The organism is Streptococcus oralis, from assembly GCF_019334565.1.
In the GTDB taxonomy this organism is placed as follows: Bacteria; Bacillota; Bacilli; order Lactobacillales; family Streptococcaceae; genus Streptococcus; species Streptococcus oralis_CR.
The window spans coordinates 951,220-1,008,890 of record NZ_CP079724.1 but is presented as its reverse complement, the minus strand read 5'-3'; the positions used below and the strand labels follow the sequence as shown (position 1 = coordinate 1,008,890).

Below are 57,671 nucleotides of genomic sequence, written 5' to 3'. Positions count from 1 at the left end.
GTAAGAAAAAGGCGACCATGGTGTTGCGCACGCACGATGGTGTGCCAGTCTATGATGGTGAACAAATTCAGATTGGTGGAAATGAAACTTATATCTCAGTCTGCCGTAAACATTATTTTGCGCCAATGATAACATCTAACCAGGAGAACAACTATGACAATTGAACTGAGAGATGTTACAATGGGAAATTATTTTGATGTTTTGAATTTGGATGTCAAGGAATATCAAAAACAATTCATTGCAACCAACGCAATTAGTTTAGCTGAAGCATATGTCTACACCAAAAATGGAGATTTTGTAGCTCCATTGGCAGTTTATGATAATGATGCAATTATAGGTTTTGTGATGATAGCTTATGATAAAAAGATCGGAATTAGTAGTGGAAAATATTTACTATTTCGTTTTATGATTGATAAGAATTTTCAAAATCAAGGATATTTTAAGCCAATTATGGATAAAGTGCTGGACTATGTTCGGACAGCGCCAGCAGGTTTAGGCAATAAACTTTGGTTGTCTTATGAGCCAGAAAATGAACATGCAAGATCTTGTTACCTCAGTTATGGATTTAAAGAAACTGGGGAAATATTTGAGAACGAAGTAGTAGCAATCTATGATTTAACAATTGAGGAATAAGGAGAAAAAATGAACATCTATGATCAACTACAAGCTGTAGAAGACCGTTATGAAGAATTAGGAGAATTGCTCAGTGACCCTGAAGTGGTATCTGATACCAAACGCTTCATGGAATTGTCCAAAGAAGAAGCTGGGACACGTGATACGGTAACTGCCTACCGTGAGTACAAACAAGTCCTTCAAAACATCGTTGATGCTGAGGAGATGATTAAGGAATCAGGAGGAGATGCGGACTTGGAAGAAATGGCCAAGCAAGAGCTCAAAGATGCCAAGGCTGAAAAAGAAGAATACGAAGAAAAATTAAAAATCTTGCTTCTTCCAAAAGATCCAAACGATGACAAGAACATCATCCTTGAAATTCGTGGAGCGGCTGGTGGTGACGAAGCGGCACTTTTCGCCGGAGACCTTCTAACCATGTACCAAAAGTATGCGGAAGCCCAAGGCTGGCGCTTTGAAGTTATGGAAGCGTCAATGAACGGCGTAGGTGGTTTCAAAGAAGTGGTTGCTATGGTTTCTGGTCAGTCTGTATACTCTAAACTCAAGTATGAGTCTGGAGCCCACCGTGTGCAACGTGTCCCTGTGACAGAAAGCCAAGGTCGTGTTCATACATCAACTGCCACAGTTCTTGTCATGCCTGAAGTAGAGGAAGTAGAATACGATATTGATCCAAAAGACCTTCGTGTTGATATCTACCACGCATCTGGTGCTGGTGGACAGAACGTCAATAAGGTTGCGACTGCCGTGCGTATCGTTCACTTGCCAACCAATATCAAGGTCGAGATGCAGGAAGAACGTACCCAGCAGAAGAACCGTGAGAAAGCCATGAAAATCATCCGTGCGCGTGTTGCTGACCATTTTGCTCAGATTGCCCAAGATGAACAAGACGCTGAACGTAAGTCTACTATCGGTACTGGTGACCGTTCAGAACGGATTCGTACTTATAACTTCCCACAAAACCGTGTTACAGACCACCGTATTGGCTTGACCCTCCAAAAACTAGATACCATCTTGTCTGGTAAATTGGATGAAGTTGTGGACGCCTTGGTGCTCTATGACCAAACACAAAAATTAGAAGAATTAAACAAATAATGAAATTAGCTCAATTATTTTCAGGTTTTGAAGAAGAGTTGATAAGACAAGGAGAGGAAGCTGAAAGCCTCTCTTTTGTCTATCGTTGCCTGAAAAATCTCTCTTTTACAGACTTTGTCTTTGCCCTCCAGCAAGAGGTAACAGAGGCCGAAAAACAATTTGTAGAAGAAATTTTCCAGCAGTTAGCGGCCCACAAACCAGCTCAGTATATCATTGGTCACGTAGATTTCTTTGGGATGCAGTTAAAAGTAGATGAGAGAGTTTTGATTCCTCGTCCAGAGACAGAAGAGTTGTTGGAACTCATCCTCACAGAAAATCCTGAGGAAAATCTTAAGGTCCTAGATATCGGGACTGGAAGTGGCGCCATAGCTCTTGGATTAGCTAAATACAGATCAGATTGGTCAGTGACAGCAGCAGATATTTCCCAAGACGCTTTGCAGCTTGCATCAGAGAATGCTAGAAATCAAAATCTTAATATATTTTTTAAAAAATCTGATTGTTTTGCAGAAATTTCTGAAAAATATGATATAATTGTATCCAATCCACCCTATATCTCTCGTGAAGATGAGTCAGAGGTTGGTTTGAATGTTTTGCATTCAGAGCCTCATCTAGCTCTTTTTGCAGATGAGGATGGCCTAGCTATTTACCGCAGAATTGCGGAAGATGCAAAAGACTATCTCACAGATGGTGGTAAGATTTACCTTGAAATTGGATACAAGCAAGGTCAAAGTGTTCCTGCGCTTTTTAGGAAACATCTTCCTGAAAAACGGGTACGAACACTCAAGGACCAATTTGGTCAAGATAGGATGGTTGTAGTTGATGATGGACAGGATTAGACAAGAGTTGGAAAAGGGCGGAGCTGTTGTTTTGCCTACAGAGACAGTTTATGGTCTTTTTGCCAAGGCCTTAGATGAAAAAGCTGTCGACCATGTTTACCAACTCAAACGTCGTCCTAGAGATAAGGCACTCAATCTTAATGTCGCTTCTCTAGAGGACATCTTGCACTTTTCAAAGAATCAGCCAACTTATCTACAAAAGCTTGTAGAGGCCTTTTTACCGGGTCCCTTGACCATTATCCTCGAAGCCAATGACCGAGTTCCCTATTGGGTCAACTCTGATCTTGCAACTGTTGGATTTCGGATGCCGAGTCACCCTATTACACTGGATTTGATTCGAGAGACAGGACCCTTGATTGGGCCGTCTGCCAATATCTCGGGTCAGGCGAGTGGAGTGACCTTTGCTCAAATTCTAGAGGATTTTGACCAAGAGGTTTTGGGTCTGGAGGACGACGCTTTTCTAACTGGACAGGATTCGACTATTTTGGATTTGTCTGGAGACAAGGTGAAAATCTTACGCCAAGGGGCGATTAAGCGAGAAGATATTCTTGCACAGTTGCCAGAGATTTCTTTTGAGGAGGAATGAGATGCTAAGAGATTTGCAAGAAACAGATGTGAATGCTATATGTGAGATTAACCAAGAGGCTTTGGGCTACTCTTTTAGTCCAGAGGACACAGCTAGTCAACTAGCTAGACTGTCTCAGGATTCTCATCATTTCCTACTTGGTTATGAGGATGAAGTCAGCCATGTCCTACTTGGATATGTCCATGCTGAAGTTTATGAATCCCTCTATTCCAAAGCAGGATTTAATATCTTAGGCTTAGCGGTTTCACCTCAAGCACAAGGGCAAGGTATCGGTAAAAGCTTACTGCAAGGGTTGGATCAAGAAGCAAAAAGACGGGGTTATGAGTTTATCCGCTTAAACTCTGCTGATCATCGTCTGGGAGCTCATGCATTTTATGAAAAAGTTGGTTATACTTGTGATAAAGTGCAGAAACGGTTTATTCGCATCTTTTAGTTTATTTTCTTATTGAAAAACAAACTAAAGGACCAGTCACACTATAAAGGAGAAGACCTATGATTTTTGACAAAGACGATTTTAAAGCATACGATGCTGATCTATGGAATGCTATTGCCAAAGAAGAAGAACGCCAACAAAACAATATCGAGTTGATTGCTTCGGAAAACGTGGTTTCCAAGGCTGTTATGGCAGCTCAAGGGTCTATCTTGACAAACAAATATGCCGAGGGTTACCCAGGACGCCGTTATTATGGTGGAACTGATGTAGTAGACGTGGTAGAAACTTTAGCTATTGAACGTGCAAAAGAAATTTTCGGTGCTAAATTCGCCAATGTCCAACCTCACTCAGGAAGCCAAGCCAACTGTGCAGCATATATGGCTTTGATTGAGCCTGGTGACACTGTAATGGGAATGGATTTGGCAGCAGGTGGACACTTGACCCACGGAGCTCCAGTTAGCTTCTCTGGTCAAACCTACAACTTTGTTTCTTATAGTGTGGATCCTGAAACGGAACTTTTGGACTTTGATGCTATCTTGAAACAAGCCCAAGAAGTAAAACCAAAATTAATTGTAGCTGGTGCTTCAGCCTATTCTCAAATTATCGACTTCTCAAAATTCCGTGAAATCGCAGATGCCGTTGGTGCTAAGCTCATGGTCGATATGGCTCATATCGCTGGTTTGGTGGCGGCCGGACTTCACCCAAGCCCAGTGCCATACGCTCATATCACTACAACAACGACCCACAAAACTCTTCGTGGACCGCGTGGTGGTTTGATTTTGACAAATGATGAGGACCTAGCTAAGAAAATCAACTCAGCTATTTTCCCAGGTATTCAGGGTGGTCCTTTGGAGCATGTTGTGGCGGCTAAGGCGGTTTCCTTCAAAGAAGTTTTGGACCCAGCTTTCAAGGAGTATGCTGCTAATGTCATCAAAAACAGCAAGGCTATGGTTGAAGTCTTCTTGCAGGATCCTGATTTCCGTATCATTTCTGGCGGTACTGAAAACCACCTATTCTTAGTGGATGTTACTAAGGTTGTTGAAAACGGAAAAGTGGCTCAAAACTTGTTAGATGAAGTTAATATTACTCTAAATAAAAACTCAATTCCATACGAAACCTTGTCACCATTCAAGACAAGTGGTATTCGTATCGGAGCAGCAGCCATCACTGCACGTGGATTTGGTGAAGAAGAAAGCCGTAAAGTGGCTGAACTCATCATTAAAACCCTTAAGAATGTAGAAAATGAAGCTGTCTTAGAAGAAGTGAGAAGTGAAGTCAAAGCGTTGACAGATGCCTTCCCACTATACGAGGACTAATACTTTTATGGACATTTATATTAAGAAAGCCATTATCCATCAGTTCAGTCCGGATGATACCGAGCTGTTTCTAGCGGATAAGTTTCTCAATATCACTCCAAAAATCGAGGAATACCTACGTAAAAAAATCGAACGCGTGTATTCAGATGAAGCCAAGACTGGGATTTTCGAAGAAGAAAATCCCTTCTTCAATCACATCACAGATGATTTGTTGGAGACATCAGTAACACTGGCTAATCTCTGGAAAGAGGAGTTTAGCATTTCTGAAAAACTCAAGACCAATGACTTGGTTTTTGTTCAGTTTTCTAAAGAAGGCGTTGAACATTTCGCTTTCTTGCGAATTGCTCTACGTGAGACCTTGACCCACCTCGGTGGAGAAGTTGATAATCCAATCAAGCTGACTCAGAATAACCTGCCTGGATTTGGAACGGGGGCTGACGAGGCCTTGGTGGTTAATCTACAGAGTCGCAAGTACCACCTCATCGAAAAACGTATCAAGTACAATGGGACTTTCTTGAATTATTTTTCAGATAATCTCTTAAGCGTTGCACCTAAGATTTCACCAAAGAAATCCATCAAGGAACTGGAAAAAACGGCTCAGAGAATTGCTGAAACTTTTAACACAGATGATTTTCAATTTCAATCTAAGGTCAAATCAGCGATTTTTAACAATCTGGAAGAAAACAATGAACTGTCACCTGAAAAATTGGCTAATGACCTTTTTGACAACAATCTGACAGCTCGTTTGAGCTTTATCGACCTAGTCAAGGAAGCCGTACCAGAACCAGTCCAGTTCGATGAAATTGATGCTAGTCGCCAATTAAAGAAATTTGAAAATCAAAAACTTTCCTTGTCAAATGGAATTGAACTCATCGTTCCAAATAATGTTTACCAAGACGCAGAATCGGTCGAGTTTATCCAAAATGACAATGGCACCTATTCTATCTTAATCAAAAATATCGAGGATATTCAAAGTAAATAATGTTTAAATTTATAAGAAGAGTGCTTGTGCTAGCAGTCTTCCTTTTCGCAGGATACAAAGCTTATCATATCCATCAGGATGTTAAACAAGTCATGACCTACCAACCCATGGTGCGAGAAATACTCAGCGAAAGAGATACTCCAGCAAATGAAGAGTTGGTGCTCGCCATGATTTATACCGAAACGAAGGGTAAAGAGCGGGATGTCATGCAGTCTAGTGAGTCTGCTAGTGGCGCTACCAATACCATCAATGACGATGCCTCTAGTATTCGCCAAGGGATACAAACACTAACAGATAACCTCTATTTGGCACAGAGCAAAGGAGTAGATGTCTGGACCGCCGTTCAAGCCTATAATTTTGGACCTGCCTATATCGACTTTATCGCTCAAAATGGCAAGGAAAATACTCTGGCATTAGCCAAGCGTTACTCCCGAGAAACGGTCGCTCCAATCCTTGGTAATACTACAGGGAAGACCTACACCTATATTAACCCTATTTCTATCTTTCACGGTGCCGAACTCTATGAAAATGGTGGAAATTATTACTACTCGAGACAGGTTCGCTTTAATCTCTATATCATGAAATTCTTTAATTTCTTCTAAACATCTGGTTTGACCAGGTGTTTTTCACTATAAGTTTTCTTTAAGATTGTTTTATTACCCTAGAAAGGTAAAGGAGGGAATACCCCATGAGAAAGAAATTCTTTCTAACAAGTGCTGCAATATTGTGGGCCGCAACAGCTATGACGAGTGTCCACGCAGCAACTGATGTTCAAAAAGTAATCGATGAAACCTATGTTCAACCTGAATATGTTCTAGGTTCTTCTCTATCTGAAGACCAGAAAAACCAAACTCTTAGCAAACTTGGCTATGACGCATCAAAAGACACCAAAGATATCAAAACTATGACACCGGATGTCTACTCGAAAATTATGAATGTTGCTAATGATGCTAGCCTACAGCTCTATTCGTCAGCTAAGATTCAAAAGCTGGGGGATAAGTCGCCTCTAGAAGTCAAGATTGAAACGCCTGAAAATATCACCAAGGTGACGCAGGATATGTACCGTAACGCTGCAGTGACACTGGGAGTGGAGCATGCCAAAATCACAGTTGCAGCACCTATTCCAGTTACAGGAGAGAGCGCCCTAGCAGGGATTTACTACTCGTTAGAGGCCAATGGTGCTAAAGTACCGCAAGCCAATAAAGACTTGGCCCAAGAGGAGCTAAAAGCCTTATCAGATATCAATGCTGAAAACAAGGACAAGTCAGGCTACGATGCCAATAAACTCAATGTCGCTTTGGCAGATATCAAGGCAGGAATTGCAAAGGCAAAAGAAGCCAAAGGCAATCTGACAGAAGAAGATGTCCGCAAAATTGTAGAAGACACACTAAAAAATTACAAACTCGATCAGGTTATAACAGGAAACCAGGTCAATATCATCATCAATTTTGCACTTAACCTCTCAAAGAGTGACATTTTGAACAATGCTGATTTCACCAAAACCCTAAATGATCTCAAACAAAGCATCGTTTCCCAAGCTGGAGATAGTTTTAAAAATATCAATCTCAATTTTGATGCCAATAAAGCGCTAGAAGAGGGTGGCAACTTCTTTAGCTCTCTTTGGCAAGCCATTGTCAACTTCTTCAAGAGTTTTGGTGCTTAGGTCATTTCATGATATAATAGATGGTAACAGAAATGTTGCCGTCTTTTTTGTCGGCCAATAGAAAGTGAAGAATATGTTAAAGAAAAATGATATTGTAGAAGTTGAAATTGTCGATTTGACCCATGAAGGGGCAGGAGTTGCCAAGGTAGATGGTTTGGTTTTCTTTGTAGAGAATGCTCTTCCGACTGAGAAAATTCTTATGCGTGTCCTTAAAGTCAATAAAAAAATTGGCTTTGGGAAAGTTGAAGAATACCTTGTTCAATCACCTCATCGTAACCAAGATTTAGATTTGGCTTACCTGCGTTCAGGAATTGCTGACTTGGGGCATCTTGCCTACCCAGAACAGCTCAAGTTTAAAACCAAGCAAGTCAAAGACAGTCTCTACAAAATTGCTGGCATTAGAGATGTAGAGGTCGCTGAAACGCTGGGTATGGAAAATCCAGTCAAGTACCGTAACAAGGCGCAAGTTCCAGTTCGTCGTGTCAATGGTGTCTTGGAAACTGGCTTTTTCCGTAAGAATTCCCATGATCTCATGCCACTGGAAGATTTCTTTATCCAAGATCCTATGATTGATGAGGTAGTAGTGGCCCTACGCGACTTGCTCCGTCGTTATGATTTGAAACCTTATGATGAAAAGGAACAGTCTGGCTTGATTCGAAACCTCGTTGTGCGTCGTGGTCATTACTCAGGGCAAATCATGGTCATTTTTGTGACAACTCGTCCAAAAGTTTTCCGTGTTGACCAATTGATTGAACAATTAATCAAGCAGTTTCCAAATATTGTGTCTGTCATGCAAAATATCAACGACCAGAATACCAATGCGATTTTCGGTAAGGACTGGCGCACCCTTTATGGACAAGACTTTATTACTGACAAAATGCTCGGCAATGACTTCCAAATTTCTGGACCAGCCTTTTACCAGGTCAATACTGAAATGGCAGAGAAACTCTATCAAACGGCTATTGACTTTTCAGAATTAAAAGCAGATGACGTGGTTATCGATGCCTACTCAGGAATTGGAACCATTGGCTTATCCGTTGCTAAGTATGTCAAGGAAGTTTATGGTGTTGAAGTTATTCCAGAAGCAGTAGAGAATAGCAAAAAAAATGCCCGACTAAACAATATCTCAAACGCCCACTATGTCTGTGATACAGCTGAAAATGCTATGAAGAATTGGCTCAAGGAAGGTATCCAACCAACCGCTATCCTAGTCGACCCACCAAGAAAAGGCCTCACAGAAAGCTTTATCAAGGCAGGTAGTCAAACAGGAGCAGACCGCATTGCCTATATCTCCTGCAATGCTGCAACCATGGCGCGTGATATCAAACTCTACCAAGAGTTGGGCTATGAATTGAAGAAAATCCAGCCGGTGGATCTTTTTCCTCAAACGCATCATGTTGAGTGTGTGAGTTTGTTAGTGAAACGCAGTTAAACCTCAAAAGGTTCACCCAAACCTTTTGAGTCCCACAAACGCATCATGTTGAGGCGGTATCACTGTTGTACGAGCTGAGGCATCAGCGAAGTAGGAGTAGATGCTCCACCCATGGGATAGGACTCGTAGAATGAGGAGGGAAACCGACGAAATGATACGGTAAGTCCGAACCGCTGAGTGCATGGCTCTGCTCTTCCGATCTGAGACAGTCGAAAAGTAGAAGGGGATGGTATTGGTATCAATCAATGAGTAACAAAGTAACAGCATGATTCGAAACATTTGCTTGTGATTTGCGGAGGAACATCAATATGGATGGAATAACAAAAGATTCTATAAAAACGGCTAAATTAATAAAACAATTATGGCCCCAATTGACCGATAAAGAAGCTTTTGATGAAGTAAAAAAATATACGAATGGCAAAAATACTGCAATCTTTACTGAAGTTGAAGGTGACACAATTGTAGGTCTAGCACTATGTTCACTCAGATTTGATTATGTTGAAGGTTGTAAATATAGTCCTATTGGATTCTTAGAAGGGATTATTGTCGACGAGGAATATCGTTTAAAGGATATTGCTAAAAATCTCTGTACAAAATGTGAGGAATGGGCGAAAAATAAAGGATGTAAGGAATTTGCAAGTGACTGTACTTTAACGAATACGGATTCTATAAGATTTCATCTCAATATTGGATTTCAGGAGGCAAATAGAATTATTCATTTTAAGAAAAAATTATAATTTAGAAACGTGAATAAACTTGTTAAACTTTATGTATCTTTAGAAAGTGTGTTAACTTGAAAAAACAAATTTTTTTGATGGGTGGGAATCCCCCAATAACGAAATATAGCATTGTTGATAAAATTGTATTATCAAGCAAGATTGAAAGAATTGTTATTTTTACGGTTTTTCGAGATAATTGGCAACCCTATATGAAAAAGTACACAGAAGTTTTCCAAAGTCAATTTCCTAATCTAAACACTGATTACTTACTTTTGGACACTGAGCAGATTGATTTTGATAGCTATTTAGATGCTGATCTAATCATCATTGGTGGAGGAAATACGGAAAAATATATAGCTACTTATGTCAATCAGGAGTTCAAAAATTATATCGATCATATGCTTAATAAAGGGGCAAAAGTTATAGGGTTTTCTGCAGGAGCCCTATTATTAGGAGAAAAAGTATATGTCTCACCTAATGATAATTCAGATCATCAGATAAAGATAAAAAATGGATTAGGACTCTTTAGTCAGTTTTTAATTAGTGTCCATTATGATTCCTGGAATGATAAAGCTAATAAGGATAGAGCAGAAGAACTTGTCAGTGTTCCCATAATTCCACTAAATGATCATTCCTGTCTTGTATTGGATAGACTTGGAAACATTATTGAGAAAATTGACTAGTTTTAATCATGCGAATCTGAATCTACGAAACTAAAGTATTGACGAAATGAATAGTGAAAAGCCTTGATTGTAAGGCTTTTTTGTGTTTTTATGATAGAATATAGGTAGTTATAATCGATAGCAACTAAGAAGCAGTAAAAATATTATTCATAAAATAATCAAGATTAGGAAGAAAAAAATGACAGAAATTGATAAAAGGAATTTAAAAAAATATCTTTGTTTTACATTTGGAATTACTTATATATCTTGGGGGCTTCTTGCCATATTTACACAATCTTATATTTTGGGATTAGAGACACTTATAGGAAGAATATTACATATAGTTGGTGCACTTGGACCAGCTATTGCAAGTGGCTTTTATTTAAAAAGTAATAATATAAAATTTAAACATTTTTTATTTAATAAGATAGAAAATAGTAGTATTTATTTCATTTATCATATGTTAGCAATTTTGATACTATTTTCTGTATCTTCCTTAGAATTAAACGGAGTATCAATTTATCTGATGCCATTATTCTTTATACAACTAATTTTTTTTGGTGGTGGACATGAAGAATTAGGATGGAGAGGAATATTACAACCATTACTTGATAAAAAATATACTTATTGGCAATCTAATTTGATTGTAGGATCAATTTGGGGAATATGGCATCTGCCTTTATGGTTTATAGTTGGAGAAAGTCATCAAGGATTTCCTTTTATTTTATTTTTTATATATACATTATTTTTAAGTTTTGTTTCAGGGCTTCTTTACTGTCAAACGAAATCTGTGGGATACTGTGTATTATTTCATGCATTCGCAAATTTGTTAAATCTCTATTTTGTGTTAAAAATTAATCTTATTTTTATTATCATTTTTATTGGTTATTTGATTTATACTATATTGGCGAGTAATAGAATTAGTAAGGAAACAACATTTTAAAATTTAGATCAGGATATCCATTATTGAAAGTAACGTGTGGTCATTCTAGATAATCAATGTTAGAGACTTTTCTATTTGATGAGACATCACTGCTTGTACGAGCTGATTAAACATGGGTGTAGCTAGTGAAAGTTCTACAGTAAGGAGTTTAAACATGAAATTCCATGAATTTGGTGATAAGAATTTGCCTCCTATTTTACTGATACATGGTGGTGGAAGTTCTTGGTGGAATTATCTTCGTCAAGCACGAATCTTGTCAGAAGAATACCGTATTATTCTACCCACTTTGAATGGCCACGGCGAGGAATATCGACTTGATTATGTTTCTACTGAAGATTCTGCTTTGGAGATTCTAGACTATATCAAAGCAAACTGTGGTGGGAAATTATTTGCAATCGGTGGTGTTTCACTTGGTGGTCAAATTACCATGGAGCTTTTGTCTTTAGACAGTGAAATTGCTGAGAAGGCCATCATAGATGGAAGCCTCTGCATTCCTCAACCAAGGTTAGCTAAAATCAGCATCTTTCTAGTGTCTCTATTTGGTAAACTGATGTTCAATAAATTCTCTTGCAAACTTCAGTTAAGCATGATGAACAAACTCTATCCTAAACTGGCTTATCCAGAGGAAATAAAAGCTTATTATTTGGAGGATTTGCCAAGGACGCCTATCAAAACATTGGTGACCATTTACAAAAACTATATGGGATGTTACAAGCTGAAAGATATGATTTCTGCTAGCAAGGCTCAGGTTCTGTATATCTATGGTGAAAAAGAATTGAACTGTGTGAAAGAATCAGCGAAATTATTTCATCAGCTACATTCAAATACAATTTTGTATGAAGCAAAGGGCTATAACCACTGCTATTTATCAGCTTACTTGCCTTATGAGTGGATTGATTTGGTGGTGCCATTTTTAAAGAGTGATTCATTAGAAATGTGTAACGAATCTGATATGCCATAAGGAGGAAACGTATGCTAGGAGCAATAGTTGGAGACATTGTAGGTTCAGTTTACGAATGGAACAATATCAAAACGAAGGATTTTTCTTTATTTTGTAAGGATTGTTTTTTCACGGATGATACGATAAGTTCGAAACGCTGAGTGTGTAGCTGTGCTGGTAAAAGCGTAAAAATCTTATAACAAAAGAACTTAAGAAAGTATTGAAACAAAGGCTTTTGCCGTAAGAGATATTTTAGTATTATGCCTGAAATTAAAATAGGCTAAGAGTAGATTTGTGAGTTTTGAACAATTTTTCCTAGCATACTTAGGAATGGAGAGATAAGATGACATGGACTAAGGAATATTTTTCTAAAATTGAATTTATTATTCATTGTGGTTGTGAAATTTTTGGTTATTTTGAGTGTAATCTGATGAACTCTGAACTGTCCTACCAAGAGTGTGGGAATACTGGAATGATCGTTTTTGAACATAGTCAGAAACTATCCGAAAAAGCCTTATCTAAACTCATGAAATATACGCGACTTATTGATTTTGAGAAATATAGAAAGGGGAACAATTCAAATAAGAATGATAAAGTTATTGGTTATAGAGATGCATTTTCGATAACTTTCAAGGGCTATAGTCAAGATGGACAAGCTTTATTGATATATAATATGGACTATGTTTACAAGGATTGGTACAATAGACCCGTTGATAACTTGTACAGTTTTATAAGCGAAACCTATTTTTCAGATTTTCAAAATAATAGATGTTTTATTGCTCAAGGCTGATGGCTGGTGTACTTCGTTTTAGGTATAATATGAAGATGTAGTACATAGTGAAATCAAAAAAGTTTTTTAATTATAATTTGATTAGATGAATACCTATAAATTATACAAAATTCGTTAATAGATAATTTTAAAACTATAGTTGATGGTCAAATTCCCGATATCTTACAAGGAGGAATCTTATGGTAGGAGCAGTTATTGGAGATATTGTAGGTTCAGTTTACGAATGGAATAATATCAAAACGAAGGGTTTTCCTTTATTTCGTGAGGATTGTTTTTTCACGGATGATACGATAAGTTCGAAACGCTGAATGTGTAAGCTTGTTAGTGAAATGTAGCTAATCCTCAAAATAAAGAAGCCAAAATTCCATTATTTTGAGATGAAAACCTAAACTGTTTTTAAGGAGGTGAAATATTGATAGAAAGCAGACCTATGTTTGAAAAAATCTCATCCTTTGATGAATTTAATAAATACTATTGGTATCGTGATGAACTCTCACAGATATGCAAGTCATTAGGACTTGAAAATAGAGGTACAAAACAAGAACTCAATCATATTATTGAGCAGTACTTTAAGGGCAATTTGATTAAAAAATCATCAGTAAAAAGGAAAAAGAAACGAGTAGAAGTCGTTACCTTAGATACGCCCTTGCTTGAATGCGGGTTCTCCTTTAACGCACACTTTAGAGAATATTTCTCAACTTTAACAGGTGTTTCCCCCTTTAAATTTACTGCTGATATGGCCACTGCTTGGAGAAAAGTAAAAAGAGAACATGATTTAAGTTTTACCATTCAAGATATGTTAAAAATTTATTATGGAAATTCAGATTATGCCAAGTATGATCATTCGGTTTGTCAATGGAATCAATTTCTAAAGGATTTCTGTGCAGACGAAAATAGTGCCAACTACTCTAATAAACTAAAAGTAGCTTCTATTCTTTGGAAAGAAGTTAGAAATTCAAGTAATGAAAAAATTTATTCAAAAAAACTTTTAACTGAATATGCTGATAGAATAGACGAGTATGAAAAGTAGAAATGTCAGTCTCAACCAATAGTTTGTAAGGAGGAATACCATGCTAGGAGCAATAGTTGGAGATATTGTAGGCTCAGTTTACGAATGGAACAATATTAAAACAAAAGACTTTCCATTATTTCGTGAGGATTGTTTTTTCACGGATGATACGGTTATGACCTGTGCTGTTGCAGAAGCCATTATGAATGGCGGTCAGAAGGATGACTTTATTGACGCCATGAAAAAATATGGTAGAATGTATCCCGATGCAGGTTACGGTGCAAGATTTGGGAATTGGGTTGATGGCGACGATCGAGAACCTTATAATAGCTTTGGAAATGGCTCAGCAATGCGTGTTTCTCCATGTGCCTGGACCATGGATTGTAGTTTCTGTGCACGAACGGGAGTCTGGCCGTCCAGAAGAGCAGTTGCACGACTTTCTGCAGAGGTGACTCATAACCATCCAGAGGGTGTCAAAGGAGCTATGGCGACGTCTGATACTATATTTATGTGTCGTTATTACTTTGGAGGTTACAGTGGTGACTATGGAAAACCGATCAACGATAATCCTACAGAGTGTAAGAGACTTATCAAGGAGCATATAGAACAAGAGTATGGATATAATCTTTCTCAAACACTAGATGAAATTCGTCCTACTTATCGTTTCAATGAAACTTGCCAGAATACGGTACCTCAAGCTATCATTGCCTTTCTTGAAAGTACAGACTTTGAGGATGCTATCAGAAATGCCATCTCCCTTGGTGGCGATAGTGATACTCTTGCTGCAATAACGGGGAGTATAGCTGAGGCGGCATATGGCATTCCGGACTGGATCAAGGAACAGACCTATTCCTATCTAGACAACCCGTTAAAGGAAGTCATTGAACGATGGGAGCTTTTCATAGCAGGAAAATGATTGTTTAGTTAAGTAGGAAGGTGGCAACGATGGAATTACTTGATATGTATAAAAAAGAAAAAGTTATAGAGGTTATCACAAATATTTTAAAGGCTATTCACCTGAAAAAATATGAAGACATTATGAAGTATGTCGATGAATCAGAGATTGACGATTTAAACGAGTTCTTTAGTTATGTTGAAAAGACATTAGAATTGAATGATTTTGACACGATTGATGAGTATGGTGTGGAGTGTCATTTCAATCCGCCTTATGAGTACTCTCAATTGGAAATTTATGATTATGACGACCAGACTGGGTTTGCTGTTGATTATGATTTGACTTCAAATTCTGAATTAGTAGATATGAGATTGCAAGTAGAGTTTCTATATACCGACAATGGCTATACAGTAAGATTTCTTGATGTCGATCCTGGTTAGGAGAAGTTTAACAAGCAATATCCTTGATATACTATTTATACAGGCATTTAAGATTTTCTTGAATGTCTTTTTTTGTACAAGAGTAAGGTCAAAGCTTTTAAACTATCAAGTTTTCCTATCAATAGGTCAATTGTCTTTAAATGCATTTTATGAATGAATCTAAATGGTTATAGAAAGTTATTTCTAGTATGTTCGTGCTATAATAGTTTTAGACTTTTTATTTTTGGAGATTTAAATGAAAAAATATAAGCATTTATTATGGCTTTCTGGCCTGGTCATCGTTTTGATTTCGCTATCTTCATTGAATGCTTGTAGTTTGGGTGTTGAAACTATTCCCCAAAATAGAACAAAGGAACAGTACGAGTTTGAGAAAACGTTTGATCTCATGTTTAAATTTTTGGAACAAGAGCAGAAGGATTTTAATGGGCTGGAAGCTTATAAAAGTAGCGTCTATATAAAAAATGGTGACGAAGTCAAAAGATATGAAATTGACCTAGATATTACCAAGGCAGATGGTAAGGGTGACTATAGAATACAAATCGGAGAAAACAAAAAAACGGTTCCCGTTAGTTATTCTAATGGCAAATTGCATTACGATTCGGAGATAGACCCTTTATTTGATGAAGAGATTCTTAATTTAGTTGTCAAAAGAGATGTTTTTGAGTCCTTGAATATAAAAAGAACGTTAAGAACTGGAACAACAGAGCTTAGTGAAATTATCTACCAGCCAGAAAATAACTCTGACCTCTTTCAGAAACTGAAAAGCAAATATGATCTACCAGAGGAAACAACGTGCCAAATTAGAATAGATCACTCAGATAAAACAAATTATGGGATTACAATACAGTTAACATCGAAAGAGATGTCTGTCAAAATTGGTTTAACTATTATTAAAAAACGGGGCTAACGATTTAGGAATGTTATTGAAAAGAGTTTTTTAACTCTGAGAAGGATTTAAAGGTGACTATGAAAGTAAAATTTAAAGAAACGAATAAAGTATTTTTCAAAATAGTAGAAGTAGAGGGAGAAAAGTATATTCTAGATTTGACGACTGTTAGACCAAAATCCTATTTCTGGGGTTCTCTTCCCGATGAAATTACTGCAAAAATGCAAAAGTTAGATAAAAGAGATATGCGTTTTGAGAGTGTAGCTCCAACTATGAGTAAATCAATTGGGGTTGCAATTGGAACAGCAATAGGGGGTTCTGGCTATCGGCTTGTGACAAATTTTTTTAGAAACAATGGGATTAGTCACAACCTTCCTTTAAAGATAGGATTATATGGCTTGTTCATCTTCCTAGCTTATCTTGCTTTCTGGTTCATTGCCATAAGAGCTCGTCATAGCGTCCAAAAAAGACTTGAGAATAAAGCTTCAAATTATCAAATAACCTTTAAACCAGTTGGAAATAAACGTCAATTAAAACATTACAAACTTCTTCCTTTTATCCTTGTTCCGACTCTTGGATGTTTTGCATTCTATCTATATACTATTAACGGAACAGAGGGAGCCTTACTTGTTATTAATAGTATTCTATTATTGGGATTTTTTACAGTGATTTTAGGCATGTCACCACTCCGAGAAAGTGTCGAAAAGCAAGAGATTATTTTTGATAGAATAGAGAAGTTATAAGTTAAGATGAAGGATGTTTTATAATTTTCTTATGCAGGTCATATGGTTCAATTCATCAAAAAATTAGGGAATTAATTAGAAAGTGTTTTGAGGAATAGACGTGGAATTAAAATTTAAGTATTCGAATATAGCAGTTTTTAGAATCGTTGAGTTTAAGAGTAAAAGTTATATCTTAGATCCTACCACTATAAAAGGCAAATCCTATTTCTTCGGTTCACTTCCGAAAGAGGTCACTGCTGAGATGGTTGAGCTATCTCCATCTAATGATAGTTTTAGAATAAAATCGAAGACACCAATAGGTGCACCTACTGCTTTAGCTATCATGATTCAGCCATTGGTAGGTATCTCGTATAAACTCATAGAAAAATCATTCATTGATTGGGGTATAAGTCAACAGCTTTTTTTGAAATTAGGTGTGTTTGCATTCTCCTTATTCTTGTCTTATCTTATGGCTGTCTTCTATGAAAAAAGTGCGGTTGGAAAGTTTGAATCAAGAATTCCCAAAAACAGTAAACGTTGTCGACTTGTTTTTGAACCCAAAGGTAAACGAATGATTGATTGGTATGTAATTTTAGCAATTAATATTGTCTGTTTAATGTTTTTTATGGGAACTAATGATGGCTCAGAAGGAGTCTTGTTGATTATTAATGGCATAATTTCTTGGTTTTACTTTGTAATGATGAGAATGCCACAAGTTCCCTCATACTATAAGACACTAACATTAACTGAAATTGAAGAGCTATAAATACAGAATGCCGAGAAGTTAGAAATGACATTGATTTCGGTATTAAATCAATTCAGAAAGTGTTTGGGTGGTAATTTTGAAAATTAATTTTAGAGGATTAGATGTTGCTTATTTTGATGTGTTAGAGATGGGAGAGAAAAAGTACGTTCTTGATTCCAACTCCACAACACCAAAGAGTTATTATTGGGGACTTTCCCCTGAAACCCTTGAAGTTGATTTGATAGAACTTGATAGTCAGAATAAAAATTTTGACAAAAAGATTAAAATGGGTCCTTCAGGAATGCGTATGGTATCTATTGGTTTTGGTCTTCTTTCGTATGAAGTAGTAACATCAATTTTTAGATATTATGATATTAGTCATAAACTATATTTAAAAGTATCTTTATTTCTCATATCTATTTTGGTAGCCTATATTGTCTATCAAGGTATTTTAATCAAATCAAGGAAGGAGATTTCAAGTCGTTTATCGCAGGAAAAGAAGAGGTTTAAAATAGTCTTTCAGAATAATAAGAAAAAAAGACAATTCCATGCCTATTTATTTCTCATTTTACATACAATTGCTTTCTCTATTTATATGGGACAAGATAATGGAACAGAAGCTGCAATTCTAGTGTTGAATGGTTTGTTGACCTATCTATTCATTTGGATTGAATCTGGCGTTATTCCATTGACTTATGCTTATCAAAAGAAATACCTAGAATTTAAATAACTGAAAAAGCTATAATGTAACTTATAACGAAATTCAGAAAGTGTTTGGGTGGTAAATGATTCATTTAAAGTTCAAGACTGCTTATATGATAGTACGGATGCAGTTAAGGATGCTTTAATAAAAACAACGGATGCAATTGGTGAAGGCTTGAAAAAATAGGAGGGTAGTTTAGTTAATGGTGAAGGTGAATAGGAAAGACAACACAAAGATTTCTAATATACAAAGAGAAAGATACCATGGTCCTTTGATTACACATGGTGTTAGTTTAGTTTATATTAAGTTATATCCATGGATCGCTTTAGCATTAACTGGTTTTATGTATTTAGTTGGAAGTTATGAAGATAATATAGGTATCTTTAAAGGGCTTTCTTTGCTTTGCGGTGTTGTGAATATATTTGGCATTATCATTTCTTTTATTCCCTATTTTGTTAACACCTGGAAGACTTTAACATATTATTTAATAGCCCTCACAGTGTTAAGCTTAGTGATAGGTTTCGATTTTATTGGTTTATTAATGATTATTTCAGACGGCAGTCCTATAGGAGCCAAGGAGATATATCAATCCCCTCTCACTCCATTTTATGTTATCTTTATATTACTTCTTTTTATCTTTGCATGTGGTCTTTATGCTTGGCACTATCTCCCAAAGAATCAGGGGAAAGTCTGGGCCTTTAATCAAGTAAAAGAGGGAGATAGAACGAAAACATGGTGGAATAATTTTGCTATAGCTTTTGCTGGGGCAACAATTATTCCCTCCCTCCTAACAGGTTATATTCAGATTGCTTTTGGTGTTTTATTGGGAATTTTGTTGACCTTGACTTTGCCGGCCGTTATGGTAGATGCGGTTTATGCAGCTATTTATGTAAAAAAGCACAAGCACCCTGATAGTGATGAATTAGCTTAAAAAGCAAAATGGTTAAGAAATATGGAAATAAGACCTAAAAAGTTAGTTCTTCATAATTAATTTGGTTATGAAGAAAGTTTGTGTCAATTACCATATTCGATTCAATTCTCAGCCTATGTCAACGATAATCCTAAGCAGTCTTTAAAAGCGGAGTTGTATTTTCCAGATGCAAGCATTTCAACTTTTACTTTGATCAAACCCGATCCTTTTAAAGACAAAAAGAAGAAGATGTCACGATGGTCTATAGGTGAGATTGAGTTGTCAGACGACCCATCTTGGAGAAAGGAGTAAAAATGAATTATTTAGAAATACGCAAGAAATATGGATTTTATAGAAAAATCGTGATTGTTTTGGCTGTTCTTCTCAGTCTTTTTGTAGCTTGGATGGTGAAAGATAGGACTATTCAAACCCTTTGTATTTTATTCATAAGTGCACTCTTATTTCTTTTCATTGCACTAATCAGAAGAGGGTATGTAAAGAGTGGTACTAAGTTACTGCATATGGACTTAGATTTACCATCTTGGAAGCAATACATTGAATTGAAGAAAGATGCAAAAAGAGCTATTATAAAAATGGATGTGACACTAACATCTGTTGGCTATTCCTATATGATTGGTGATTTCGATGCTGCCATTAAGGAGGCTTCTGAAGCAATGACTGATCAAAAACTGAAGCCGAAATATAGGGATTTCTTTGAGAGTTACCTCGTTCGCTCGACAGTTCTTGCAAATCCAAACCTGACCAGGGACCAGCTTGATCTTATGCTAAACAAAATGTCCATATCAGATTCCTCTCTAGCTGAGAAAACAAAAAGCGTTAGTATTGCGCTTTACGATTTAACAATTGCTCATCAATTCAATGATTATTTTGAAGAATTGGAAAACGAATTTAAATATCAACAATTGGAAATCACTTACTATCAAGCCTTGAACTCTAAATTAAAAGGAGATATGACTAGGGCGAATGAGTTGTTTAAAAAACTCGCTCAAGAAGATGAACAGCTCTATATCGTCCAGAAGTCTAAAGAATTTTTAAAAAGTGAATCTATTAATTAGCGATGAATAAGTACAGATAAGGATTTAATATGAAATCAAACAGTTTATTTTTTTTTAATGGAATTTTTGCTTTAACGTGCTCTCCCATTATTGCATTTGCATTTTTCTATAGATGGGAGATAAGATTTATCAATGGGGCTCTTCGTTTTGTTGATAAACCAGCATGGGCTTTTTCAGTAAATTTAATTAGTTTTATATTTCTTGTTTGTTCTATACTTGCAATTTTCATTTATAGAAAAGAATCAAATGGTCGTAAGAAAAGCTTTTTGTTTCTTTTAGTTGCATCTATCACAGGTTTTATCCCCTTCCTTTCATTTTTTTCAGCAATTTTTGCTCTTATTGCTGGAATTTTATATTTGGTTGATTTTAATCGATTGGTAAAAGAATAAACTAGAAGGTATTTATCATTTTCAGCATATCCAACCTTTTTTAGAACTGATTCTCTCAATCTCCAGTACGTCTGATTTCTATTTTCTGAGGTTTCATTATATAATAGCATTATATGTGATGACTGATGTAGTTACACTAACATTTCTATTTAAAAATTAAGGAGTATTATCAATGAAAAAAGCAATGTTAATTATCAACCCTACCTCTGGTGGGGAAAAGGCTTTGGATTATAAGGTCAAACTGGAGAATAAAGCCAAAGATTATTTTGAGCACGTTGAAACCAAAATTACCGAAAAAGCACTGGATGCAACACACTTTGCTGAGGAAGCGTCTCGTGAGCAGTACGATGCAGTGGTTGTTTTCGGTGGAGACGGGACTGTCAATGAAGTCATTTCGGGTATTGCTGAGAGAGACTACATTCCTAAGTTAGGGATTATTCCAGGCGGTACGGGCAACCTCATTACGAAACTGTTGGAAATCAATCAAGACATCGATGGTGCGATTGATGAACTCGATTTTAATTTAACCAACAAGATTGATATCGGTAAAGCAAATGATAACTATTTTGGTTATATCTTTAGTATCGGTTCTCTTCCAGAGGCGATTCACAATGTGGAGATCGAGGACAAGACAAAATTCGGTATTTTAGCCTATGCTGTAAATACTATGAAGTCTGTGATGACGGATCAGGTCTTTAACATTAAGGTTGAGACAGAAAATGGAAATTATGAAGGTGAAGCGAGCCATGTTTTGGTTCTCTTGACCAATTACTTCGCTGATAAGAAAATCTTTGAAGAAAACAAGGACGGCTATGCTAATATTTTAATTCTAAAAGATGCTTCAATATTCTCTAAATTATCCGTCATTCCTGATTTACTAAAAGGAGATGTTGTTGGAAATGATAATATTGAGTATATCAGAGCACGTAATATTAAAATCTCTTCAGATAGTGAATTGGAGTCAGATGTTGACGGCGATAAGTCGGATAACCTACCTGTAGAGATTAAGGTACTGGGCCAGCATATTGAAGTCTTTTCACAACCGAAAGAGTAGAAGATAGAAACAAGTTTGTCTTTCACTGCTAAAACTGGTTTCATGTCAAAGATTGGAGGAGGAATGAATTCTCTATTTGATGAATTCCGAATAATTTGTTCTCATTTAAACCAAGTCGGAATCACACCAACGCTCATGGGGTCTTTGGGTTTTGAATATCGTTCAAATGAAGAATGGCAGCCGTCTGACATTGACATTCATGTTTCTGGAGATCCTAGAGGCTGGGAAGCGCCCGATCATCTCAGGATTTATGACTGGGACAAGATATTGAAAGTGATGAATCTCTTAGGATATACCTTGGTAGATATTCACGAGCATGAATTCCAAAAAGATGGCGTGAGCGTTGAATTTGGAAGTATCAATTCATTACCAGATTTTGCAGGAGTTTCAGAATCAGATATAGAGTTGATTCATCTCGAGGACATCACTTTTCGTGTTCCAAGTTTAGAACAGTATTTAAGCATTTACAAAGCTTCTTCCCAAGATTCCTATCGAAATGACCACAATAACAATAAGGATTTTAAAAAGATAGAGTGGCTGGAAAGGCATTTGTAAATCATCAATCAGAAAGTAGTAGGTATTAAGACTTACTGCTTTTTTATATTCTCGAAAACAATCCACTCAAAACTACGGACTAGTCTTGAAAATAAAATTTTAAAGTAGTATACTAGAATCAAGACTTTGAAAACGTTTGCGCAGCAAGATGAATAAAAGTAAACTAGGAGACAGAACAATGGAATTAACAGCCATTTACCATAGACCAGAGTCGGAGTATGCTTATCTTTATAAGGAAAAGATAATGCATATTCGTATCCGGACTAAGAAAGATGATATTGAAAGTATCCATTTGCATTATGGAGACACTTTTATCTTTTTAGAGGACCATTATGAAGCAAGCAAGGCGATGGTCAAAGTAACTTCCGATGCCTTATTTGATTACTGGCAAGTGGAAGTTACGGTTGGCTATGCGCGACTCCAGTATCTCTTTGAACTCAAGGATAAGCAAGGTCAGAGTATTTTTTATGGCGATAAGGGATGTGTTGAAAACACGCTAGAAAATCTTCATTATGAAGGAAATGGATTTAAAATTCCTTATATTCATGAGATTGATGCTTGTCATGTTCCTGACTGGGTAGCAAAGACGGTATGGTACCAGATTTTCCCAGAACGCTTTGCTAATGGCAATCCTGAGATTTCTCCAGAAGGGGCTCTGGCTTGGGATTCCTCTATCAAACCAAAGACGAGCGATTTCTTTGGTGGTGATTTACAAGGTATCATTGACCATCTGGATTACTTGCAAGACTTAGGGGTCACAGGACTTTATCTCTGTCCGATTTTTGAATCCCCAAGCAATCACAAGTATAATACGACGGATTATTTCGAAATTGACCATCATTTTGGAGATAAGGAAACCTTTCGTAAACTGGTGGAGGAGGCCCATCAGAGAGACATGAAAATCATGCTGGATGCTGTTTTCAATCATATCGGGGATCAGTCTCCACAGTGGCAGGATGTCCTCAAGCATGGTGAAAAGTCGGAATATAAAGACTGGTTTCATGTTCAGGAGTTTCCAGTGAGCAAGAATAAGCTGGGAAACCCAAGAAAACTTCCTTATCATACCTTCGCTTTTGCCAGCTATATGCCCAAGCTCAATACGGCCAATCCTCAAGTGAGGGACTATTTGTTAAAGGTTGCGACCTACTGGATTGAAGAGTTGGGTATTGATGCTTGGCGCCTGGATGTGGCAAATGAAGTAGACCATCAATTTTGGAGAGATTTCCGTAAGGCTGTCTTGGCTAAAAAGCCTGACCTTTATATTCTTGGAGAGGTCTGGCACACTTCTCAGCCTTGGCTAAATGGAGATGAATTCCACGCAGTCATGAACTATCCTCTCTCCGACAGCATCAAGGATTATTTCTTGCGAGGGACTAAGAAGACACCTCAATTCATCAATGAAATCAATAGCCAATCAATGTACTATAGACAACAGATTTCGGAAGTGATGTTTAATCTTCTAGATTCTCACGATACGGAACGCATTTTGGCTACTGCCAAGGGAGATGCCCAACTGGTTAAGTCTGCCCTAGCTTGCCTCTTTCTACAAAGAGGGACACCGTGTTTCTACTATGGAACGGAGTTGGAGTTAGATGGAGGACCAGATCCAGATTGTCGTCGTGTCATGCCTTGGGAACGTGTTTCAGACAGTAATGACATGCTTAGTTTTATGAAGAAGTTGATTCAGCTTCGTAAGGATGTTTCAGGCATTATCCAACATGGCACCTATAGTCTGCAAGAAATCAAGCCAGATGTTCTAGCTCTAGAATGGAATTATGATGGAAAAAAACTCCAAGCTATTTTTAACCAATCAACTGAAAACTATCTTTTAGAAGACAGTGATGCTGTAGCGCTAGCCAGTCATTTCCAAGTATTGGAGCAGCAACTGGTGATATTGCCTAAAGGTTTTGTGATTTTTTACTAGGGAGAAATTAAAAGTGAAAAGAAAATTCTAGTATAGAAAGCATTTTACAAACAGACTATTTGGTGTCTTGCTACAACTGATATATAATTTAACTTAGAGAGAATAGGAGGATTAATCAGATGGAATTAAAAGATTTTACAGAAAAAGAACAGGAAATGATTAAGAAAGGGCTGACTACGTCTAAGATTAGTGACAAGGAAACTGCTGAGAAAATTCTTGCGCTTGTCCCACAAGACTTGATTAAGCGCATCCCTTTTTTTTGTCAGAAAACATGCTACAACACGTACTATTAAACGCATTTCAATTGAACACCCTGAACTCTACGCTGCAGCCCAAACAAGTGGTGAAATCCCAGAAAAAGAACGTGAAGAATTGCGTCAGATTATCACGACTATCTTTGAACAAAAGATGAATAAGCATAGTATTAATTAGAGAATGAAAATATATTTTATTGGCGGTTTGGGAAGTAATGTCTGTCATAGCAAGGATTTTCTTCAAGAGCTAGACTCGATTGCTTGTTTTATAAATCCATATGAAAAGTATTTTAGAGATGAAATAGAGTTGAAATCATGGTTTAAAAAGGAGATAGTTGGGGAAGAATCTATCTGTCTGATAGGCCATTCTCTCGGAGGAGATTTGGCTCGTTATTTCGCATCGGAATTTCAAGAAGTGAAAAAACTGATTCTTTTGGATGGTGGCTATTTAGATTTAGATAAGATTTTACCTTTAGATACAGAGTTAGAGGAAACCAAAAACTATATCAAGTCTCAAAACCTTTCTGACATAGATATTCTTATTTCTAAAGAAAAATCTGAAGCAAAGCATTGGTCAAAAAATATGGAAGAAGCTGTAAGACATTCCTATCATTGGAATGTGCAGTATAATAGATATGAGTTAGCTATAAATTATGAAAATATAGAAACGTTACTACAGCTACGGAGAAAAATACAAGCGTTTAAGAGAAAAGTGGGAAATACCTTGTTTATTAGTCCTCGATATCCTAATGAAGTAGCATGGAGAGAAGAGGCTCTAAAAGAATTGCCAGACTATTTTGATACTATTTTTCTAGATAACTTTGATCATGAGCTTTATACTCAAGCACCTAAAGAAATTGCTTCTTTGATTAATGAGTGGCTCTCTTATTCTTAGCGAACGATTGATTGAACTATGATAATTAATATAAGATTACAGTCTACTCAGATTCAATAAAAATCGTACACCTGATGATTTGTCTGGTGAAGGAAATATTCCACAGTACAGTCGGACGGAATAGATAGAAATTGGTTATAGAATTTGTAAGCATAATAGATTTTAAACTTTAAGATGGAGGATTAAAGAGATGGGAAAAATTGAATGGGAAAATGCAAAGACACGTTTAGATGCCTTACTTGTCATTGATGAGTATCGGACAGATCCAAGTGAGGATTGGCTCAGACTCGTGATTAAGACTGAGGAAAACTATGGACTCCGCTACCTTATTGACAATGGCTCTGGTGATTCTCTAGATGTGATTTTGACTGATAAAATGATCCTCATAAAAGGTTTTGATCATGAAAATAGTTTAAGTCAATTTGCTGCTGACGAGTGGAATCAAGACATCATAGACGGATTTTATAGAGGACTAGATGAAAAGTATCAAAACCTTTACTCAGAAGAGCAAAAAGATGAAACAACCTTCTTTATCTGGTATGACGGTCAAGAGCATCAAAATACCTACAAAGAGCAGGACGGTGGCGAATGGTTGTTATCCTATTTCTTTGACAGTTTTGAGAAATTTCATGAGTTTGTGACGGATTACTATTCAATTACCGTAGATGAGGACTTACTTAGAAAACTTTACAATCAAGGACAGCTTTCAGAAGTAGAATTGGAGCAGTTGATTCCCACTTCCTAGCTGGAAATATTTATGAAATCTGATGAAAAGAATTGATTTTCAATATCAAGTTATACTTTAAGATTATTGAAGCAGCTAATGGTTGTAGTTTCTTTTTTCTTATTCCTATGACGTTTTAAAGCGATTTCCTTTTATAGTTCAACAGAATTTGACGAACAAAAAATAAAATTCTTTAAAAAAGTTTCACAAAATCCTTTACAAGCTCTTATAAACATGATATAGTTATTAGGCTTAGAAAATGAGATGATGTTTTCTAGCAAATATAAACCCGAGTAAAAAATGCCTACGGACAGGCAGGGTTGAATGCCGAAGCGTGGTTAAAAAGCCACATTATTGATAGGGTTAAAAGCCTACTTTTATAAGTTGATGTTAGGACGTTTGTCCTAATTCATAAATTTTAGTGTGGTGAAAGCACACGTCATCTTGTGAAACGATCAATAAAGTACGTAATATTTGCTACTAGAGAGTTAGGAAACATCGGGAACAGACATACTCAACAGAAACCAAAATAAACACGTCAGAAGATTGCAGAGCAGGTGAAAACCTGCTCTTTTTTCATAAGTCAACCTTTAGTCGCCTTTATCTTCTTGAGGTGCTAAAAATACGGTAAAGGAGTATGTCTTGAAGAAGTTAGATCAAAACCAAGCCCCAATTTACGAGGCCTTGGTCAAACTACGCAAGAAAAGGATTGTTCCCTTTGATGTGCCAGGTCACAAGCGTGGACGAGGAAATCCAGAACTTGTCGAACTGTTAGGAGAAAAATGTGTTGGCATTGATGTCAATTCTATGAAACCCTTGGATAATCTCGGCCATCCTATTTCGATTATTCGGGATGCAGAGGAGTTGGCAGCGGATGCTTTTGGAGCGGCGCATGCCTTTCTCATGATTGGGGGAACAACCTCATCAGTTCAAACTATGATTCTTTCGACTTGTAAGGCAGGAGATAAGATTATTCTGCCACGTAATGTTCACAAATCTGCTATCAATGCGTTGGTTCTATGTGGTGCCATACCCATCTATATCGAGATGAGTGTGGATCCTAAAATTGGCATCGCTTTAGGTCTTGAAAATGACCGTGTTGAACAAGCTATTAAGGAGCATCCAGATGCTAAAGCTATCCTAATCAACAATCCTACCTACTATGGGATTTGTTCGGATCTGAGAGGATTAACAGATATGGCTCACGAAGCTGACATGCTTGTTTTAGTGGATGAAGCCCATGGAGCGCATTTGCATTTTACAGACAAATTGCCATTGTCAGCTATGGACGCTGGCGCTGATATGGCGGCGGTCTCTATGCATAAGTCTGGTGGGAGTTTGACCCAGAGCTCCATCCTTCTTATCGGGGAGCAGATGAATCCTGAGTACGTTCGTCAGATTATCAACCTGACCCAGTCAACATCAGCATCTTACTTGTTGATGGCTAGTCTGGATATTTCACGTCGTAACTTAGCTCTTCGTGGCAAAGAGTCTTTTGAGAAAGTCATTGAGCTATCCGAATACGCTCGTCGTGAAATCAATGCTATCGGTGGTTACTATGCCTACTCAAAAGAGTTAATAGACGGAGTGTCCGTCTGTGATTTTGACGTGACCAAGCTGTCCGTTTACACTCAGGGAATTGGGCTAACAGGGATAGAGGTTTATGATCTCTTGCGAGATGAGTACGACATTCAGATTGAGTTTGGGGATATTGGGAATATCTTAGCTTATATTTCAATCGGTGACCGCATCCAAGACATCGAACGTTTGGTCGGGGCTTTGGCGGATATCAAGAGACTCTACTCAAGAGATGGAAAAGATTTGATTGCTGGAGAATATATCCAGCCCGAGTTAGTGCTGTCTCCTCAGGAAGCCTTTTATTCAGAGAGAAGAAGTTTAACATTGGATGAATCTGTTGGACAAGTCTGTGGAGAATTTGTCATGTGCTATCCTCCAGGGATTCCAATCCTAGCACCAGGTGAACGCATTACACGAGAGATTGTGGATTATATCCTGTTTGCCAAAGAACGTGGTTGCTCCCTCCAAGGGACGGAAGATCCAGAAGTCAATCACATCAATGTCATTAAAAGAAAGGAGAACTAGATGGATTTATGGTTTTCTGAAGTTCATACTCCAGATGTGAAACTGTCCCTGAGAACAGCTAAACAACTCTACGCTGGAAAAAGTGAGTGGCAGGATATCGAAGTCTTAGATACGCCAGCTTTCGGAAAGATATTGATTTTAAATGGGCATGTTTTGTTCTCAGATGCGGATGATTTCGTATACAACGAAATGACTGTTCACGTTCCCATGGCTGTTCACCCGAATCCAAAGAAAGTCTTGGTTATTGGGGGTGGTGACGGTGGTGTTGCCCAAATATTGACGCTCTATCCAGAATTGGAACAAATCGATATTGTAGAACCTGATGAAATGTTGGTAGAGGTTTGTCGTGAGTATTTTCCAGACTTTGCTGCGGGGCTAGATGATCCTCGTGTTACCATTTACTATCAAAATGGACTGCGATTTTTGAGAAACTGTGAGGATGATTACGATATCATTATCAACGATGCGACGGATCCATTTGGACATACGGAAGGGCTCTTTACCAAGGAATTTTACGGGAACAGTTACAGAGCCTTGAAAGAAGACGGCATCATGATCTATCAGCATGGGAGTCCCTTCTTTGACGAGGATGAGTCAGCTTGCCGAAGCATGCACCGCAAGGTCAATCAAGCCTTTCCAATCAGCCGGGTTTATCAGGCCCATATCCCAACCAGTCCTGCTGGCTATTGGTTGTTTGGATTTGCATCGAAAAAATATCACCCTGTTAAAGATTTTGACAAGGAAGGCTGGAAAAAACGCCAGCTTTTCACAGAATACTATACTGCAAACTTACATGTGGGGGCCTTTATGTTGCCCAAGTATGTAGAAGACATTTTAGAAGAAGAGGAAGGAAAAAAATGAGTCGTTTATTAGTTATCGGATGTGGAGGCGTTGCCCAAGTTGCTATTTCAAAGATTTGCCAAGATAGCGAAACCTTTACAGAGATTATGATTGCTAGCCGCACCAAGTCGAAATGTGATGACTTGAAGGCTAAATTAGAAGGGAAAACAAGTACAAAGATTGAAACAGCTGCTCTTGATGCTGATAAGGTAGAAGAGGTCATTGCCTTGATTGAAAGCTACAAGCCAGAAGCTGTTTTGAACGTGGCACTACCTTATCAAGATTTGACCATTATGGATGCTTGTTTGGCGACAGGTGTCCACTATATTGACACAGCCAACTATGAGGCTGAGGACACAGAAGACCCAGAATGGCGTGCCATTTATGAAAAACGCTGTAAGGAACTTGGTTTTACAGCCTACTTTGACTACTCGTGGCAGTGGGCTTATCAGGAGAAATTTAAAGAAGCAGGCTTGACAGCTCTTCTTGGATCTGGTTTTGACCCAGGTGTGACTAGTGTCTTTTCAGCCTATGCTCTCAAACACTATTTTGATGAAATCCACTATATCGACATTTTAGACTGTAATGGTGGTGACCACGGTTATCCATTTGCAACAAACTTTAACCCAGAAATCAATCTCCGCGAGGTTTCTGCGCCAGGTTCTTACTGGGAAGATGGGAAATGGGTTGAAGTCGAAGCTATGTCTATCAAGCGTGAGTATGACTTCCCTCAAGTTGGACAGAAAGACATGTATCTCCTTCACCATGAAGAAATTGAATCATTGGCCAAGAACATTCCCGGTGTCAAACGCATTCGTTTCTTTATGACTTTTGGTCAATCTTATTTAACGCATATGAAATGCTTGGAAAACGTTGGTCTTCTTCGTACGGATGCTATTAACTTTAACGGTCAAGAAATTGTACCAATCCAATTCTTGAAAGCCTTGCTTCCAGATCCTGCCAGCCTTGGCCCACGTACAGTTGGTAAAACCAATATTGGATGTATCTTTACAGGTGTCAAAGATGGTCTTGAGAAGACCATCTACATCTACAATGTTTGCGATCATCAAGAATGTTACGCTGAAGTTGGCTCACAAGCAATTTCTTATACGACAGGTGTTCCAGCCATGATTGGGACAAAATTGGTTATGAACGGAACTTGGAAACAACCGGGTGTTTATAATCTTGAAGAATTGGATCCAGATCCATTCATGGAAGCTTTGAATGAGTACGGCTTGCCATGGGTTGTGGTTGAAAATCCACAAATGGTGGACTAATGAAGTTAGAACAAGTACCAACACCAGCTTATGTCATTGACTTGGCAAAGTTAGAAACCAACTGCCGTATTTTACAGCAAGTTCAGGAGGAAGCCGGTTGCAAGGTTTTACTGGCCCAGAAGGCTTATTCCCTCTATAAAACCTATCCCTTGATTAGCCACTACCTATCTGGTACAACTGCAAGTGGTCTCTATGAAGCTAAGTTAGCTAGAGAAGAGTTTCCGGGGGAAGTCCATGTATTTGCACCTGCTTTCAAGGATGCAGACTTGGAGGAATTGCTGGAGATAACGGACCATATCGTCTTCAACTCGGAGAGACAGTTGCGTAAACATGGTGCTCGTTGCCGAGAGGCTGGTATCAGTGTCGGTTTGCGCCTCAATCCACAGTGTTCAACTCAAGGAGATCACGCGCTCTATGACCCTTGTGCTCCGGGATCTCGGTTTGGAGTTAGCCTAGACAAGATACCGAGTGATTTGTTGGATTTAGTGGACGGACTTCATTTTCATACTCTTTGTGAGCAAGGTTCAGATGATTTAGAGACAACTTTGAAAGCTGTAGAAGAACAGTTTGGACCTTATTTACATGAGGTTAAATGGCTCAATATGGGGGGCGGACACCACATCACAAGAGAAGGTTACGATGTGGATTTGCTGATTTCTGAAATCAAGCGTATCCGAGAAACTTACCATCTTGAGGTCTATATCGAGCCCGGGGAAGCCATTGCGCTCAATGCGGGTTATCTAGCAACTGAAGTATTGGATATTGTCGAAAATGGTATGGAGATCTTAGTTTTAGATGCCTCCGCGACCTGCCATATGCCAGATGTACTTGAAATGCCCTATCGTCCACCTTTGAGAAACGGATTTGATGCGCGTGAAAAAGCCCATACTTATAGGCTTTCTTCTAATACCTGTCTGACGGGCGACGTGATTGGAGATTATAGCTTTGAAAATCCAGTCCAAATAGGTGATAAGCTTTATTTCGAAGACATGGCAATCTACTCCTTTGTTAAAAATAATACCTTTAATGGTATTGGCTTGCCAAGTCTCTATCTCATGGACGAGCGAGGTGACTGTAGTCTAGTCAAAGCCTTCGGCTACCAAGACTTTAAAGGGAGATTATCATGATAGAAACTCCGAAAAAAGCAGGCTATCGTATGCCAGCAGAGTACGAACCACACCATGGTACCCTCATGATATGGCCGACTCGACCAGGTTCATGGCCCTTCCAAGGAAAGGCTGCCAAAAGAGCATTTAGCCAGATTATCAAGACCATAGCAGAAGGGGAAAGAGTCTATCTTTTGGTGGAGCAGGATTATCTATCTGAAGCCCAATCCTATCTAGGAGACAAGGTTGTTTATTTAGATATTCCTACTAATGATGCCTGGGCGCGTGATACTGGGCCGACCATTCTCATCAATGATAAAAAAGAAAAGTTGGCAGTCGACTGGTCTTTTAATGCATGGGGTGGCGCTGTAGATGGTCTTTATCAAGATTATGAAGAGGATAACCAGGTAGCCAGTCGTTTTGCTGAGGCCTTGGAAATGCCTGTCTATGATGCTAAACCTTTTGTACTGGAAGGCGGAGCAATCCATAGCGATGGTCAAGGAACCATTCTTGTGACTGAAAGTTGCCTACTAAGCGCTGGTCGCAATCCTCATCTCAGTAAAGAGGAAATCGAGAGAAGATTATTGAACTATCTTGGCGCTGAAAAAGTTGTCTGGCTTCCTTATGGTATTTATCAGGACGAAACCAATGAACACGTTGATAATGTTGCAGCCTTTGTCGGTCCTGCAGAGCTTGTCTTGGCTTGGACAGATGATCAAAATGATCCTCAGTATGCCATGTCAGCAGCTGATTTAGAGCTTTTAGAGAAGGAAACGGATGCAAAAGGGCGTACCTTCACCATTCATAAACTGCCAATTCCAGCTAATCTACAAGTCGTTACTAAAGAAGATTTACCAGGCTATACTTATGAAGAAGGGGAAGAGGAGCGTTATGAGGGCGAGCGTCTGGCAGCTTCTTATGTCAATTTCTATATTGCCAACAAGTCTGTCTTGGTTCCCCAGTTTGAGGATGTCAATGACCAAGTGGCCCTAGATATCCTCAGCAAGTGTTTCCCAGACCGTAAGGTCGTAGGAATTCCAGCCAGAGATATTCTATTAGGTGGTGGCAATATCCACTGTATCACCCAACAAATCCTAGAATAGGAGAAAAAGATGAGAAATGTTAGAGTTGCAGCGATCCAAATGCAATGCGCCAAGGATGTGGCAACAAATATCCAAACCGCAGAGCGTTTAGTACGTCAGGCTGCAGAACAAGGCGCACAAATTATTCTCTTGCCCGAGTTGTTTGAACGTCCGTATTTTTGTCAGGAACGCCAGTATGACTACTACCAGTATGCCCAGTCGGTGACAGAAAATATAGCCATTCAGCATTTTAAGGTGCTTGCTAAAGAACTACAGGTTGTTCTACCGATTAGTTTCTACGAAAAAGATGGGAATGTCTTATATAACTCTATCGCTGTCATTGATGCTGATGGGGAAGTGCAGGGCGTTTATCGGAAAACCCACATACCAGATGACCATTATTATCAAGAAAAGTTTTATTTCACGCCTGGTAACACTGGTTTCAAGGTCTGGGATACTCGTTATGCTAAGATTGGGATTGGTATCTGTTGGGATCAATGGTTCCCCGAAACAGCGCGCTGTCTTGCATTGAATGGTGCTGAATTGCTCTTTTATCCAACAGCCATCGGTTCAGAGCCAATTCTGGATACAGACAGTTGTGGGCACTGGCAACGTACGATGCAAGGGCACGCAGCAGCAAATATTGTCCCAGTCATTGCAGCCAATCGTTACGGTCTGGAAGAAGTCACTCCTAGTGAGGAAAATGGCGGACAGAGTTCCAGTCTTGACTTCTACGGTTCCTCCTTTATGACGGATGAAACAGGAACTATTCTAGAGAAAGCTGAAAGGCAAGGAGAAGCTGTTTTGTTAGCCACTTATGACCTGGACAAGGGAGCAAGCGAACGCCTCAACTGGGGACTGTTTCGTGATAGAAGACCAGAAATGTACCAACGAATTACGGACTAGAAGGTAAATTTCATATTAAACTTTTGATATTCACGCCTGTCTTACAAAAATGTAAGATAGGCTTTTTAAATGTAAGATGGGTGTACGATTATACGTAGAAATGTATGCTATACTCTATGTAGATCAAAAAGAAAGAGGTTTATTATGAAAAAATGGAATGCGACACAGTTGAAGTATCTGATGGCGGCAGTAATGGTTCTAGACCATATTCCGCATATTACCGGAATCGTTTCTCCTTTGTGGGAAGGTATCTTTCACGCTATGACCCGTTGTGTGGGAGTTTGGTTTGCCTATATGGCTATGGAAGGCTTCATCCATACTCGAAATTTGAAAAACTACCTCATCCGTCTTTGGAGTTGGGCGCTGATCATGTTTGCTGGAAATAGCCTTCTCAATGCCCTATTTGCATCCAAAGGAGTAATGGTCAATAATAATATTTTCTTTACTTTGGCTATTGGTGTCACCATGCTTTGGATTGGTTTTCCAAGAAAAGAGCTGGATAAAAAAGAGAAGTTGTGGCGTCGGATTGGGCTTGCTAGTCTCTTGATTTTCGGGTGTCTTTTTACTGAGGGTGGTATCACCATGCTACCATTTCTCTTGATTAGTTACTCTTGTCGAAATCGCAAGGGCTTGCGAAATCTCCTCTATGCCTTTCTGTGGGCCTTCTTGTTAGTGACTTCCATCCAAATTTACGACACTTGGCACCAAACACTGGAAATGATGCTTTTCAATTCTGACTGGCTCTTTGTCACCGTCTTTCCTTTTATGGCCTTGTATAATGGACAGCGAGGAAAAGAAACTAGTTGGAGTAAATATTTCTTTTACATTTTCTACCCAGCTCATCTATGGATTATAACTCTGATTGCTTATTTGGTTAAGTAGATTCAATATTCATTAGCTCCTTCTTGCTTAAAATGCGAGAGGAGCTTTTCTGTATCTGGAATTCCTAACAAAACATGTTATAATAGTTTTAGAAAGGACGAGGTTTATGGCGAGCATACTTGTAATTGAAGATAATAATGAAATCCAGGAAATCTTAAGAACCCTTCTTGCAGAGGAACACGAGGTAATCCAAGCCTTTTCTGGTACGGAAGGTATCATGCAATTTGACAAAGGTGGCATCGATCTCGTCTTGCTAGATATCATGCTCCCTGGGAAAAATGGCGACCAAGTCTTGCAAGCTATTCGACAAACTAGTCAGACTCCGGTCATCATGCTCACTGCTTTAGGTGATAAAAAGCTCATCAGCCAATATCTACTAGACGGTGCCAATGATTATGTAGTAAAACCTTTTGATTTGGACGAAGTCTTTGCCAGAGTCACTGTGCAATTACGCCAAAGTGGTGAACATCAGTCAGGAAATCGAAGAGAAATTGATAACTTCGTACAAAACTTTAAAAATATCCAGTTCGATGCGGATAGTTTTGAAATAAGTAACGCAACTGAAACCATTCGTCTTGCAAAGAAAGAGTGTCAGATTCTCCAAATGTTGCTCCAGTATCCTAAAAAGATCTTCACCAAAGAAGAACTCTATGAATTGATTTGGGAAGAAAGTTACCTGCCTGGAGACAATACGCTCAACACTCATCTAAGCAATCTCCGTAAAAAACTGCATCAACTGGATCCAAATCACGAGTACATCGAAACCATTTGGGGAGTTGGTGTTCGATTAAAAGGAGACAAGCAATGATGTATATTTTGATATCTATATTGCTCCTCATTAACATCATTTTGGCGATTTCTTTGATTCGCTATCATATAGCAATTAGAGATTTAAGCAGACAAATTGAAGAAAAGATTCGCTCTGGTAGCATGAAGAGGATCGGTGTAAATTTCTTTTCAAAGACCATTTTGCGTCTACATAACCAAATTGAGAATCTATTTCAAGAAGTGGAGCAAAATCAGCTAATCATGAAGCGTGAAAAACGCACCCTAGATATGGCAATCAGTAACATTGCTCATGATATTCGCACACCTTTGACAATCGCTTCAGGATATACTCAGCAACTAATAAAACACCCCGATAATAGTCAGGAAACTTTAAGCAAAATAGCCCATCATCAGGATTTGGTTTCCAAACGGTTGGAGGCCCTCCTTGAATACCGTCATTTGATGGAAGGAGCAGTCAAACCGAAACTGGAAGAACTTGATTTATCAACTTTTATAACTAAAAAGACTTTAGCTTATTACGACGTTTTTCAATCTTCACATATTCTTCTTGATTTTAATGTTGAACCAGGATTGAAAACGACGACTGATGAGGACTTGCTTGATCGAATTATACAAAACCTCCTTGGAAATGTTCTCAAGCACGGCAAGGAGAAGGCTCGACTTTCTTTGAAAAAGGAAGAAAATAGGCTTGTTTTGGAAATTGATAATCTTGTCAAAAAATCTATCAAGAATATAGACAATCTCAGCAATCGTTTTTATTCTGAAAATATGTCGGATACTGAAGAATCCTCTGGTTTAGGTCTCTATATTACTGAGGAATTGGTTCATCTTCTTGGAGCGGAAATGAAGCTAGCCACTGATGGAGAATGGTTTTCAGTCTTTATTTATCTTTAACAGAAGAAACCTCCTCTATATCCTAGAGGAGGTCCTTTTTATAAGCTTTTCTTCTTGAAAATAATCAGTCCACTGAAAGAGAAGAAAAGTATGACTGTTACGCAAACCGTGATGGTATAGAGAATAGCTTGACTATTAGTAGTCATAGCATAGGCAAAATCTAGAATTAAATATCGTAGAATTTCAATGTCTGGGAAAACAAGAATTGGAATAGAAACGACAATAGAGCTAATCAGATAACCAATAAATACGGCAAGATAAGAATGAGTTAGGTAGAGAATAAAGGAAACAATCGAAAGCCAAGCGAGAAGGCAGAGAAATTGAAGGGAAATCGTCAAGAGGAGATTGGTAACAAAACCATCAGGCATTGTACCAAGTCCATTTAGTAGAGTCGCGGGAATAAAGGCAATCACAAGACTTGTGATGAGTTGTAAGAGAGCGATACTTGCTAGTACAAAGAATTTAGCAAGGAAATATTCTGTACGAGAAACGCCAACTGTCAAACTATTTTTATAAAGCTTGCCGATTAGATCGACCCCAAGAACTAAACACACTAGAATAATACAGAGGAAAACGAGGTTTGAACCGTTATTTGACGCGTTGATTAGAGCTTCTATCCCATTCCAACCATGGGTATGAAGCTCAGGTGGTGCTGGCTGAACTGACATTAGATGCCCTGTAGCGCCAATAGTAGCACCCAGTAACATAAGTACAAAGAGAATGAATTCTGTAATCCAGAATCCTTTGGAGCGGAAAAGACGGTAAAAATCTGCTTGAATGGTATGTATCATGATTTTTCTCCTATTCTACCAATTGGGTGAAGTATTCTTCTAGGTTTTGACGGGCAAAGTAAATCTCATCAATAGCAACATCGGACAAAGTTAGTTGCTTAAGAATCTGTTTGACATCTTGTTCATTTCCAAAGATATGGATTTCATTTTCAGGGTTCACAACCTTAAACTGGAGCTTGATTTGTTCTTTCAATACCTGACAAGCTCTTTCTTTATCACTTGTTTTAAGCACAATATAATCCTCACTCAGTGTTTCAAATTCAGCTTTACTGATTTCACGGATAATCTTACCTTGATCCAGAATACCAAAGCGATTAGCTAAGAGATAGAGTTCTGACAAGATATGACTAGAGATGAGTATAGTTATGCCTTTTTCTTGATTGAGTCGCTGGATCATGAGACGAAATTCTTTGATTCCAATCGGATCGAGACCATTAATAGGTTCATCAAGAATCAGGAAGTCGGGTTTTGTTAGGAGGGCAATGGCGATACCAAGTCTTTGTTTCATTCCTAGTGAGAAATCACGAAAGACTTTTTTACCTGTATCTGACAAGCCAACATAGTCCAAGGTCTCCTGAATCACCTTATCAGCATTTGGAATATGACGTATCATACAATAATATTTAAGGTTTTGATAAGCTGTCAAGTGATTGTGAGCTACAGGTGATTCGATAACTGAACCTACTCGAGATAAGGCCTTGGTCCACTCATTTTGTTCTTGGCTAGAGAAGAGGGAAACTGTACCTTTGTCCGCAAACAATAATTGAGTAATTATTTTGATAAGAGTAGTTTTACCTGCTCCGTTTTTTCCAATTAGACCATAAATATCTCCCTCTTTTATGGTTAGACTAAGATCTTGAAGAATAGCTTGGTTAGCAAATTGTTTGGTCAGTCCATGAATTTCGAGTACTGTTTTCATGATTTTCTCCTTTTGATTTATTTTTCTAACTTTAGTATAAGGTATAGAAATCAAAGAAACATCAAGTAATTCTAAAGAGTTTCTAAAGTTTTGTAATTCTTAAAAGAAACAAAACCCAGTTGATATGAACTGGGTTTCTCAATTATAAAATATACTTCTCAATGGCGCGTGCAACGCCTTCTTCTTCATTGCTGGCTGTAACGTCATTAGCAAGGGATTTGACATGGTCACTGGCATTTCCCATAGCAATGCCAAGCCCTGCAAACTGAAGCATTTCGATATCGTTATTGGCATCGCCCATGGCCATAATCTCTGAGGGCTCGATCTTCAAAATCGCTGCTAGTCGAGAAAGAGCAGTAGCCTTAGTAGTCCCAAGTGGCATGGCTTCATAAATGACAGGCTGTGAACGAACTCCGCTAAATCGTTGGCAGAGTTCCTCAGCAAACCGCTGCTCAAAATCGTCTGTTTGCTCTTTTGTTCCTAAAAACATGCCTTGGAACATGCGATATTTGCCACTAGTGGCTTCCTCAAGGGAAATTTCAGTCAGGTCTGAAAAAACAAGTTTGGCATCATTTTGAACGATTTGATTAGGCTTACCACCGAGAACAAAATAATGTTTCTCATCAAAAAGAGTCAACTGGACGTTGCTTTTTTCTGCTAGGTCATAGAGATATTCGATGTCAGCTGGACTAAGTTCCTGCCAGTCAACTAGCCCCCAGTCACTGGTCTGGTGAGTTGAACAACCGTTATTAACAATGACATACTCATTCTGGAGGTCCAGTCCCAGTTTTTTGTAGTAAGGAAGAACACCAAAAAGCGGACGACCTGTACAGAGAACCAGTTTGACACCTTTTTCAATAGCTTGGTGAATGGCAGTGATGTGGGCTTGCGGGATTTCCTTGGCTTCATTGAGGAGGGTTCCGTCCATATCCAAGGCTAGTAGTTTAATCATAAGACTTCCTTTTCTAGGTGTTTTGCTTTTATTATAGCATATAGACTATGAAATGTCCGACAGAATTGTAACATTTGACTTTCCTTTTCTTGAAAAACAAAATAAATTCTTATATAATATGTATACTTAATATTTAAGGAGAAATAATGTCAAAGTATCAATTTAATTCAATTTACAAAAATGATGAAACAGAGTCTACAGGTCTTCTTTTCATTAAAGTTTACAACAAGTGGGAAAGTAACTTAAAAAGAGTCTTGAAATCAGTTGGTCTTACTTTGCCTCAATTTATCGTTTTGACTTCGCTTTTGTTTCTGTCTAATAGAGAGGAATATGTAACGCAAGTTGATATTGCTCGGTTCTCTGGTATGGATGTCATGACGGTTTCCCAGATTGTTAGGCTACTGGAGAACAAGGACTACATTAAACGCGATCAACATCCAAAGGATAGTCGGGCAAAACTGGTCTCAGTGACGAAGTCTGGCGCAGAGAAGGTCAATCAAGCTTTACCTTTAGTAGAAGGTGTTGATGAAGAATTTTTTGAAAAACTATCTAACGATAGAGAAGTTTTTAATCGTTTGTTAGTAGAGTTGGAGGATAAAAATGCCTAGATATTGGGTCGGAGTTGTTTCAAAGAACCATGTTTTAAGAGGAGTTGAAGGGAATTTTTGCCAGGTCTGTCATGGAAAGGGTGGCCCCTTAAATCGTATGAAAAAAGGTGACTATCTTTTATACTATAGTCCGAAATACGATATGAACGGTCAAGATAAGTTACAGGCTTTTGTGGCCGTAGGTAAAATTACAGATGACAAAGCCTATCAAGTAGAGCAGTTCGAAGGATTCTTTCCCTTTAGACGAAATGTCGAGTATTATCAACCAGTCAAAGATTGCTCCATAGAAATAGCTAGACAACATCCTGAATGGAAAGACTATACTTCTCGACTTCGTTATGGACATTTTGAAGTTTCCAAAGACTTTTTCCTCTATATCTTTCAGCATATGAAAGTGGATGATGAAGGATGATTGATTTGCTAATTAAATGATTGTCAACTAGAATTTTGGATTTGGACTGTGAAGCGAACTTTGCTATAATAGAGTAAGAAACTTTGATAAAGCAAACGAGGCAGAGATGAAATTACTTTATACTGATATACGGTCTTCTTTGACTGAAATTTTAACAAGAGAAGCGGAAGAGCTAGTTGTCGCGGGCAAGCGGGTCTTCTACATTGCCCCCAACTCTCTTTCTTTTGAAAAGGAACGCGCCGTGCTGGAATGCTTGTCCCAGCAGGCTTCTTTTGCGATTACCGTCACGCGTTTCACTCAAATGGCTCGTTACCTGGTTTTAAATGACTTGCCGACTAAAACTAGTCTAGATGACATCGGGCTTGGGATGGCTTTTTATAAGTGCCTTGCGGAACTCGATCCCAAGGACTTACGTGTTTATGGTGCAATTAAGCAGGATCCTCAATTTATCCAGCAGTTGATTGAACTTTATCATGAGATGACGACTGCTCAGATGAGCTTTTTGGACTTGGAAAGTCTGACAGATGAGGATAAGCGAGCAGATTTACTCTTGATTTTTGAGAAAGTAACAGCCTATCTCAATCAAGGTCAGTTGGCTCAGGGAAGTCAGTTATCTCATTTGATTGAGGCTATTGAGAATGACAAGGTAAGTAGTGATTTCAGTCAACTTGCCTTAGTCATTGACGGATTTACCCGTTTTTCTGCCGAGGAAGAGCGTGTAGTGGATCTACTCCACCGAAAAGGTGCCGAGATTGTCATTGGGGCCTATGCAAGCAAGAAAGCTTATACCAGTCCGTTTACTGAAGGAAATCTCTATCAAGCCAGTGTGGAATTTCTTCATCATTTGGGGGCAAAATACCAAACACCTGCTCAGGATCGTTCTCAGACACATGAGAAAATGGATAGTTTTGACAAGGCCTCTCGTTTGCTGGAGTCTTCTTATGACTTTTCAGAATTAACATTGGAGGTTGATGAGAAAGACCGTGAAAATCTGCAAATTTGGTCTTGTTTGATGCAAAAAGAGGAGTTGGAGCTGGTGGCTCGCGCTATTCGTCAGAAATTACATGACCATCCAGAATTAAGTTACAAGAATTTTCGTATTCTCTTGGGTGATGTGGCTTCTTACCAGTTATCGCTGAAAACCATTTTTGAGCAGTACCAGATTCCTTTCTATCTTGGTAGAAGTGAATCCATGGCCCATCATCCCTTAACCCAGTATGTCGAATCTATTTTGCGTTTGAAACGCTACCGTTTCCGTCAGGAGGATTTGATTAATCTCCTCCGAACTGGTCTGTATACTGACCTTAGCCAAGCGGATATTGATACTTTTGAGCAATATCTCCGCTATCTTGGCATCAATGGCTTGCCAGCTTTTCAGCAGACCTTCACAAAATCCCACCATGGAAAATTTGATTTAGAGCGTTTAAATTCTCTTCGGCTGCGAGTTTTGGTACCACTTGAAACCTTATTTGCCAGTCGGAAGCAAAAGACTGAAAATCTCTTGCAAAAGTGGAATACTTTTCTAAAAAATGCTGCTTTAAGCAAGCAGATGCAAGAATTGACAGCTACCATGGAAGCTCTTGAACAGGAAAGACAAGCCGAAGTTTGGAAAGCGTTCTGTCATGTTTTAGAACAATTTGCGACGGTTTTTGCTGGTTCACAAGTTAGTCTGGAGGATTTCCTAGCCTTGCTCCATTCTGGAATGAGTTTGTCCCAGTATCGCACCATTCCAGCAACTGTTGACACCGTTCTGGTGCAGAGTTACGATTTGATTGCGCCCTTAACGGCTGATTTTGTCTATGCCATTGGGCTGACTCAGGATCATTTACCAAAAATTGCGCAAAACACCAGCCTGTTAACAGACGAAGAAAGACAAAGCCTAAACCAAGCGACTGAAGAGGGAGCACAATTACTGATTGCAAGTAGTGAAAACCTCAAGAAAAATCGCTACACCATGCTTTCCTTAGTCAATGCTGCCCGTAATCAGTTGATTTTGTCAGCTCCAAGTCTCCTCAATGAAAATGAGAGCAAGGAATCGGCCTATCTTCAGGAACTGGTGAGTTTTGGATTTAGCCGAATAGAGAAGAAGATTCATCAAAAAAGTCTGTCTAAGGATGATATGGGTTCATATCACAGCCTTTTGTCTAGTCTGGTTGCCTATCATCAGCAGGGCGAGACAAGTAATACTGAGCAAGATTTGACCTTTGTCAAGGTTCTGGCGCGTGTGATGGGGAAAAAACTTGACCAAAAAGGTCTTACAAATCCAGCACTCCCAACTAGCCCAAGCAGCAAGCCATTAGAGAAAGAGACCTTGCAGGCTCTCTATCCCGCTGACAAAGAGTTTTACCTGTCTACGTCTGGTTTGACTGAGTTTTACCGCAATGAATACAGTTATTTCCTCCGTTATGTCTTAGGTTTGCAGGAAGAATTGCGGCTTCGTCCAGATGCTCGCAGTCACGGGAATTTCTTGCACCGCATTTTTGAGCATGCCTTGAAACTACCTGCTGAAAATCCATTTGACCAGCGTTTGGAGCAAGCTATTCAAGAAACTAGTCAAGAACGGGAATTTGAAGCCATTTATCAAGAAAGTTTGGAAGCCCAGTTTACCAAGGAAGTTCTACTTGATGTCGCGCGAACTACGGGCCACATCCTTCGTCATAATCCAGCTATCGAAACCATTCAAGAGGAGGCAACATTTGGTGGTAAAGATCAAGCCTTTATTCAATTGGATAATGGTCGCAGTGTCCATGTGCGAGGCAAGGTTGACCGTATTGACCGCCTGAAAGCTGATGGAGCGCTAGGAGTGGTGGACTATAAGTCTAGTTTGACCCAATTCCAGTTTCCTCATTTCTTTAATGGGCTTAATTCCCAACTGCCTACCTATCTTGCTGCCCTAAAAAGAGAAGGGGAGCAGAACTTTTTCGGTGCCATGTACTTGGAAATGACTGAGCCTGTCCAATCTTTATTAGCTGTTAAAAGTCTGGCAGGAGCAGTAGCAGAAGTCAGCAAGTCTATGAAATACCAGGGACTCTTTTTAGAGAAAGAAAGCAGTCACTTGGGAGAGTTTTATAACAAAAACAAGGCCAATCAGCTGACAGACGAGGAATTCCAGCTCCTACTAGACTATAATGCCCATCTGTACAAGAAGGCAGCTGAGAAGATTTTAGAAGGCCAGTTTGCCATCAATCCATATACAGAAAACGGCAGAAGTATTGCTCCATACGTCCAGCAACACCAAGCCATCACAGGTTTTGAAGCAAATTACCACTTGGGACAAGCCCATTTCCTTGAGAAATTAGAGTTGTCTGACGGCAAACGTCTGGTCGGAGAAAAACTCAAGCAAGCTTGGTTTGAAAAAATAAGAGAGGAGTTGAATCGATGAAGCCCATTTCCTTTTTAACTGAGGAAGAAATTCAAAAACTGCAAAAAGCAGAAGCAAGTTCGAGCAAGGAACAGAAGAAAACAGCCGAGCAAATCGAAGCCATTTATACCGCAGGGCAAAATATCCTTGTTTCAGCGTCTGCTGGTTCAGGGAAGACCTTTGTCATGGCAGAGCGTATTCTGGATCAGTTAGCACGTGGTGTGGAAATCAGCCAACTCTTTATCTCGACCTTTACCGTCAAGGCTGCTACAGAACTCAAGGAACGTTTGGAGAAAAAAATCAGCCAACAAATACAAGAAACCGATGATGTCGATCTCAAACAACACTTGGGACGCCAGTTGGCAGATCTACCAAACGCTGCCATCGGAACCATGGACTCCTTCACGCAAAAATTCCTTGGCAAACATGGCTATCTGATTGATATCGCACCGAACTTCCGTATTTTGCAAAATGAAAGTGAACAGTTACTCTTAAAGAACGAAGTTTTTCATCAGGTTTTTGAAGAGCATTACCAAGGTGAAAATAAAGAGAAATTTAGTCGATTAGTGAAAAACTTTGCTGGACGTGGCAAGGATGAACGAGGTCTGCGCCAGCAAGTCTACAAAATCTATGATTTCCTTCAATCCACCAGCAGTCCCCAAAAATGGCTGAACGAGTCTTTCCTCAAAGGGTTTGAAGAAGCTGACTTTGCAAATGAAAAAGACAAACTAACTGAGCAAATCAAGCAGGCGCTTTGGGACTTGGAAAGTTTCTTCCGTTATCATCTGGATAACGATGCCAAGGAGTTTCCAAAAGCTGCCTATTTAGAAAATGTGCAGCTGGTTCTGGATGAAATTAGCTCCTTAAATCAGGAGTCCGATAGCCAGGCTTATCAAGCAGTGCTTACGCGTGTTGTCGTCATCTCTAAGGAGAAAAATGGTCGAGCTCTGGCTAACTCCAGTCGTAAGGCCGATTTAAAGCCACTTGTTGATGCCTACAACGAAGAGAGAAAGGCCCAGTTTGCTAAACTAGGACAACTGGCGGACCAGATAACGATTCTCGACTACCAAGAACATTATCATGAAGATACTTGGGATCTAGCTAAAACCTTCCAAAACTTTATGAGTGATTTTGTGAATGCTTATCGTGAACGTAAACGCCAGGAAAATGCCTTTGAATTTGCTGATATCAGTCATTACACCATTGAGGTTTTAGAGAATTTCCCACAAGTCCGCGAGGCTTATCAGGAACGATTCCATGAAGTCATGGTCGATGAGTATCAGGATACCAACCACATTCAAGAACGAATGCTGGAATTGCTGTCGAATGGTCACAATCGCTTTATGGTGGGAGATATCAAGCAGTCCATCTACCGGTTCCGTCAGGCAGATCCTCAGATCTTCAATGAAAAATTCCAACGCTATGCGCAAAATCCCCAAGAAGGCAAGTTGATTCTCCTCAAGGAAAATTTCCGTAGTAGTTCAGAAGTTCTGTCAGCAACCAATGATGTTTTTGCACGCCTTATGGACCAAGAAGTCGGAGAAATCAACTACGATAGCATGCACCAGCTTGTTTTTGCCAATACCAAACTGACTCCTAATCCTGAGAACAAGGCAGAGTTTCTCTTATACGACAAGGACGATAGTGGGCAAGAGGAGGAAGAGAGCCAAGCAGAAACGAAACTCACTGGAGAAATGCGTCTGGTCATCAAGGAAATCTTGAAGCTCCATCAAGAGAAAGGTGTAGCCTTTAAAGAAATAGCCCTTTTGACTTCCAGTCGCAGTCGAAATGACCAGATCCTCCTAGCTCTGTCTGAGTACGGAATTCCAGTTAAAACCGACGGTGAGCAAAACAACTACCTCCAATCCCTAGAAGTACAAGTCATGCTGGACACCCTGCGCGTCATTCACAATCCCCTGCAAGACTATGCCTTGGTAGCCCTTATGAAGTCTCCTATGTTTGGTTTTGATGAGGACGAGTTGGCACGTTTATCCCTCCAGAAAGCAGAAGATAAAGTCCAAGAGAATCTTTTTGAGAAACTGATCAATGCTCAAAAACAAGCAGCTAGGCAGAAAGAGTTAATTCATACAGCTCTAGCGGAAAAATTAAATCAATTCATGGATATCTTGGATTCTTGGCGCCTGTATGCCAAAACTCACTCTCTCTATGACTTGATTTGGAAGATTTACAACGACCGTTTTTATTATGACTATGTTGGGGCTTTGCCGAACGGACCTGCTAGACAGGCTAATCTCTATGCCCTAGCTCTACGAGCTGACCAGTTTGAAAAGAGCAATTTCAAGGGCTTGTCGCGTTTTATCCGTATGATTGACCAAGTCCTAGAAGCCCAGCACGATCTCGCAAGCGTAGCCGTCGCACCGCCAAAAGATGCTGTAGAACTTATGACCATTCACAAGAGTAAAGGACTAGAGTTTCCTTATGTCTTTATCCTCAACATGGATCAGGACTTCAACAAACAAGACTCGACGTCAGACGTCATTCTCAGTCGTCAAAATGGGCTTGGTGTCAAATACATTGCCAAGGTGGAAACAGGAGCAGTGGAAGCACACTATCCTAAAACCATTAAACTCTCTATTCCTAGCTTAACTTATACGCAGAATGAGAAAGAACTGCAACTGGCTAGCTATTCAGAGCAGATGCGTCTGCTGTATGTTGCCATGACGAGAGCTGAGAAAAAGCTCTATCTTGTCGGCAAGGGTTCTCGTGAAAAGCTAGAAGCAAAGGAATATCCATCAGCTGAGAGCGGAAAATTAGATAGCAATACCAGACTGCAAGCAAGAAATTTCCAAGATTGGATCTGGGCTATCAGCAAAGTATTTGCCAAGGAAGATCTCAACTTTAGCTATCGTTTTATTGGTGAAGACCAGCTGACCAGAGAAGCTATTGGTCAATTGGAAAACAAGAGTCCTCTACAAGATAGCTCTCAAGCAGACAACCGCCAGTCAGAAACCATCAAAGAAGCTTTGGAAGTGCTGAAAGAGGTGGAAGTTTATAATACTCTTCACCGTGCAGCCATTGAGCTTCCTAGCGTTCAAACCCCAAGCCAAATCAAGAAATTCTACGAACCCGTTATGGATATGGAAGGGGTAGAAATTACTAACCAAACTCAATCAACAGAGAAGCCAATCAGCTTTGATTTACCCGATTTTTCAACTAAAGAAAAAGTAACTGGAGCTGAGATTGGTAGTGCCACTCACGAACTCATGCAGAGAATTGACCTTAGTCAGCAACCAACACTTGCTAGCCTGACAGAAACTCTCAAACAAGTTCAGACTAGTCCAGCTGTGAGAGACAAGATTAATCTTTCTAAAATCCTTGCTTTCTTTGACACACCACTTGGTCAGGAGATTCTTGCTAATACAGACCATCTTTATCGCGAGCAACCTTTCTCTATGCTCAAAAAAGATCAAAAGAGTCAGGAAGATTTTGTTGTTCGTGGGATCTTGGACGGCTATCTACTTTATGAGGACAGAATTATTCTTTTCGACTATAAGACAGACCGTTACGATCAACCAAGTCAACTCATAGACCGCTATCGTGGTCAGTTAGCCCTATACGGAGAGGCTTTATCACGAGCCTATTCGATTGAAAACATTGAAAAATACTTGATTTTGCTCGGTAAAGATGAGGTTCAAGTTGTAAAAGTATAATTTATACTCTTCGAAAATCTCTTCAAACCACGTCAGCTTCACCTTGCCGTAGATATGGTTACTGACTTCGTCAGTTCTATCCACAACCTCAAAACTGTGTTTTGAGCAACCTACGGCTAGCTTCCTAGTTTGCTCTTTGATTTTCATTGAGTATTAGAAAGGAGACCTCGTGACACTTCCAGTTAGAAAATCCCTGCACGATGCGGTTTTACAGGCTTCAAAAGCCGATACTTGGGATCAAGCTACCAAGGAATGGAATGAAGTTTCCTTGATTTTTAATGGCATTGGCCGTAGTAATTGTGTTTGTGGGAACGCCATAAAATACGCCTACGAACTCTTTAACGGAGTTACAGGCCAACGTCTCTTCCCTATAGGAAGCGACTGTGTTCGCCATTTTCATCGTATTAGCCTCGATCAGCAACTAGAAGAGGAAGAAAAACTACTCAGAAAAGTTGAAAACCTAACTAGAAAGGCTCAGAAAAAGGAAAAAATCAAGGTTAATAAAAGCGATTTTGACGAACGACTTCTAAAATGGTTTTGGGAGAAAGGTGTTTTCAAAGCCAATCGTGGCAATCAATTCGCGCCTGAGAGAGACTATCAGCTCTTCCTAGAGGTCTTTCAAGGCGGAAGTTGGACCAAGGCAGATCCAAAGAAGAAGGCTCGTATGGAAGAAGTCCTTGAAAAATATATCAAACCATTTCTACTTGGTAAGACCGATGACCAACTCTACCTTGTCAAACTAGGCAAGGAGAAAATCGACTACGAGCAGCATCTACGGATTCAAGCAGAGAAAGAACGCAAGAAAAGAGATAAAATCGCCAAGCAATACGCTGACAATCTCATTCTTGCCATGGGACCGGCAGAACGAGCCTATCAAGATTACTTTGGCTTTACAGAAACTCTCACCCAAGAAGAACGAAAGTGGGAGAAAATCCTCTTTGGTAAGAATAGAGAAGAACGGGCTATCAAGGCTAAACAAAATCAGAAAGAGCTGGAAAAGGATCAGCGGATTGCAAATCAAGATCCTATTGAACGAAAGCAGAAGCAGACTTGGCTTCTTAATTCCTATTTTCGGGATTTACCTGATGAAAAAGCTAGATTTTCTCGACTCTTATTAGAATTTCGAAAAAGTGGAGAAGTAGCCTTTTCAGATGAATACTTATCTGAGCATCTCATCGATTTTTTCTACAAGATGAAAGCCTTTGAGTTTGAAATTGCACCAGAACAAGTCCGCGATTTTCTAAAAGAATGCCTTCAGGCAGAACATCTATCATCTGCACAAGAAAACTGGATTAGAGGAATTCTTCTCAATTGCCTTCACCCGTTCTTAAATAGGTTACTCATATAGAAAAAATCCTACCTTGTCTATGCATGGTAGGATTTAAGTATCTCCAAAGATGTACTGGTAAAGTTGGACAACTTTCTGAAAACACTGCGTGTCCATTCTTGTTATTTTTTGAGCATTACGCATCCGAAAATCAAAGGTATACAGTTGAAATGGATTGACAGCACCATCTACCTTGTCCGATGAGACAGGAACGAGCAAGCCTTTTTCTGCCAAACGATGTTGGCCATGAGTGATAGGACAGACAGCCACAAATCCAGTTTGCAAGGCATATTCTCTCCTAGAAACTACCAAGGCAGGTCGCCTTTTCTGAATCTCCCGACCGACTGATGGATCAAAGTCCAGCCAAATGATATCCTGCTTTTCAGGAATATAGTCAGATTTCGCTATCAAGTGATCTTACCCCTTCAAAATCATTTGTCATTCTCAAATCAGTAATCCCATCAAAAGGATCTTTCAGTTTTGGAGCTAAGACAATGACTCCGTCAATCCCTTTGTAGACAACCATTTCTTGACCTTCTGTCATACCTAAATTTTTAGGAATGGTCACAGTGAGAGAATTCCCTACCTTCCGAGTCTTTACTGTATTCATCGCTCTACCTCCACGAAATAGTATACACCAAGTATATACCTGTTGGCAAAAAAAGTCAAGTAAATCCTGACCGGCATCAAGGATGTTTCGCACCAATACTATTTGTCATTTATTGTGGTCAAAGCCTGTGCAAAAGTTCCTCATTTATGATAGAATAGGTAGTAAGAAAGAAAACGTTTTTACTACGTTTTTTTTAGTCGGAAGGGGAAAATATTATGGCTACTATTCAATGGTTTCCGGGTCACATGTCTAAGGCTCGGCGGCAAGTTCAGGAGAATCTAAAATTTGTTGATTTTGTAACGATTTTGGTGGATGCTCGGCTACCTTTATCTAGTCAAAATCCTATGTTAACCAAGATTGTGGGTGATAAACCTAAACTCTTGATTTTGAACAAAGCTGACCTAGCAGACCCAGCAATGACCAAAGAATGGCGTCAGTATTTTGAATCACAGGGAATCCAAACTCTGGCTATCAATTCCAAAGAGCAAGTGACTGTAAAAGTTGTTACTGATGCTGCTAAAAAGCTCATGGCTGATAAGATTGCACGCCAGAAAGAACGCGGTATTAAGATCGAAACCTTGCGGACTATGATTATCGGAATTCCAAATGCCGGCAAGTCAACTCTCATGAACCGTTTGGCTGGGAAAAAGATTGCGGTTGTCGGCAATAAACCAGGTGTTACCAAAGGACAACAGTGGCTCAAAACCAATAAAGACCTTGAAATTTTAGACACGCCAGGTATTCTATGGCCTAAATTTGAAGACGAAACCGTCGCTTTGAAACTAGCCCTGACAGGAGCCATTAAAGACCAGTTGCTTCCTATGGATGAAGTGACCATTTTTGGTCTCAATTATTTCAAAAAACATTATCCAGAAAAGCTAGCTGAACGCTTCAAACAAATGAAGATAGAAGAAGAAGCACCTGTTATCATCATGGATATGACCCGTGCCCTTGGTTTCCGAGACGACTACGACCGCTTTTACAGCCTCTTCGTCAAGGAAGTCCGTGATGGAAAACTCGGTAACTACACCTTAGATACATTGGACGACATCGATGACGACGATTAAAGAAATTAAAGAACTTCTTGCCACTGTCAAAGAATTAGACAATCCCCTTTTTCTTGAACTGGAAAAGGATAGTCGCTCTGGAGTTCAAAAAGAAATTAACAAGCGTAAAAAAGCCATACAGGCTGAACTGGATGAGGACCTTCGTTTGGAATCCATGCTTTCCTATGAAAAAGAACTTTACAAGCAAGGAGTGGCCTTAATTGCAGGTGTTGATGAGGTCGGCCGTGGTCCTCTGGCTGGACCCGTAGTCGCTGCAGCTGTTATTTTACCTAAAAATTGTAAGATTAACGGCCTCAACGATAGTAAAAAAATCCCCAAAAAGAAACATCTGGAAATTTATCATGCTGTTCAAGACCAAGCCTTAGCAATCGGCATTGGAATCATGGATAATCAAGTCATTGACCAAGTCAATATCTATGAAGCAACCAAACTAGCCATGAAAGAAGCAATCTCCCAGCTCAGTCCGCAACCTGATCACCTCTTGATAGATGCCATGAAACTGGATTTGTCGATTTCCCAAACAGCAATCATCAAAGGAGATGCCAACTCCCTCTCAATCGCAGCTGCATCTATAGTGGCCAAGGTGACACGGGATGAATTGATGAAGGAATATAACAACCAATATCCTGGCTATGATTTCACAGCTAATGCAGGCTATGGAACAGCTAAACACCTAGAAGGACTGGAAAAATTAGGTGTCACCCCAATTCACCGAACCAGTTTTGAACCAGTCAAAACACTGGTTTCAACTAAGAAAGACAAGTAAGAGGAAATGATTATGGAGGAACAGTCAGAAACACTCAGTTCCAAGAAAGAATTTGCCTTTGCCTCAAGCACCATATTATCCCAAGTTGGGCGAGGAGTCATTGTTGGTCTCGTCGTCGGGCTAATCGTCGGATCCTTTCGTTTCTTAATCGAAAAGGGCTTCCACCTGATACAAGGACTCTATCAAGAACCAGCGCACCTAGTGCGCAATCTTTTTATCATTGGTCTATTTTATTTAATAGTTTGCTGGCTTAGTGCGAAACTAACTCGGTCAGAAAAAGATATCAAGGGTTCAGGAATTCCTCAAGTCGAAGCCGAACTAAAGGGACTCATGACTCTTAACTGGTGGAGTGTTCTCTGGAAGAAATATGTATTAGGAATTCTTGCTATTGCCAGTGGGCTCATGCTAGGTCGAGAAGGGCCAAGTATTCAACTTGGAGCAGTTGGTGGTAAAGGTATTGCCAAGTGGCTCAAATCTAGCCCAGTAGAGGAACGTTCCCTGATTGCCAGTGGAGCTGCTGCAGGATTAGCAGCTGCCTTTAATGCACCAATTGCAGGTCTCCTCTTTGTTGTAGAAGAAGTCTATCACCATTTTTCCCGCTTTTTCTGGGTCTCAACTCTAGCAGCCAGTCTCGTAGCAAACTTTGTCTCACTACTCATATTTGGCCTAACACCCGTACTGGATATGCCAGACAACATTCCTCTCATGACCCTAGACCAGTATTGGATTTATCTCCTTATGGGAGTTTTTCTCGGGCTTTCTGGTTTTCTCTATGAGAAAGCTGTACTCAATGTTGGTCGAATTTATGACTGGATTGGTCAAAAAATTCATTTGGATAAAGCTTATTATCCAATCCTAGCCTTTATCCTTATCATACCAGTCGGGATTTTCTTGCCACAAATCCTTGGGGGTGGAAATCAGCTTGTTCTTTCCCTAACTGAGCAAAATTTTAGTTTCCAAGTCCTATTAGCTTACTTTTTGATCCGCTTTATTTGGAGCATGATTAGTTATGGGAGTGGCCTCCCAGGAGGAATTTTCCTACCCATTTTGGCGCTTGGTTCCTTACTCGGTGCCCTAGTTGGTGTCATTTGTGTCAATCTTGGGCTTGTCAGTCAGGAACAATTCCCTATATTTGTCATTCTGGGAATGAGTGGCTACTTTGGGGCAATTTCCAAGGCTCCCTTAACTGCCATGATCCTCGTAACTGAGATGGTTGGGGATATTCGCAACCTCATGCCACTGGGCTTAGTGACCTTAGTCGCCTACATCGTCATGGATCTGCTCAAGGGAGCACCAGTCTATGAGGCCATGCTCGAAAAAATGCTACCAGAAGAAGCAACAGACGAAGGAGAAGTCACCCTCATAGAAATCCCTGTGTCTGACAAAATCGCTGGAAAACAGGTTCACGAGCTCAACTTGCCACATAACGTACTCATCACCACCCAAGTCCATAATGGCAAAAGCCAAACCGTTAACGGCTCAACTAGAATGTATCTGGGTGATATGATTCACCTGGTGATTCCAAAAAGTGAAATTGGAAAAGTCAAAGATTTGTTGTTGTAAGCTTTTGTTTACATAATTTATTTTACGTAAAATATTATTGAAAGGATTCTCAATGAAAAGAAATAAGGCAATTGCGGTATATTTGCTAGGCACATTTAGACAAATAGTATCAGTTTGTCTCCTTTTCTTTCTCTTGAATCATTTTTCTGTTCAGTCCAATCTATTATCTATTTTAGGAATCTTTCTAGGTGGCATTTCTTCAGCACTTTGGGGAATCATTGTTGCAAATCACTTTTTTCATATTCCTTTTAAGAAGATCGTTAACGATTTTTTGAACATTCATACCAGTTATAAACACTATTTATTATCTTTTTCCCTAATTATCCTTGATTTTTCTTTTCTAATGTTTGGTGGGAAAATGATAGAATTTAGCTGGTATCTCCCATTTTTGATATTCTTCAAATTTATTGTCTTTGGTGGTATAGAAGAGATTGGATGGCGATATGTCTTTCAACAAATTTTACAAGAGAAGTTGCCATATTTTTACTCAACAATCCTAACCTTTTTCAGCTGGGCGATTTGGCATCTGTTGTTCTTTTACATAGATGGCTCCCTAGCAACTCTGCAAACTCTACCGTTTTTATTTGGATTGCTGACGAATTCTTTCATACTCTCAGCTCTTTATATCAAAACAAAAAATCTCTGGATTTGCGTTATGACACATTCTATCATTAACGTCTTGTCTCAGCTAACCATAGACACTGATCGATACGAAACCTACCTGATTAGAATCTTCATCATCTTGGTATCCTGCTATATGGTAGTACATAAAAAAGATGTGCATAGTCGGTAGCTGATTTTGTTGGAAACAGTATTATTCTTTGGAAAAGTTATTTGCTAAGGAGGACATACATCATAATGAAAATACTTGATGTTTTATATAATTTTTATGGTGATTTTGATTTCATTGAAGAAAAATACAATGAAAAATACGAAGGTATTCTTATCAAGATAAAGGAAGAGCAAGGGTATAAAAGATGCCGCTTGGCAAAAAGAACACCAAAAAAAGAAGGATATTTTACAGTTTTTTGGAAAAAAGACCAAAACAACAAGAACATTCCTTATACCAATGAGGACTTAGGAAATGAACTTATAATCGTTATCATTGATAATGATAAGAGGGGACTATTCGTTATTCCAAACGAGGTGGCTATTCGTAAAAACATTCTGTCGACAAAAGATAGCAATGGAAAAATGTCTATGCGATTTTATCCTCCTTGGTGCTCAAATTTAAATACAACAGCTCGAGCAACACAAAAATGGCAATTGCAATATTTTAGAGAAATTAAAATATAAACATATTGCCGGATTACATACACACAAAAGACCTGTTTCTTATGATTGTGGAACCAGGTCTTTGTTTTTTCTAGAATCCATCAAACACTTATAGTATCTTTCCGAAAAACTATAATTTTCTTGAAAAATATATAAGTCTATGCTATACTACTAGTAGATTAATTTATGGAGAAAATACATGAAACGTGAGATTTTACTGGAACGAATCGACAAACTAAAACAAATCATGCCCTGGTATGTTCTGGAATACTACCAATCTAAGCTTGCTGTGCCCTACAGTTTTACAACCTTGTACGAATACCTCAAGGAATATGACCGATTTTTCAGCTGGGTTTTAGAGTCTGGGATTTCAAATGCTGATAAAATGGCTGATATTCCTTTATCGGTCTTGGAAAACATGTCAAAGAAAGATATGGAATCCTTTATCCTTTATCTACGAGAACGACCTTTGCTGAATGCTAATACAACCAAACAAGGCGTTTCACAGACAACCATCAATCGAACCTTATCAGCACTTTCTAGCCTTTACAAATATCTAACTGAGGAGGTTGAAAATGACCAAGGAGAACCCTATTTCTATCGTAATGTAATGAAGAAAGTTTCAACTAAGAAAAAGAAAGAAACCCTTGCTGCAAGAGCTGAAAACATCAAGCAAAAACTCTTTTTAGGTGATGAAACAGAAGGTTTTCTAACTTATATCGACCAAGAGTACCCTCAACAACTCTCAAATCGCGCTCTCTCATCATTCAATAAAAATAAAGAACGTGATTTAGCCATTATTGCCCTTCTCTTGGCGTCTGGTGTCCGCTTATCTGAAGCTGTTAATTTGGATCTAAGAGACCTTAATCTCAAAATGATGGTTATTGATGTCACACGTAAGGGGGGGAAACGTGACTCGGTTAATGTCGCTGCCTTTGCCAAGCCTTATATAGAGAATTATCTCGCCATTCGAAATCAACGCTATAAGACAGAAAAGACGGATACAGCTCTCTTTTTGACACTCTATCGAGGTGTTCCTAATCGTATTGATGCTTCTAGTGTTGAAAAGATGGTTGCTAAGTACTCTGAGGACTTCAAAGTCCGTGTAACTCCCCACAAACTCCGCCATACCTTAGCAACCAGGCTCTATGATGCTACTAAATCGCAAGTTTTGGTCAGCCACCAGCTAGGGCATGCTAGTACACAAGTCACTGACCTCTATACCCATATTGTCAATGATGAACAAAAGAATGCTTTGGATAGCTTATAAAATACATAAAATTATTTATGTAAAATATCACTCATAAAAAGAAGCTGCTAAAACAAGCAACTTCTTTTTGATTTATTCTACTACTGCTTCAGCGATTTCTTCACGGCTGATACCAGCAAAGTAGCGTGTAATATCAATAGTTTCTAAGGCCTTAAGAACATCTTCGCGTTCGTATTTCACTCCACGGAGGACATCTTCTACTGCAGCAACATCTTCGATACCAAAGAAGTCACCATAGATCTTGATATCTTGGATTTTTGATTCAATGACGTTGGCAAAAACTTCAACCTTACCACTAGTGAATTTTGTTCCACGACGGACGTTAAATTCAGGTGATTTACCGTAGTTCCAGTCCCAAGTACCGAACTTGGTCTCCTTGATGCGGTTGATTTCCGCCAATTCTTCCTCAGAAAAAACGTATTCTGTCATTTCTGGGTACTCTTTTTTCATGTATTCCAATAGCAAATCTCGGAATTCTTCAACTGTAATTTTTTCTGGTAATTCATTGACAATATTGGTTACACGGGCACGAACGGATTTCACACCTTTTGATTCAAATTTGTCTTTTGAAACCTTGAGGGCGTTAGCAAGGACTGATAAATCAACGTTAAAGAGCAAGCAACCATGGTGCATAATACGTCCATTGATATAAGCTTGGGCATTACCACAGAATTTTTTGCCATCAATCTCAAGGTCATTACGCCCTGTAAATTCAGCTTTAACACCGAGTTGAGCCAAGGTATTGATAACTGGAGTTGAGAAGCTCTTGAAGTCAAAGGCCTTGTTTTCATCTTCTTTTGAAATGATGGTGTAGTTGAGGTTGTTTAAATCGTGATAAACAGCTCCACCACCACTGATACGGCGGACTACCTCAATACCATTTTCGCGAACATAATCACGGTTGATTTCTTCGATAGTATTCTGGTGACGACCAACAATGATAGAAGGTTTGTTAATCCAAAGAAGGAAGATTTGATCCTCATCCAAAAGGTGTTTAAAGGCGTATTCTTCCAAGGCGATATTAAAAGCAGTGTCGTTTGAATGATTGATAATATATTTCATAGTATTTCCAAAAATTTAGTTTTTAAATTCTGTTCATAGCAATCAAATTTTCTAAAGTGGTAAAAAGAAATGTAACGTGTTATCGTTACATTTCTCGGAAAAATTGAGACAAGAGGCTCAATTTTTAGGCATGGAACTCTAATAGAGGTCGCTGCCGTCCGTACTACTTTAAGAAAATTTAGTTGAAAAACTTATTTATTTTTTCTTAGGTGAATGGATGGCCATTCCTAGAACATCCGCAAACGCTTCGTACATCACTTCAGAGTAGGTTGGGTGTCCGTGGATAGTCTTCAGCATTTCTTCAACAGTGATTTCCATTTCGATGATACTTGATGCCTCGTTGATCAATTCTGCGGCTGCAGGACCAATGATGTGCACACCAAGGATTTCCCCGTATTTCTTATCAGCGATAACTTTTACGAAACCTTGAGCAGCATCTGATGCAATAGCACGGCCGTTAGCTGCAAAGTTGAATTTACCGATGGCTACATCGTATTTCTCACGTGCTTGTTCTTCAGTTAGACCTACTGCTGCTACTTCAGGAAGAGTATAGATGGCTGCAGGAGTCAAGTTCAATTTGGCAACAGCATGATTTCCTTTGAGGGCATTTTCAGCGGCAACTTCACCCATGCGGAAGGCTGCGTGCGCCAACATCTTCGTACCGTTGATGTCACCAGGTGCGTAGATTCCAGGAACAGAAGTTTCCATATATTCGTTAACCTTGATGCGACCACGATCCAATTCAAACTCAACATCGCCAATACCTTCAAGGTCTGGCACACGACCGATTGAAAGAAGAGCTTTACTTGCGATGATATCATCTTTTCCTTCAACCTTGATACGAAGTTGACCATTTTCCTCGATGATTTCTTGGAGCTTAGTGTCAGTTAAGATGGTCATACCTTTGCGCTCAAGGATCAAACGAAGGTTCTTAGAAACTTCAGCATCCATAGCTGGAACGATACGGTCCATCATTTCGATGACAGTTACTTTTGAACCAAATGTCATGAATGCTTGGCCGAGTTCGATACCGACAACCCCACCACCGATGATTACGAGGCTTTCTGGAACTTCGTTCATTTCAAGAATATCATCGCTGGTCATCACAAGTGGAGATTCCATACCAGGGACGTTAATCTTGCTGACTTTTGAACCACCAGCAAGGATGATTTTCTTGGTTTCAAGCAATTCAGAACCATCTACCAAGACATTCTTATCTTTAGTGATAGTACCAACACCCTTATGAACTGTAACTCCGTAGCTGCGAAGAAGACCCGCAACGCCACCAACCAAAGTATTGACAACCTTAGATTTTGTCTCTAAAAGTTTATCCATATCTACAGTGAAGTTTGGATTTTCGATGACGATACCTCGGTTTGCTGCATGACCGATATTTTCGATGATTTCAGCATTGTGAAGGTAGGTCTTCGTTGGGATACAGCCACGGTTCAAACACGTTCCACCGAGTTCAGATTTCTCAACAAGGGCAACCTTCCCACCGAGTTGGGCAGCTTTAATGGCTGCAACATAACCAGCAGGACCTCCACCAATCACAACGATATCAAAGGCATCATCGCTTTTACCATCGTCGTTTGAGGCACTAGCTGCAGGTGCAGGTTTTGATTCTGGCGCAGCTGCTCCAGCTGTTGGGATGTTTTCCCCTTCTTCTCCAAGGTAACCGATAACTTCAGTTACTGGAACAGTTTCACCATCTCCTTTGAGGATGGCAATCAAGTATCCATCTTCTTCGGCTTCCAATTCCATGCTGACTTTGTCAGTCATGATTTCCAAAAGGATTTCTCCTTCTTTTACAAATTCTCCGACTTTCTTATTCCATTGGACGATTTGTCCTTCTGTCATATCCACGCCGGCTTTTGGCATAATTACTTCTAAGGCCATGTCTTACTTCCTTTATCTATATCTCTAAAAATAA

General features: G+C 39.1%; 60 protein-coding genes and 1 pseudogene (1 of these 61 running past the window's edge). 54 read left to right on the top strand and 7 right to left on the bottom strand.

What is annotated here, in order from left to right:
* From KX728_RS05015 to KX728_RS04805, 43 genes and pseudogenes are all read left to right on the top strand, one after another.
* On the top strand, positions 1-164 hold the 3' portion of the coding sequence (locus KX728_RS05015) for a thymidine kinase (RefSeq protein ID WP_215804642.1). 436 nt of this gene lie to the left of the window's left edge; only the last 164 of its 600 coding nucleotides appear in the window; the start codon falls outside the window, past its left edge; its stop codon occupies positions 162-164.
* Positions 154-633: a GNAT family N-acetyltransferase gene (locus KX728_RS05010; RefSeq protein WP_215804643.1), complete on the top strand. Its 480-nt coding sequence runs from the start codon at positions 154-156 to the stop codon at positions 631-633. The genes KX728_RS05015 and KX728_RS05010 overlap by 11 nt, the downstream gene beginning before the upstream one ends.
* A gap of 9 nt (positions 634-642) precedes the next feature.
* The gene (gene prfA, locus KX728_RS05005) at positions 643-1,722 is read left to right on the top strand and encodes a peptide chain release factor 1 (protein ID WP_215804644.1); all 1,080 of its coding nucleotides are present in this window, start codon (positions 643-645) and stop codon (positions 1,720-1,722) included.
* Positions 1,722-2,558 (top strand): peptide chain release factor N(5)-glutamine methyltransferase, encoded by an 837-nt coding sequence (gene prmC, locus KX728_RS05000; RefSeq protein ID WP_215804645.1) that lies wholly within the window; start codon positions 1,722-1,724, stop codon positions 2,556-2,558. Before prfA ends, prmC begins: the two co-directional genes overlap by 1 nt.
* Positions 2,542-3,144, top strand: coding sequence for an L-threonylcarbamoyladenylate synthase (locus KX728_RS04995; protein ID WP_215804646.1), 603 nt, complete (start codon positions 2,542-2,544; stop codon positions 3,142-3,144). Before prmC ends, KX728_RS04995 begins: the two co-directional genes overlap by 17 nt.
* 1 nt (position 3,145) lies before the next feature.
* Positions 3,146-3,577, top strand: a complete 432-nt coding sequence (locus tag KX728_RS04990; RefSeq protein WP_215804647.1) for a GNAT family N-acetyltransferase — start codon at positions 3,146-3,148, stop codon at positions 3,575-3,577.
* A gap of 59 nt (positions 3,578-3,636) precedes the next feature.
* Positions 3,637-4,893, top strand: a complete 1,257-nt coding sequence (gene glyA / locus KX728_RS04985; protein WP_215804648.1) for a serine hydroxymethyltransferase — start codon at positions 3,637-3,639, stop codon at positions 4,891-4,893.
* A 7-nt stretch (positions 4,894-4,900) separates the two neighbouring features.
* Entirely contained in the window at positions 4,901-5,875 is a 975-nt protein-coding gene (locus tag KX728_RS04980; RefSeq protein WP_215804649.1) for a nucleoid-associated protein, read from the top strand.
* Complete coding sequence (locus tag KX728_RS04975; protein ID WP_042768074.1) at positions 5,875-6,477, top strand: lysozyme family protein; 603 nt, start codon at positions 5,875-5,877, stop codon at positions 6,475-6,477. Before KX728_RS04980 ends, KX728_RS04975 begins: the two co-directional genes overlap by 1 nt.
* Positions 6,478-6,563: 86 nt before the next feature.
* Positions 6,564-7,538: a DUF1002 domain-containing protein gene (locus tag KX728_RS04970; RefSeq protein WP_215804650.1), complete on the top strand. Its 975-nt coding sequence runs from the start codon at positions 6,564-6,566 to the stop codon at positions 7,536-7,538.
* Positions 7,539-7,611: 73 nt separating this feature from the next.
* Positions 7,612-8,970: a 23S rRNA (uracil(1939)-C(5))-methyltransferase RlmD gene (gene rlmD / locus KX728_RS04965; RefSeq protein ID WP_215804651.1), complete on the top strand. Its 1,359-nt coding sequence runs from the start codon at positions 7,612-7,614 to the stop codon at positions 8,968-8,970.
* A 308-nt stretch (positions 8,971-9,278) separates the two neighbouring features.
* Positions 9,279-9,707: an aminoglycoside 6'-N-acetyltransferase gene (gene aac(6'), locus KX728_RS04960; RefSeq protein WP_215804652.1), complete on the top strand. Its 429-nt coding sequence runs from the start codon at positions 9,279-9,281 to the stop codon at positions 9,705-9,707.
* 56 nt (positions 9,708-9,763) lie between these two features.
* On the top strand, positions 9,764-10,372 hold the full coding sequence (locus KX728_RS04955; RefSeq protein ID WP_223335616.1) for a Type 1 glutamine amidotransferase-like domain-containing protein: 609 nt from the start codon (positions 9,764-9,766) through the stop codon (positions 10,370-10,372).
* A gap of 178 nt (positions 10,373-10,550) precedes the next feature.
* Positions 10,551-11,294, top strand: coding sequence for a CPBP family intramembrane glutamic endopeptidase (locus KX728_RS04950; protein ID WP_215804653.1), 744 nt, complete (start codon positions 10,551-10,553; stop codon positions 11,292-11,294).
* Positions 11,295-11,448: 154 nt separating this feature from the next.
* Complete coding sequence (locus tag KX728_RS04945) at positions 11,449-12,255, top strand: alpha/beta hydrolase (protein WP_215804654.1); 807 nt, start codon at positions 11,449-11,451, stop codon at positions 12,253-12,255.
* 11 nt (positions 12,256-12,266) lie between these two features.
* The gene (locus KX728_RS04940) at positions 12,267-12,395 is read left to right on the top strand and encodes an ADP-ribosylglycohydrolase (protein WP_206283640.1); all 129 of its coding nucleotides are present in this window, start codon (positions 12,267-12,269) and stop codon (positions 12,393-12,395) included.
* A 182-nt stretch (positions 12,396-12,577) separates the two neighbouring features.
* Entirely contained in the window at positions 12,578-13,024 is a 447-nt protein-coding gene (locus KX728_RS04935) for a hypothetical protein (RefSeq protein ID WP_215804655.1), read from the top strand.
* Between the two features lie 179 nt (positions 13,025-13,203).
* The gene (locus tag KX728_RS04930) at positions 13,204-13,332 is read left to right on the top strand and encodes an ADP-ribosylglycohydrolase (RefSeq protein ID WP_215804656.1); all 129 of its coding nucleotides are present in this window, start codon (positions 13,204-13,206) and stop codon (positions 13,330-13,332) included.
* A gap of 104 nt (positions 13,333-13,436) precedes the next feature.
* On the top strand, positions 13,437-14,054 hold the full coding sequence (locus KX728_RS04925; RefSeq protein ID WP_215804657.1) for an SAP domain-containing protein: 618 nt from the start codon (positions 13,437-13,439) through the stop codon (positions 14,052-14,054).
* Between the two features lie 40 nt (positions 14,055-14,094).
* Positions 14,095-14,949, top strand: a complete 855-nt coding sequence (locus tag KX728_RS04920) for an ADP-ribosylglycohydrolase family protein (protein ID WP_215804658.1) — start codon at positions 14,095-14,097, stop codon at positions 14,947-14,949.
* Between the two features lie 29 nt (positions 14,950-14,978).
* Positions 14,979-15,368 (top strand): DUF7668 domain-containing protein, encoded by a 390-nt coding sequence (locus tag KX728_RS04915; RefSeq protein WP_215804659.1) that lies wholly within the window; start codon positions 14,979-14,981, stop codon positions 15,366-15,368.
* A gap of 235 nt (positions 15,369-15,603) precedes the next feature.
* Positions 15,604-16,275, top strand: coding sequence for a hypothetical protein (locus KX728_RS04910; protein WP_000760104.1), 672 nt, complete (start codon positions 15,604-15,606; stop codon positions 16,273-16,275).
* Positions 16,276-16,334: 59 nt separating this feature from the next.
* Positions 16,335-16,997, top strand: a complete 663-nt coding sequence (locus KX728_RS04905) for a DUF443 domain-containing protein (RefSeq protein WP_215804660.1) — start codon at positions 16,335-16,337, stop codon at positions 16,995-16,997.
* A gap of 100 nt (positions 16,998-17,097) precedes the next feature.
* Entirely contained in the window at positions 17,098-17,742 is a 645-nt protein-coding gene (locus tag KX728_RS04900) for a DUF443 domain-containing protein (RefSeq protein ID WP_215804661.1), read from the top strand.
* 67 nt (positions 17,743-17,809) lie between these two features.
* A complete protein-coding gene (locus KX728_RS04895) occupies positions 17,810-18,451 on the top strand; it encodes a DUF443 domain-containing protein (RefSeq protein WP_215804662.1) in 642 nt (213 codons plus the stop codon).
* A gap of 175 nt (positions 18,452-18,626) precedes the next feature.
* Positions 18,627-19,355 (top strand): hypothetical protein, encoded by a 729-nt coding sequence (locus tag KX728_RS04890; RefSeq protein WP_215804663.1) that lies wholly within the window; start codon positions 18,627-18,629, stop codon positions 19,353-19,355.
* A gap of 293 nt (positions 19,356-19,648) precedes the next feature.
* A complete protein-coding gene (locus KX728_RS04885) occupies positions 19,649-20,410 on the top strand; it encodes a hypothetical protein (RefSeq protein WP_215804664.1) in 762 nt (253 codons plus the stop codon).
* Between the two features lie 29 nt (positions 20,411-20,439).
* A complete protein-coding gene (locus tag KX728_RS04880; protein ID WP_000841612.1) occupies positions 20,440-20,799 on the top strand; it encodes a hypothetical protein in 360 nt (119 codons plus the stop codon).
* Between the two features lie 172 nt (positions 20,800-20,971).
* Complete coding sequence (locus KX728_RS04875; RefSeq protein ID WP_215804665.1) at positions 20,972-21,853, top strand: diacylglycerol/lipid kinase family protein; 882 nt, start codon at positions 20,972-20,974, stop codon at positions 21,851-21,853.
* Between the two features lie 63 nt (positions 21,854-21,916).
* A complete protein-coding gene (locus KX728_RS04870) occupies positions 21,917-22,408 on the top strand; it encodes a phosphoribosylanthranilate isomerase (protein WP_215804963.1) in 492 nt (163 codons plus the stop codon).
* Between the two features lie 178 nt (positions 22,409-22,586).
* Positions 22,587-24,332 (top strand): glycoside hydrolase family 13 protein, encoded by a 1,746-nt coding sequence (locus KX728_RS04865; RefSeq protein ID WP_215804666.1) that lies wholly within the window; start codon positions 22,587-22,589, stop codon positions 24,330-24,332.
* Positions 24,333-24,451: 119 nt separating this feature from the next.
* Positions 24,452-24,764 (top strand): annotated as a pseudogene (locus KX728_RS04860) (hypothetical protein).
* Between the two features lie 3 nt (positions 24,765-24,767).
* Positions 24,768-25,481, top strand: a complete 714-nt coding sequence (locus KX728_RS04855; protein WP_213951990.1) for an alpha/beta hydrolase — start codon at positions 24,768-24,770, stop codon at positions 25,479-25,481.
* Between the two features lie 190 nt (positions 25,482-25,671).
* Entirely contained in the window at positions 25,672-26,226 is a 555-nt protein-coding gene (locus KX728_RS04850) for a hypothetical protein (RefSeq protein WP_215804667.1), read from the top strand.
* A gap of 621 nt (positions 26,227-26,847) precedes the next feature.
* Entirely contained in the window at positions 26,848-28,308 is a 1,461-nt protein-coding gene (locus KX728_RS04845; RefSeq protein ID WP_215804668.1) for an aminotransferase class I/II-fold pyridoxal phosphate-dependent enzyme, read from the top strand.
* Positions 28,309-29,169, top strand: coding sequence for a polyamine aminopropyltransferase (gene speE / locus KX728_RS04840; protein WP_156012044.1), 861 nt, complete (start codon positions 28,309-28,311; stop codon positions 29,167-29,169).
* Positions 29,166-30,425 carry a saccharopine dehydrogenase family protein gene (locus tag KX728_RS04835; protein WP_215804669.1) on the top strand — a complete coding sequence of 420 codons (1,260 nt, stop codon included), beginning with the start codon at positions 29,166-29,168 and terminating at the stop codon, positions 30,423-30,425. The genes speE and KX728_RS04835 overlap by 4 nt, the downstream gene beginning before the upstream one ends.
* The gene (gene nspC / locus KX728_RS04830) at positions 30,425-31,552 is read left to right on the top strand and encodes a carboxynorspermidine decarboxylase (RefSeq protein ID WP_215804670.1); all 1,128 of its coding nucleotides are present in this window, start codon (positions 30,425-30,427) and stop codon (positions 31,550-31,552) included. Before KX728_RS04835 ends, nspC begins: the two co-directional genes overlap by 1 nt.
* A complete protein-coding gene (gene aguA, locus KX728_RS04825) occupies positions 31,549-32,634 on the top strand; it encodes an agmatine deiminase (RefSeq protein WP_215804671.1) in 1,086 nt (361 codons plus the stop codon). Before nspC ends, aguA begins: the two co-directional genes overlap by 4 nt.
* A 9-nt stretch (positions 32,635-32,643) precedes the next feature.
* On the top strand, positions 32,644-33,519 hold the full coding sequence (aguB, locus tag KX728_RS04820) for an N-carbamoylputrescine amidase (RefSeq protein WP_215804672.1): 876 nt from the start codon (positions 32,644-32,646) through the stop codon (positions 33,517-33,519).
* Between the two features lie 144 nt (positions 33,520-33,663).
* Positions 33,664-34,401: a TraX family protein gene (locus KX728_RS04815; RefSeq protein ID WP_215804673.1), complete on the top strand. Its 738-nt coding sequence runs from the start codon at positions 33,664-33,666 to the stop codon at positions 34,399-34,401.
* A 106-nt stretch (positions 34,402-34,507) separates the two neighbouring features.
* A complete protein-coding gene (locus KX728_RS04810) occupies positions 34,508-35,209 on the top strand; it encodes a response regulator transcription factor (protein ID WP_215804674.1) in 702 nt (233 codons plus the stop codon).
* Complete coding sequence (locus KX728_RS04805; protein ID WP_215804675.1) at positions 35,206-36,084, top strand: sensor histidine kinase; 879 nt, start codon at positions 35,206-35,208, stop codon at positions 36,082-36,084. Before KX728_RS04810 ends, KX728_RS04805 begins: the two co-directional genes overlap by 4 nt.
* A 38-nt stretch (positions 36,085-36,122) precedes the next feature.
* Here KX728_RS04805 and KX728_RS04800 read toward each other — a convergent pair whose 3' ends face one another.
* The 3 genes from KX728_RS04800 to KX728_RS04790 form a co-directional block, all read right to left on the bottom strand.
* On the bottom strand, positions 36,123-36,875 hold the full coding sequence (locus tag KX728_RS04800; protein ID WP_215804676.1) for an ABC transporter permease: 753 nt from the start codon (positions 36,873-36,875) through the stop codon (positions 36,123-36,125).
* Between the two features lie 10 nt (positions 36,876-36,885).
* Positions 36,886-37,794, bottom strand: coding sequence for an ATP-binding cassette domain-containing protein (locus KX728_RS04795; RefSeq protein WP_215804677.1), 909 nt, complete (start codon positions 37,792-37,794; stop codon positions 36,886-36,888).
* A gap of 142 nt (positions 37,795-37,936) precedes the next feature.
* Positions 37,937-38,746: a Cof-type HAD-IIB family hydrolase gene (locus KX728_RS04790; RefSeq protein ID WP_206283660.1), complete on the bottom strand. Its 810-nt coding sequence runs from the start codon at positions 38,744-38,746 to the stop codon at positions 37,937-37,939.
* A gap of 146 nt (positions 38,747-38,892) precedes the next feature.
* On the opposite strand from KX728_RS04790, the gene KX728_RS04785 reads away from it, so the two are divergent.
* The 5 genes from KX728_RS04785 to KX728_RS04765 all read left to right on the top strand — a co-directional run bounded on the left by KX728_RS04785 (position 38,893) and on the right by KX728_RS04765 (position 48,146).
* A complete protein-coding gene (locus KX728_RS04785) occupies positions 38,893-39,354 on the top strand; it encodes a MarR family winged helix-turn-helix transcriptional regulator (protein ID WP_070567357.1) in 462 nt (153 codons plus the stop codon).
* A complete protein-coding gene (locus KX728_RS04780) occupies positions 39,347-39,766 on the top strand; it encodes an EVE domain-containing protein (protein ID WP_215804678.1) in 420 nt (139 codons plus the stop codon). Before KX728_RS04785 ends, KX728_RS04780 begins: the two co-directional genes overlap by 8 nt.
* Positions 39,767-39,872: 106 nt before the next feature.
* The gene (rexB, locus tag KX728_RS04775; protein ID WP_215804679.1) at positions 39,873-43,148 is read left to right on the top strand and encodes an ATP-dependent nuclease subunit B; all 3,276 of its coding nucleotides are present in this window, start codon (positions 39,873-39,875) and stop codon (positions 43,146-43,148) included.
* The gene (gene addA / locus KX728_RS04770; protein ID WP_215804680.1) at positions 43,145-46,798 is read left to right on the top strand and encodes a helicase-exonuclease AddAB subunit AddA; all 3,654 of its coding nucleotides are present in this window, start codon (positions 43,145-43,147) and stop codon (positions 46,796-46,798) included. The genes rexB and addA overlap by 4 nt, the downstream gene beginning before the upstream one ends.
* Positions 46,799-46,967: 169 nt before the next feature.
* Positions 46,968-48,146 (top strand): hypothetical protein, encoded by a 1,179-nt coding sequence (locus tag KX728_RS04765; protein ID WP_215804681.1) that lies wholly within the window; start codon positions 46,968-46,970, stop codon positions 48,144-48,146.
* Between the two features lie 33 nt (positions 48,147-48,179).
* Here KX728_RS04765 and KX728_RS04760 read toward each other — a convergent pair whose 3' ends face one another.
* The gene (locus tag KX728_RS04760; RefSeq protein WP_061427366.1) at positions 48,180-48,536 is read right to left on the bottom strand and encodes a type II toxin-antitoxin system PemK/MazF family toxin; all 357 of its coding nucleotides are present in this window, start codon (positions 48,534-48,536) and stop codon (positions 48,180-48,182) included.
* Positions 48,520-48,735: a type II toxin-antitoxin system PemI/MazE family antitoxin gene (mazE, locus tag KX728_RS04755; protein WP_001098942.1), complete on the bottom strand. Its 216-nt coding sequence runs from the start codon at positions 48,733-48,735 to the stop codon at positions 48,520-48,522. The genes KX728_RS04760 and mazE overlap by 17 nt, the downstream gene beginning before the upstream one ends.
* Before the next feature lie 215 nt (positions 48,736-48,950).
* Here mazE and ylqF point away from each other — a divergent pair, with 215 nt between their 5' ends.
* The 6 genes from ylqF (at position 48,951) to xerS (ending at position 54,676) form a co-directional block, all read left to right on the top strand.
* Positions 48,951-49,802, top strand: coding sequence for a ribosome biogenesis GTPase YlqF (gene ylqF, locus KX728_RS04750; protein WP_000201310.1), 852 nt, complete (start codon positions 48,951-48,953; stop codon positions 49,800-49,802).
* Positions 49,789-50,568, top strand: coding sequence for a ribonuclease HII (gene rnhB, locus KX728_RS04745; protein ID WP_219108683.1), 780 nt, complete (start codon positions 49,789-49,791; stop codon positions 50,566-50,568). The genes ylqF and rnhB overlap by 14 nt, the downstream gene beginning before the upstream one ends.
* Before the next feature lie 12 nt (positions 50,569-50,580).
* The gene (locus KX728_RS04740) at positions 50,581-52,131 is read left to right on the top strand and encodes a ClC family H(+)/Cl(-) exchange transporter (RefSeq protein ID WP_084883148.1); all 1,551 of its coding nucleotides are present in this window, start codon (positions 50,581-50,583) and stop codon (positions 52,129-52,131) included.
* 52 nt (positions 52,132-52,183) lie between these two features.
* A complete protein-coding gene (locus tag KX728_RS04735; protein ID WP_215804683.1) occupies positions 52,184-52,924 on the top strand; it encodes a CPBP family intramembrane glutamic endopeptidase in 741 nt (246 codons plus the stop codon).
* 65 nt (positions 52,925-52,989) lie between these two features.
* Entirely contained in the window at positions 52,990-53,427 is a 438-nt protein-coding gene (locus tag KX728_RS04730) for a MepB family protein (RefSeq protein WP_084921865.1), read from the top strand.
* A gap of 178 nt (positions 53,428-53,605) precedes the next feature.
* On the top strand, positions 53,606-54,676 hold the full coding sequence (gene xerS, locus KX728_RS04725) for a tyrosine recombinase XerS (RefSeq protein ID WP_215804684.1): 1,071 nt from the start codon (positions 53,606-53,608) through the stop codon (positions 54,674-54,676).
* A 72-nt stretch (positions 54,677-54,748) separates the two neighbouring features.
* Here xerS and lplA read toward each other — a convergent pair whose 3' ends face one another.
* Positions 54,749-55,738: a lipoate--protein ligase gene (gene lplA / locus KX728_RS04720; RefSeq protein WP_033629757.1), complete on the bottom strand. Its 990-nt coding sequence runs from the start codon at positions 55,736-55,738 to the stop codon at positions 54,749-54,751.
* Positions 55,739-55,933: 195 nt separating this feature from the next.
* A complete protein-coding gene (gene lpdA / locus KX728_RS04715; RefSeq protein ID WP_252344771.1) occupies positions 55,934-57,637 on the bottom strand; it encodes a dihydrolipoyl dehydrogenase in 1,704 nt (567 codons plus the stop codon).
* Positions 57,638-57,671: the final 34 nt, after the last annotated feature.

Coding starts and splice junctions, on each gene's coding strand:
- KX728_RS05010 (WP_215804643.1), top strand. CDS start 154: ATGACAATTGAACTGAGAGATGTTACAATGGGAAATTATTTTGATGTT.
- prfA (WP_215804644.1), top strand. CDS start 643: ATGAACATCTATGATCAACTACAAGCTGTAGAAGACCGTTATGAAGAA.
- prmC (WP_215804645.1), top strand. CDS start 1,722: ATGAAATTAGCTCAATTATTTTCAGGTTTTGAAGAAGAGTTGATAAGA.
- KX728_RS04995 (WP_215804646.1), top strand. CDS start 2,542: ATGATGGACAGGATTAGACAAGAGTTGGAAAAGGGCGGAGCTGTTGTT.
- KX728_RS04990 (WP_215804647.1), top strand. CDS start 3,146: ATGCTAAGAGATTTGCAAGAAACAGATGTGAATGCTATATGTGAGATT.
- glyA (WP_215804648.1), top strand. CDS start 3,637: ATGATTTTTGACAAAGACGATTTTAAAGCATACGATGCTGATCTATGG.
- KX728_RS04980 (WP_215804649.1), top strand. CDS start 4,901: ATGGACATTTATATTAAGAAAGCCATTATCCATCAGTTCAGTCCGGAT.
- KX728_RS04975 (WP_042768074.1), top strand. CDS start 5,875: ATGTTTAAATTTATAAGAAGAGTGCTTGTGCTAGCAGTCTTCCTTTTC.
- KX728_RS04970 (WP_215804650.1), top strand. CDS start 6,564: ATGAGAAAGAAATTCTTTCTAACAAGTGCTGCAATATTGTGGGCCGCA.
- rlmD (WP_215804651.1), top strand. CDS start 7,612: ATGTTAAAGAAAAATGATATTGTAGAAGTTGAAATTGTCGATTTGACC.
- KX728_RS04950 (WP_215804653.1), top strand. CDS start 10,551: ATGACAGAAATTGATAAAAGGAATTTAAAAAAATATCTTTGTTTTACA.
- KX728_RS04945 (WP_215804654.1), top strand. CDS start 11,449: ATGAAATTCCATGAATTTGGTGATAAGAATTTGCCTCCTATTTTACTG.
- KX728_RS04940 (WP_206283640.1), top strand. CDS start 12,267: ATGCTAGGAGCAATAGTTGGAGACATTGTAGGTTCAGTTTACGAATGG.
- KX728_RS04935 (WP_215804655.1), top strand. CDS start 12,578: ATGACATGGACTAAGGAATATTTTTCTAAAATTGAATTTATTATTCAT.
- KX728_RS04930 (WP_215804656.1), top strand. CDS start 13,204: ATGGTAGGAGCAGTTATTGGAGATATTGTAGGTTCAGTTTACGAATGG.
- KX728_RS04920 (WP_215804658.1), top strand. CDS start 14,095: ATGCTAGGAGCAATAGTTGGAGATATTGTAGGCTCAGTTTACGAATGG.
- KX728_RS04915 (WP_215804659.1), top strand. CDS start 14,979: ATGGAATTACTTGATATGTATAAAAAAGAAAAAGTTATAGAGGTTATC.
- KX728_RS04910 (WP_000760104.1), top strand. CDS start 15,604: ATGAAAAAATATAAGCATTTATTATGGCTTTCTGGCCTGGTCATCGTT.
- KX728_RS04905 (WP_215804660.1), top strand. CDS start 16,335: ATGAAAGTAAAATTTAAAGAAACGAATAAAGTATTTTTCAAAATAGTA.
- KX728_RS04890 (WP_215804663.1), top strand. CDS start 18,627: ATGGTGAAGGTGAATAGGAAAGACAACACAAAGATTTCTAATATACAA.
- KX728_RS04885 (WP_215804664.1), top strand. CDS start 19,649: ATGAATTATTTAGAAATACGCAAGAAATATGGATTTTATAGAAAAATC.
- KX728_RS04880 (WP_000841612.1), top strand. CDS start 20,440: ATGAAATCAAACAGTTTATTTTTTTTTAATGGAATTTTTGCTTTAACG.
- KX728_RS04875 (WP_215804665.1), top strand. CDS start 20,972: ATGAAAAAAGCAATGTTAATTATCAACCCTACCTCTGGTGGGGAAAAG.
- KX728_RS04870 (WP_215804963.1), top strand. CDS start 21,917: ATGAATTCTCTATTTGATGAATTCCGAATAATTTGTTCTCATTTAAAC.
- KX728_RS04865 (WP_215804666.1), top strand. CDS start 22,587: ATGGAATTAACAGCCATTTACCATAGACCAGAGTCGGAGTATGCTTAT.
- KX728_RS04855 (WP_213951990.1), top strand. CDS start 24,768: ATGAAAATATATTTTATTGGCGGTTTGGGAAGTAATGTCTGTCATAGC.
- KX728_RS04850 (WP_215804667.1), top strand. CDS start 25,672: ATGGGAAAAATTGAATGGGAAAATGCAAAGACACGTTTAGATGCCTTA.
- speE (WP_156012044.1), top strand. CDS start 28,309: ATGGATTTATGGTTTTCTGAAGTTCATACTCCAGATGTGAAACTGTCC.
- KX728_RS04835 (WP_215804669.1), top strand. CDS start 29,166: ATGAGTCGTTTATTAGTTATCGGATGTGGAGGCGTTGCCCAAGTTGCT.
- nspC (WP_215804670.1), top strand. CDS start 30,425: ATGAAGTTAGAACAAGTACCAACACCAGCTTATGTCATTGACTTGGCA.
- aguA (WP_215804671.1), top strand. CDS start 31,549: ATGATAGAAACTCCGAAAAAAGCAGGCTATCGTATGCCAGCAGAGTAC.
- aguB (WP_215804672.1), top strand. CDS start 32,644: ATGAGAAATGTTAGAGTTGCAGCGATCCAAATGCAATGCGCCAAGGAT.
- KX728_RS04815 (WP_215804673.1), top strand. CDS start 33,664: ATGAAAAAATGGAATGCGACACAGTTGAAGTATCTGATGGCGGCAGTA.
- KX728_RS04810 (WP_215804674.1), top strand. CDS start 34,508: ATGGCGAGCATACTTGTAATTGAAGATAATAATGAAATCCAGGAAATC.
- KX728_RS04805 (WP_215804675.1), top strand. CDS start 35,206: ATGATGTATATTTTGATATCTATATTGCTCCTCATTAACATCATTTTG.
- KX728_RS04800 (WP_215804676.1), bottom strand. CDS start 36,875: ATGATACATACCATTCAAGCAGATTTTTACCGTCTTTTCCGCTCCAAA.
- KX728_RS04795 (WP_215804677.1), bottom strand. CDS start 37,794: ATGAAAACAGTACTCGAAATTCATGGACTGACCAAACAATTTGCTAAC.
- KX728_RS04790 (WP_206283660.1), bottom strand. CDS start 38,746: ATGATTAAACTACTAGCCTTGGATATGGACGGAACCCTCCTCAATGAA.
- KX728_RS04785 (WP_070567357.1), top strand. CDS start 38,893: ATGTCAAAGTATCAATTTAATTCAATTTACAAAAATGATGAAACAGAG.
- KX728_RS04780 (WP_215804678.1), top strand. CDS start 39,347: ATGCCTAGATATTGGGTCGGAGTTGTTTCAAAGAACCATGTTTTAAGA.
- rexB (WP_215804679.1), top strand. CDS start 39,873: ATGAAATTACTTTATACTGATATACGGTCTTCTTTGACTGAAATTTTA.
- addA (WP_215804680.1), top strand. CDS start 43,145: ATGAAGCCCATTTCCTTTTTAACTGAGGAAGAAATTCAAAAACTGCAA.
- mazE (WP_001098942.1), bottom strand. CDS start 48,735: ATGAATACAGTAAAGACTCGGAAGGTAGGGAATTCTCTCACTGTGACC.
- ylqF (WP_000201310.1), top strand. CDS start 48,951: ATGGCTACTATTCAATGGTTTCCGGGTCACATGTCTAAGGCTCGGCGG.
- rnhB (WP_219108683.1), top strand. CDS start 49,789: ATGACGACGATTAAAGAAATTAAAGAACTTCTTGCCACTGTCAAAGAA.
- KX728_RS04740 (WP_084883148.1), top strand. CDS start 50,581: ATGGAGGAACAGTCAGAAACACTCAGTTCCAAGAAAGAATTTGCCTTT.
- KX728_RS04735 (WP_215804683.1), top strand. CDS start 52,184: ATGAAAAGAAATAAGGCAATTGCGGTATATTTGCTAGGCACATTTAGA.
- KX728_RS04730 (WP_084921865.1), top strand. CDS start 52,990: ATGAAAATACTTGATGTTTTATATAATTTTTATGGTGATTTTGATTTC.
- xerS (WP_215804684.1), top strand. CDS start 53,606: ATGAAACGTGAGATTTTACTGGAACGAATCGACAAACTAAAACAAATC.
- lplA (WP_033629757.1), bottom strand. CDS start 55,738: ATGAAATATATTATCAATCATTCAAACGACACTGCTTTTAATATCGCC.
- lpdA (WP_252344771.1), bottom strand. CDS start 57,637: ATGGCCTTAGAAGTAATTATGCCAAAAGCCGGCGTGGATATGACAGAA.